The organism is Vibrio rhizosphaerae, from assembly GCF_024347095.1.
Taxonomy (GTDB): domain Bacteria; phylum Pseudomonadota; class Gammaproteobacteria; order Enterobacterales; family Vibrionaceae; genus Vibrio; species Vibrio rhizosphaerae.
The window spans coordinates 2,536,889-2,594,559 of record NZ_AP024903.1 but is presented as its reverse complement, the minus strand read 5'-3'; the positions used below and the strand labels follow the sequence as shown (position 1 = coordinate 2,594,559).

54 protein-coding genes and 2 tRNA genes (2 of these 56 running past the window's edge) are annotated in these 57,671 nt (G+C 45.4%); 34 read left to right on the top strand and 22 right to left on the bottom strand.

What is annotated here, in order from left to right:
- Together glnD and map are read right to left on the bottom strand one after the other, a co-directional pair.
- Positions 1-2,312 carry the 5' portion of a bifunctional uridylyltransferase/uridylyl-removing protein GlnD gene (gene glnD / locus OCV37_RS11290; protein WP_038183446.1) on the bottom strand. The gene continues 313 nt to the left of window position 1, outside the view, so 2,312 of the gene's 2,625 nt are visible here — the first part of the coding sequence; it begins with the start codon at positions 2,310-2,312; the stop codon falls past the left edge of the window.
- A 218-nt stretch (positions 2,313-2,530) separates the two neighbouring features.
- The gene (map, locus tag OCV37_RS11285) at positions 2,531-3,373 is read right to left on the bottom strand and encodes a type I methionyl aminopeptidase (protein WP_038183451.1); all 843 of its coding nucleotides are present in this window, start codon (positions 3,371-3,373) and stop codon (positions 2,531-2,533) included.
- Between the two features lie 364 nt (positions 3,374-3,737).
- On the opposite strand from map, the gene rpsB reads away from it, so the two are divergent.
- The 20 genes from rpsB to OCV37_RS11185 all read left to right on the top strand — a co-directional run bounded on the left by rpsB (position 3,738) and on the right by OCV37_RS11185 (position 26,198).
- Positions 3,738-4,466 carry a 30S ribosomal protein S2 gene (gene rpsB, locus OCV37_RS11280; protein ID WP_038183454.1) on the top strand — a complete coding sequence of 243 codons (729 nt, stop codon included), beginning with the start codon at positions 3,738-3,740 and terminating at the stop codon, positions 4,464-4,466.
- Positions 4,467-4,596: 130 nt separating this feature from the next.
- On the top strand, positions 4,597-5,439 hold the full coding sequence (gene tsf / locus OCV37_RS11275; RefSeq protein ID WP_038183457.1) for a translation elongation factor Ts: 843 nt from the start codon (positions 4,597-4,599) through the stop codon (positions 5,437-5,439).
- 160 nt (positions 5,440-5,599) lie between these two features.
- Entirely contained in the window at positions 5,600-6,337 is a 738-nt protein-coding gene (gene pyrH, locus OCV37_RS11270; RefSeq protein WP_038183459.1) for a UMP kinase, read from the top strand.
- 34 nt (positions 6,338-6,371) lie between these two features.
- A complete protein-coding gene (gene frr, locus OCV37_RS11265; protein WP_038183462.1) occupies positions 6,372-6,929 on the top strand; it encodes a ribosome recycling factor in 558 nt (185 codons plus the stop codon).
- 94 nt (positions 6,930-7,023) lie between these two features.
- Positions 7,024-7,779 (top strand): polyprenyl diphosphate synthase, encoded by a 756-nt coding sequence (gene uppS, locus OCV37_RS11260; RefSeq protein ID WP_038183465.1) that lies wholly within the window; start codon positions 7,024-7,026, stop codon positions 7,777-7,779.
- An 11-nt stretch (positions 7,780-7,790) separates the two neighbouring features.
- Entirely contained in the window at positions 7,791-8,633 is an 843-nt protein-coding gene (locus OCV37_RS11255) for a phosphatidate cytidylyltransferase (protein WP_038183468.1), read from the top strand.
- Positions 8,634-8,695: 62 nt separating this feature from the next.
- Positions 8,696-9,907 carry a 1-deoxy-D-xylulose-5-phosphate reductoisomerase gene (ispC, locus tag OCV37_RS11250; protein WP_038183471.1) on the top strand — a complete coding sequence of 404 codons (1,212 nt, stop codon included), beginning with the start codon at positions 8,696-8,698 and terminating at the stop codon, positions 9,905-9,907.
- On the top strand, positions 9,904-11,262 hold the full coding sequence (gene rseP, locus OCV37_RS11245) for a sigma E protease regulator RseP (protein ID WP_038183474.1): 1,359 nt from the start codon (positions 9,904-9,906) through the stop codon (positions 11,260-11,262). Before ispC ends, rseP begins: the two co-directional genes overlap by 4 nt.
- Positions 11,263-11,313: 51 nt before the next feature.
- Complete coding sequence (gene bamA / locus OCV37_RS11240) at positions 11,314-13,734, top strand: outer membrane protein assembly factor BamA (protein WP_038183477.1); 2,421 nt, start codon at positions 11,314-11,316, stop codon at positions 13,732-13,734.
- Positions 13,735-13,750: 16 nt separating this feature from the next.
- Positions 13,751-14,260 (top strand): OmpH family outer membrane protein, encoded by a 510-nt coding sequence (locus OCV37_RS11235; RefSeq protein WP_038183479.1) that lies wholly within the window; start codon positions 13,751-13,753, stop codon positions 14,258-14,260.
- 7 nt (positions 14,261-14,267) lie between these two features.
- Positions 14,268-15,299, top strand: a complete 1,032-nt coding sequence (gene lpxD / locus OCV37_RS11230) for a UDP-3-O-(3-hydroxymyristoyl)glucosamine N-acyltransferase (RefSeq protein ID WP_038183922.1) — start codon at positions 14,268-14,270, stop codon at positions 15,297-15,299.
- Between the two features lie 149 nt (positions 15,300-15,448).
- Positions 15,449-15,880, top strand: coding sequence for a 3-hydroxyacyl-ACP dehydratase FabZ (gene fabZ, locus OCV37_RS11225; protein WP_211252076.1), 432 nt, complete (start codon positions 15,449-15,451; stop codon positions 15,878-15,880).
- A 1-nt stretch (position 15,881) separates the two neighbouring features.
- Positions 15,882-16,670, top strand: coding sequence for an acyl-ACP--UDP-N-acetylglucosamine O-acyltransferase (lpxA, locus tag OCV37_RS11220; RefSeq protein WP_038183481.1), 789 nt, complete (start codon positions 15,882-15,884; stop codon positions 16,668-16,670).
- Between the two features lie 91 nt (positions 16,671-16,761).
- Positions 16,762-17,910 (top strand): lipid-A-disaccharide synthase, encoded by a 1,149-nt coding sequence (gene lpxB, locus OCV37_RS11215; protein WP_038183483.1) that lies wholly within the window; start codon positions 16,762-16,764, stop codon positions 17,908-17,910.
- 3 nt (positions 17,911-17,913) lie between these two features.
- Complete coding sequence (rnhB, locus tag OCV37_RS11210; protein ID WP_038183485.1) at positions 17,914-18,528, top strand: ribonuclease HII; 615 nt, start codon at positions 17,914-17,916, stop codon at positions 18,526-18,528.
- A gap of 81 nt (positions 18,529-18,609) precedes the next feature.
- Complete coding sequence (dnaE, locus tag OCV37_RS11205) at positions 18,610-22,089, top strand: DNA polymerase III subunit alpha (RefSeq protein ID WP_038183487.1); 3,480 nt, start codon at positions 18,610-18,612, stop codon at positions 22,087-22,089.
- Positions 22,090-22,133: 44 nt separating this feature from the next.
- Positions 22,134-23,093, top strand: a complete 960-nt coding sequence (gene accA / locus OCV37_RS11200) for an acetyl-CoA carboxylase carboxyl transferase subunit alpha (protein ID WP_038183489.1) — start codon at positions 22,134-22,136, stop codon at positions 23,091-23,093.
- Positions 23,094-23,288: 195 nt separating this feature from the next.
- Positions 23,289-24,629 carry a tRNA lysidine(34) synthetase TilS gene (tilS, locus tag OCV37_RS11195; RefSeq protein WP_038183492.1) on the top strand — a complete coding sequence of 447 codons (1,341 nt, stop codon included), beginning with the start codon at positions 23,289-23,291 and terminating at the stop codon, positions 24,627-24,629.
- A 269-nt stretch (positions 24,630-24,898) separates the two neighbouring features.
- Positions 24,899-25,237 (top strand): nitrogen regulatory protein P-II, encoded by a 339-nt coding sequence (gene glnB, locus OCV37_RS11190; RefSeq protein ID WP_038183495.1) that lies wholly within the window; start codon positions 24,899-24,901, stop codon positions 25,235-25,237.
- A gap of 100 nt (positions 25,238-25,337) precedes the next feature.
- On the top strand, positions 25,338-26,198 hold the full coding sequence (locus OCV37_RS11185; RefSeq protein WP_038183499.1) for an endonuclease/exonuclease/phosphatase family protein: 861 nt from the start codon (positions 25,338-25,340) through the stop codon (positions 26,196-26,198).
- A gap of 93 nt (positions 26,199-26,291) precedes the next feature.
- Here the strand turns inward: OCV37_RS11185 and OCV37_RS11180 are convergent, their stop codons facing one another.
- Together OCV37_RS11180 and gloB are read right to left on the bottom strand one after the other, a co-directional pair.
- Positions 26,292-27,866 carry a lytic transglycosylase gene (locus OCV37_RS11180; protein ID WP_038183502.1) on the bottom strand — a complete coding sequence of 525 codons (1,575 nt, stop codon included), beginning with the start codon at positions 27,864-27,866 and terminating at the stop codon, positions 26,292-26,294.
- Between the two features lie 74 nt (positions 27,867-27,940).
- Positions 27,941-28,699, bottom strand: a complete 759-nt coding sequence (gloB, locus tag OCV37_RS11175) for a hydroxyacylglutathione hydrolase (protein WP_038183505.1) — start codon at positions 28,697-28,699, stop codon at positions 27,941-27,943.
- A gap of 53 nt (positions 28,700-28,752) precedes the next feature.
- Between gloB and OCV37_RS11170 the strand changes: the two genes are divergently transcribed.
- The gene (locus tag OCV37_RS11170) at positions 28,753-29,481 is read left to right on the top strand and encodes a class I SAM-dependent methyltransferase (RefSeq protein WP_038183508.1); all 729 of its coding nucleotides are present in this window, start codon (positions 28,753-28,755) and stop codon (positions 29,479-29,481) included.
- 4 nt (positions 29,482-29,485) lie between these two features.
- On the opposite strand, the gene rnhA is transcribed toward OCV37_RS11170, so the two are convergent.
- Positions 29,486-29,947 carry a ribonuclease HI gene (rnhA, locus tag OCV37_RS11165; RefSeq protein WP_038183511.1) on the bottom strand — a complete coding sequence of 154 codons (462 nt, stop codon included), beginning with the start codon at positions 29,945-29,947 and terminating at the stop codon, positions 29,486-29,488.
- Positions 29,948-30,004: 57 nt separating this feature from the next.
- Here rnhA and dnaQ point away from each other — a divergent pair, with 57 nt between their 5' ends.
- Both dnaQ and OCV37_RS11155 read left to right on the top strand, forming a co-directional pair.
- Complete coding sequence (gene dnaQ, locus OCV37_RS11160; protein WP_038183515.1) at positions 30,005-30,742, top strand: DNA polymerase III subunit epsilon; 738 nt, start codon at positions 30,005-30,007, stop codon at positions 30,740-30,742.
- Positions 30,743-30,756: 14 nt separating this feature from the next.
- Positions 30,757-31,998 (top strand): TIGR03503 family protein, encoded by a 1,242-nt coding sequence (locus OCV37_RS11155; protein WP_038183520.1) that lies wholly within the window; start codon positions 30,757-30,759, stop codon positions 31,996-31,998.
- Between the two features lie 106 nt (positions 31,999-32,104).
- Here OCV37_RS11155 and fadE read toward each other — a convergent pair whose 3' ends face one another.
- Positions 32,105-34,591, bottom strand: a complete 2,487-nt coding sequence (fadE, locus tag OCV37_RS11150) for an acyl-CoA dehydrogenase FadE (protein ID WP_051680703.1) — start codon at positions 34,589-34,591, stop codon at positions 32,105-32,107.
- A gap of 315 nt (positions 34,592-34,906) precedes the next feature.
- Here fadE and lpcA point away from each other — a divergent pair, with 315 nt between their 5' ends.
- A complete protein-coding gene (lpcA, locus tag OCV37_RS11145) occupies positions 34,907-35,482 on the top strand; it encodes a D-sedoheptulose 7-phosphate isomerase (protein WP_038183521.1) in 576 nt (191 codons plus the stop codon).
- Positions 35,483-35,512: 30 nt separating this feature from the next.
- Positions 35,513-36,358, top strand: a complete 846-nt coding sequence (locus tag OCV37_RS11140; protein WP_038183524.1) for a class II glutamine amidotransferase — start codon at positions 35,513-35,515, stop codon at positions 36,356-36,358.
- 38 nt (positions 36,359-36,396) lie between these two features.
- On the opposite strand, the gene nudI is transcribed toward OCV37_RS11140, so the two are convergent.
- The 5 genes from nudI to purM form a co-directional block, all read right to left on the bottom strand.
- Complete coding sequence (gene nudI, locus OCV37_RS11135; protein ID WP_038183528.1) at positions 36,397-36,825, bottom strand: nucleoside triphosphatase NudI; 429 nt, start codon at positions 36,823-36,825, stop codon at positions 36,397-36,399.
- A complete protein-coding gene (locus OCV37_RS11130; protein WP_051680705.1) occupies positions 36,795-37,535 on the bottom strand; it encodes a deoxynucleoside kinase in 741 nt (246 codons plus the stop codon). The genes nudI and OCV37_RS11130 overlap by 31 nt, the downstream gene beginning before the upstream one ends.
- Positions 37,532-38,401: a radical SAM protein gene (locus OCV37_RS11125; protein ID WP_038183531.1), complete on the bottom strand. Its 870-nt coding sequence runs from the start codon at positions 38,399-38,401 to the stop codon at positions 37,532-37,534. Before OCV37_RS11125 ends, OCV37_RS11130 begins: the two co-directional genes overlap by 4 nt.
- 238 nt (positions 38,402-38,639) lie before the next feature.
- Positions 38,640-39,287 (bottom strand): phosphoribosylglycinamide formyltransferase, encoded by a 648-nt coding sequence (gene purN / locus OCV37_RS11120; protein ID WP_038183534.1) that lies wholly within the window; start codon positions 39,285-39,287, stop codon positions 38,640-38,642.
- A gap of 3 nt (positions 39,288-39,290) precedes the next feature.
- Positions 39,291-40,331 (bottom strand): phosphoribosylformylglycinamidine cyclo-ligase, encoded by a 1,041-nt coding sequence (gene purM, locus OCV37_RS11115; protein ID WP_038183537.1) that lies wholly within the window; start codon positions 40,329-40,331, stop codon positions 39,291-39,293.
- A 234-nt stretch (positions 40,332-40,565) separates the two neighbouring features.
- Between purM and upp the strand changes: the two genes are divergently transcribed.
- Positions 40,566-41,192, top strand: coding sequence for a uracil phosphoribosyltransferase (gene upp / locus OCV37_RS11110; protein WP_038183936.1), 627 nt, complete (start codon positions 40,566-40,568; stop codon positions 41,190-41,192).
- Between the two features lie 64 nt (positions 41,193-41,256).
- Here upp and smrA read toward each other — a convergent pair whose 3' ends face one another.
- On the bottom strand, positions 41,257-41,838 hold the full coding sequence (gene smrA / locus OCV37_RS11105) for a DNA endonuclease SmrA (RefSeq protein ID WP_038183539.1): 582 nt from the start codon (positions 41,836-41,838) through the stop codon (positions 41,257-41,259).
- Between the two features lie 644 nt (positions 41,839-42,482).
- Here smrA and OCV37_RS11100 point away from each other — a divergent pair.
- Positions 42,483-42,559, top strand: a tRNA-Pro gene (locus OCV37_RS11100).
- A gap of 39 nt (positions 42,560-42,598) precedes the next feature.
- On the opposite strand, the gene OCV37_RS11095 is transcribed toward OCV37_RS11100, so the two are convergent.
- Both OCV37_RS11095 and OCV37_RS11090 read right to left on the bottom strand, forming a co-directional pair.
- Positions 42,599-43,477 carry a TraB/GumN family protein gene (locus OCV37_RS11095; protein ID WP_051680707.1) on the bottom strand — a complete coding sequence of 293 codons (879 nt, stop codon included), beginning with the start codon at positions 43,475-43,477 and terminating at the stop codon, positions 42,599-42,601.
- An 85-nt stretch (positions 43,478-43,562) separates the two neighbouring features.
- Positions 43,563-46,316 carry a heavy metal translocating P-type ATPase gene (locus OCV37_RS11090; protein WP_051680726.1) on the bottom strand — a complete coding sequence of 918 codons (2,754 nt, stop codon included), beginning with the start codon at positions 46,314-46,316 and terminating at the stop codon, positions 43,563-43,565.
- Between the two features lie 272 nt (positions 46,317-46,588).
- Here OCV37_RS11090 and gltX point away from each other — a divergent pair, with 272 nt between their 5' ends.
- Positions 46,589-48,016 carry a glutamate--tRNA ligase gene (gene gltX / locus OCV37_RS11085; protein ID WP_038183542.1) on the top strand — a complete coding sequence of 476 codons (1,428 nt, stop codon included), beginning with the start codon at positions 46,589-46,591 and terminating at the stop codon, positions 48,014-48,016.
- 255 nt (positions 48,017-48,271) lie between these two features.
- Complete coding sequence (locus tag OCV37_RS11080; RefSeq protein WP_038183545.1) at positions 48,272-49,282, top strand: OmpA family protein; 1,011 nt, start codon at positions 48,272-48,274, stop codon at positions 49,280-49,282.
- A gap of 148 nt (positions 49,283-49,430) precedes the next feature.
- Here the strand turns inward: OCV37_RS11080 and OCV37_RS11075 are convergent, their stop codons facing one another.
- On the bottom strand, positions 49,431-49,937 hold the full coding sequence (locus tag OCV37_RS11075) for a hypothetical protein (RefSeq protein WP_038183548.1): 507 nt from the start codon (positions 49,935-49,937) through the stop codon (positions 49,431-49,433).
- Positions 49,938-50,246: 309 nt separating this feature from the next.
- Positions 50,247-50,759, bottom strand: coding sequence for a MarR family winged helix-turn-helix transcriptional regulator (locus OCV37_RS11070; RefSeq protein WP_038183552.1), 513 nt, complete (start codon positions 50,757-50,759; stop codon positions 50,247-50,249).
- Positions 50,760-50,870: 111 nt separating this feature from the next.
- On the opposite strand from OCV37_RS11070, the gene OCV37_RS11065 reads away from it, so the two are divergent.
- Positions 50,871-51,782: a DMT family transporter gene (locus tag OCV37_RS11065; RefSeq protein ID WP_038183555.1), complete on the top strand. Its 912-nt coding sequence runs from the start codon at positions 50,871-50,873 to the stop codon at positions 51,780-51,782.
- 70 nt (positions 51,783-51,852) lie between these two features.
- Here the strand turns inward: OCV37_RS11065 and OCV37_RS11060 are convergent, their stop codons facing one another.
- The gene (locus OCV37_RS11060) at positions 51,853-52,281 is read right to left on the bottom strand and encodes an Hsp20/alpha crystallin family protein (RefSeq protein ID WP_261888088.1); all 429 of its coding nucleotides are present in this window, start codon (positions 52,279-52,281) and stop codon (positions 51,853-51,855) included.
- A gap of 301 nt (positions 52,282-52,582) precedes the next feature.
- On the opposite strand from OCV37_RS11060, the gene ompW reads away from it, so the two are divergent.
- Positions 52,583-53,227 (top strand): outer membrane protein OmpW, encoded by a 645-nt coding sequence (gene ompW, locus OCV37_RS11055; protein ID WP_038183561.1) that lies wholly within the window; start codon positions 52,583-52,585, stop codon positions 53,225-53,227.
- A 151-nt stretch (positions 53,228-53,378) separates the two neighbouring features.
- On the top strand, positions 53,379-53,975 hold the full coding sequence (locus OCV37_RS11050; protein WP_038183563.1) for a class I SAM-dependent methyltransferase: 597 nt from the start codon (positions 53,379-53,381) through the stop codon (positions 53,973-53,975).
- Positions 53,976-53,988: 13 nt separating this feature from the next.
- On the opposite strand, the gene OCV37_RS11045 is transcribed toward OCV37_RS11050, so the two are convergent.
- Positions 53,989-54,064, bottom strand: a tRNA-Arg gene (locus OCV37_RS11045).
- Positions 54,065-54,149: 85 nt separating this feature from the next.
- The gene (locus OCV37_RS11040) at positions 54,150-55,289 is read right to left on the bottom strand and encodes a flagellar assembly protein FlgT (protein WP_038183566.1); all 1,140 of its coding nucleotides are present in this window, start codon (positions 55,287-55,289) and stop codon (positions 54,150-54,152) included.
- A gap of 172 nt (positions 55,290-55,461) precedes the next feature.
- Here OCV37_RS11040 and OCV37_RS11035 point away from each other — a divergent pair, with 172 nt between their 5' ends.
- Both OCV37_RS11035 and flgP read left to right on the top strand, forming a co-directional pair.
- Positions 55,462-56,097: a FlgO family outer membrane protein gene (locus OCV37_RS11035; RefSeq protein ID WP_038183568.1), complete on the top strand. Its 636-nt coding sequence runs from the start codon at positions 55,462-55,464 to the stop codon at positions 56,095-56,097.
- 9 nt (positions 56,098-56,106) lie between these two features.
- Positions 56,107-56,538, top strand: coding sequence for a flagellar assembly lipoprotein FlgP (gene flgP / locus OCV37_RS11030; protein WP_038183571.1), 432 nt, complete (start codon positions 56,107-56,109; stop codon positions 56,536-56,538).
- Positions 56,539-56,673: 135 nt separating this feature from the next.
- Here the strand turns inward: flgP and OCV37_RS11025 are convergent, their stop codons facing one another.
- The 3 genes from OCV37_RS11025 to flgA all read right to left on the bottom strand — a co-directional run.
- Positions 56,674-57,099, bottom strand: a complete 426-nt coding sequence (locus OCV37_RS11025; protein WP_038183574.1) for a flagella synthesis protein FlgN — start codon at positions 57,097-57,099, stop codon at positions 56,674-56,676.
- A gap of 62 nt (positions 57,100-57,161) precedes the next feature.
- Positions 57,162-57,476 carry a flagellar biosynthesis anti-sigma factor FlgM gene (gene flgM, locus OCV37_RS11020; RefSeq protein WP_038183577.1) on the bottom strand — a complete coding sequence of 105 codons (315 nt, stop codon included), beginning with the start codon at positions 57,474-57,476 and terminating at the stop codon, positions 57,162-57,164.
- A 119-nt stretch (positions 57,477-57,595) separates the two neighbouring features.
- Positions 57,596-57,671, bottom strand: the 3' portion of a protein-coding gene (flgA, locus tag OCV37_RS11015; protein WP_051680709.1) for a flagellar basal body P-ring formation chaperone FlgA. It continues 668 nt past the right edge of the window; only the last 76 of its 744 coding nucleotides appear in the window; the start codon falls outside the window, past its right edge; it ends in the stop codon at positions 57,596-57,598.

Sequence of the window (57,671 nt, the reverse complement as noted above, 5' to 3'; positions counted from 1 at the left end):
TTATGGAGTGCCGGTGTCCCTTGCTTGATCGCTCTGTCAAGGTGGGATGTCAGCGTTTGGTGACGTTCCGCATCAATGGTATCACCGTTTTGATCCAGCACCATAAATGTATCAAGAGCGTAGCCATCTTTACTGGTCATGATCTGGGCGTCATGGACATTTAAGCCTTTACGGTCAAGCTCAGCAACCACCGTAGCAAACAGTGCGTGCTGATCCTTGGTATAAACGAAAATTTCTGTGCCACCCCGTGTCGCTCTTTTACTGATTAAGATCAGCGGTTCATCCGGGGATTGATGGCGTAAAATATGGGTGCAATGCCAGGCAATCTGATTATGGGTATGGCGTAAAAAATAGTCGGCTTTAAACCGTTGCCAGAGGGTATCGATCTCTTGCAGGCTAAAGCCTTCTTTGCGTAATAAAGCAGAAGAGAGTTGCTGGTTATGGCGAATGCGTTCTCTGACATCCACCGGGTTTTCCAGACCACGACGGAGTGCCCGCTGCGTTGAATAAAACAGTTCCGCCAGTAAAGTTCTTTTCCAACTATTCCACAATTCTGGATTTGTTGCACAGATGTCGGCAACGGTCAGACAGACGAGAAATTCAAGATATTCTTCATCACGAACCGTTTTCGCAAACTCGATAATGACTTCCGGATCATAAATGTCACGTCGTTGCGCCGTCACTGACATCAGTAAGTGATTCTGCACCAGCCATGAGACTAATTTTGCCTCGGGTTTAGATAAACCATGCTCAATACAGAAATCATAGGCTTCTACCGCGCCGATTTCTGAATGGTCACCTCCGCGTCCTTTGCCAATATCATGGAAGATGGCTGCGAGAATCAGTAACTCTTTCTTTTGTAGACGAGGGTAGACTTCACAGCAGATGGGGTGATGTTCATGATTTTTGGGATCACTGAAAATCCGAATATGTTTGAGTAAGCGAATACTGTGCTCATCAACGGTATAAACATGAAAGAGGTCAAACTGCATCTGTCCGACAATGTGACTCCATTGCGGCAAATAGGCGGATAACACGCCATGACGATGCATCAGGCTGAAAGCTTTGGTCAGGGCATTCGGATGGCGGACCAGTTCCATGAACTTCTCTCGGGCTGAAGGAAGGGTGTGTAAAAAGTAACTGAGTCGGCGCCGGGCTGTTCTGAGCTCTCTCATTGTCGTCGGGGCCACGCCTTCAATCTGAGAATCGTTGGCAATGTGAATAAACATATCCAAAATGGTTTCTGGATGCTGTTGGAAAAGCCCTTCAGTCCGCAGTTCAATCAGATGGTCTCGTTTTTGGAAGTCATCATTGATGATTGTCGGCAGAAGCGTTTCGCCTTCATCCAGAATCGCTTGATCAAAGAGTTTGAGTAACATTTTATTGAGTTCTGCAACTCGTCTAAGCGTGCGGTAAAACTCTTTCATCATCATTTCAACCGCACGGTTACCTTCTCCCTGAAAACCAAGATGTTGGGCAATTTGCGCCTGATGGGCAAACGTCAGACGATTATCGTAGCGTTTGAGCTCAAGGTGCAGTGCAAAACGAACCCGCCATAAAAACTCCTGGCATTCAGCCAACTCCCGGTATTCCGCATCAGTGAGGAAGCCGTGACTACTCATTTCAAATAATGAGGTTGCTCCGAAATGGCGTCTGGCTATCCAACTGAGAGTGTGAATATCTCTCAACCCGCCGGGGGTGGATTTTATATCTGGTTCCAGATTGTAAGTGGTATCGTGATAACGGGCATGACGTGCTTTCTGTTCCTCAACTTTCGCCCGGAAGAATGTTTCTGTCGGCCAGAATGATTCCGACAAAATAATGAGTTTGAGTTGATGAAATATCTCTTCGCAGCCAGCAAGCCTTCGGGCTTCCTGGAGATTCGTGGCTACGGTTAAATCTTCACGGCCAATCTGGCTGCATTCTGCTATTGTTCTGACGGCATGACCGACTTCGAGTTTTAAGTCCCAGAGAAGCGTGATGAATTTGCTGATTTGTGTCTGAACTTGAGCCGGAAGTTTTTGTTTGGAAAGAATTAAAATATCAATATCTGACAGCGGATGAAGTTCTTTTCTGCCATAACCGCCCACAGCAATCAGCGTGAGCTCATCGATTTGATGAAAATTATAGAATTGCCATAACCGTTGCAGCAATTGATCCATGTATTCGGCTCGGCCATAGACCAGATCCGGAACTGAATGAGCATTCAGAAACTGTTGTTTTTGCTCATCGGCAAACATTTCCAGCTGATTTTTCAGCGATGTGAGCGTTAGTTGTTCATCTTGTAGTTTCAGTGGGGATTGAATATGCATATTCGTAGCATCCGTGCGACATACATCTTGATTGTGAATATGAATCTATCAAAGATACATTCATAATCCTACTTTTTCCCTTCGTTGTCCCATAGCAAAAAACAGCCATGATAAAACGAGTTTATATCGTATTGAGTGGTCTGTGGTCATGATTTTTAGCGGATGGAAAGGTACCTGCAACGTCAGTGAATATCACAACATTGCAGGCAATTCCTGAATTAGAGGTTATGCAAATGGCGGGGAATTGTTTCGTCTTTCCGTAAGGTGAGCACTTCACAGCCTGTTTCGGTAACGAGTAGTGTATGTTCCCATTGCGCTGAGTTTTTGCAATCCGCCGTATAGACGGTCCATCCGTCTTCTTCATCGAGGCGGCAGCTAAATTTACCCGCGTTAATCATGGGTTCGATGGTAAAGGTCATTCCTGGCTGCAGAATTGTTCTGTCCCCGTTTTTATAATGAACAACTTGAGGTTCTTCATGGAATCCAGCTCCGATTCCGTGACCACAGTAATCTTTCACAATCGAAAATTTCATCCGCGGATTATTTTTATTATTTGTTTTAATGTACTTTTCGATCGCAGTACCGATTTCACCGAGCCGGATTCCGGGTTTCACGATTTTCATTGCCAGATAAAGGCTCTCTTGCGCCACCATACACAAGCGCTTGTCTGCCGGAGAGACCTCACCGACCAAAAACATTCTGGAGGTATCGCCGTGGTATCCGTCTTTAATAACAGTGATATCAATGTTGATGATATCTCCGTCTTTCAAGACTGCGGGGCGCTGAATTTGTCCATAGGTACTATCTTCAGTCGCCGGGATACCATGACAGACCACATGATTGATAGACGTACAAATGGACTTTGTGAAGCCATGATAGTTGAGCGGTGCCGGAATGGCCTGTTGCGTTTCTGTGATGTACCGATGGCAGATTTGATCCAGTTCTTCTGTCGTTACACCGGGTTTAACATGGGGTTCAATCATTTCAAGTACATCTGCCGCAAGCTGGCCGGCAACGCGCATCTTTTCAATTTCTTCTGCGGTTTTTATATTTACAGACATCGGTAATCTCTATTTTATTGGCTATGCACGGCATCGTGCTGATAGCTTATTTTAACAATCGCGGGGAGGAGCGCAAGCGAGCAACATCAATGCAACATGATAAACCTGTCTATTCAGTGGTCACCTCCCGTGGTAACAATATTTTTTTCTAGCCAGTCCGCGGTAAAATATGATATAAAGCGCGCCGGAATGACAGACTTGACTCCTGTCTCATACAAGAGATATGACTGAATTTGCATTCCTTCCATTTACTTCTTTAAATCACACACATTCCGACACGTGTTCCGGGGTGCCTTTGCTGAAAAAAGTTTAAAGGTCGGATGCATGGGGGATGTGGAGGCCTAACCCCATAGAGGATGAAAATATGGCAACTGTATCAATGCGCGATATGCTGAAAGCTGGTGTTCACTTTGGTCACCAGACTCGTTACTGGAACCCAAAAATGAAGCCTTTCATTTTCGGTGCTCGTAACCGTGTTCATATCATTAACCTAGAAAAAACTGTTCCAATGTTCAACGAAGCGCTGGCTGAGCTGGCAAAAATCGGTGAGAAGAAAGGAAAAGTTCTTTTTGTAGGGACAAAGCGCGCTGCATCTGAATCTGTAAAAGAAGCTGCATTAGCAAGCAACCAATACTATGTTAACAACCGCTGGTTAGGCGGCATGTTAACCAACTGGAAAACCGTTCGTCAGTCAATCAAGCGTCTAAAAGACCTTGAAGCTCAATCAACAGACGGTACTTTCGACAAGCTGACCAAGAAAGAAGCTCTGATGCGTACTCGCGAAATGGAGAAGCTCGAGAAATCTCTTGGTGGTATCAAAGATATGGGTGGTTTACCAGACGCTCTGTTCATCATCGATGCTGATCACGAGCACATCGCAGTTAAAGAAGCGAACAATCTGGGTATCCCTGTATTCGCAGTCGTTGATACGAACTCTAATCCAGATGGTGTTGACTATATTATCCCAGGTAACGATGATGCAATCCGTGCAGTTCAACTTTATCTGAATGCTGCTGCTTCATCTATCAGCGAAGGCCGTAACAAAGATGTTGTTGCTGTTGCTGAAAAAGATGGTTTCGTAGAAGCTGAATAATTGCGGCTCTGAGTCACACTTAGTCTGATGTGCAACATTTGTGACATATCGACTAGGTTATAGTTAACATTGGGGGCCGCAACATGGCCCCTAATTTTTACCATATCCAGAATTAATCGAGGAATAGAGAATGGCTGTTACTGCTGCTCTAGTAAAAGAACTGCGCGAGCGTACTGGCGCAGGTATGATGGAATGTAAGAAAGCGCTTGTTGAAACAGACGGCGATATTGAACTTGCAATCGAAAACATGCGTAAAAGTGGTGCTGCTAAAGCTGCTAAAAAAGCAGGTAACCTGGCAGCTGAAGGCGCTATCATTATCAAAGAAGGTGAAGGCATTGCCGTTCTTCTTGAAGTGAATTGCCAAACTGACTTTGTTGCGAAAGATGAAAACTTTGGCGCATTTGCTCAGGAAGTCGCTGCTGAAGCACTTGCTTCTAAAGCATCTGTAGAAGAACTACAGGCTAAATTTGAAGATACACGCGTTGCACTAGTTGCAAAAATCGGTGAGAACGTCACTATCCGTCGTGTTCAGTACATTGAAGGTTCAGCGATGGCGTCTTATCGTCACGGTGAGAAAATTGGTGTTGTGGTTGCCGGTGAAGGCGACGCTGAAACACTTAAGCACATCGCAATGCATGTTGCTGCATCTCGCCCTGAATATGTAACACCTGACGATGTACCTGCTGACGTTGTTGCGAAAGAGCGTGAAGTTCAAGTCGAAATCGCGATGAATGAAGGCAAGCCAAAAGAAATCGCAGAGAAAATGGTTGAAGGCCGGATGAAGAAATTCACAGGCGAAGTTTCTCTGACTGGTCAGCCTTTCGTGATGGAACCTAAAAAATCTGTTGGCGAAATTTTGAAAGAAAAAGGTGCTTCTGTTTCTGCATTTGTCCGTCTTGAAGTCGGCGAAGGGATTGAAAAGAAAGAAAGCCTAAGTTTTGCTGAAGAAGTTGCACTGGCTCAGAAAGGTTAATTTCTGATTCGTGAAGCGATTAAAAGGACCGTGGCTATGGCTACGGTCTTTTCACGAATAAAACCATCATTAATTGTGATGAATATGTGTTTATAATTGTCTGCAAGCATCTATTCATGACCATTAATCGATGAATAACTTTCTTGAGAAGGTAAACACCATGACAACGAATCCGAAACCTGCATATCAACGTATTTTGTTAAAACTCAGTGGTGAAGCTCTGCAAGGTGAGCAAGGCTTTGGTATTGATCCGACCGTGCTTGATCGGATGGCTCAGGAAGTGAAAGAACTGGTAGAGTTAGGCGTTCAGGTTGGTGTTGTGATTGGTGGTGGAAACCTATTTCGTGGTGAAGGACTTGCCAAAGCAGGAATGAATCGTGTTGTCGGTGACCACATGGGGATGTTGGCAACCGTCATGAACGGACTGGCCATGCGTGACGCATTGCACCGGGCTTATGTGAATGCTCGTGTGATGTCTGCCATTCCGCTTAATGGTGTGTGTGATGATTATAACTGGGCCAATGCTATCAGTCAGCTTCGTCAGGGACGTGTGGTGATCTTTTCAGCAGGGACGGGAAATCCTTTCTTCACAACTGATTCTGCTGCATGTTTACGTGGTATTGAGATTGAAGCGGATGTTGTGCTCAAAGCCACAAAAGTTGATGGTGTTTATAGTGCTGATCCGGTAGCAAACCCTGATGCAGAACTGTATGATAGGCTGACTTATAACGATGTCCTTGAAAAGGAACTACGGGTTATGGACTTGGCAGCCTTTACGCTTGCCAGAGATCATAAAATGCCAATCCGAGTCTTTAATATGAATAAACCTGGAGCTTTGCGTCGTATTGTGATGGGGGAAGCTGAAGGGACACTCATTAACAACGAGGCTTCATTGTAATCTGTATAGGTTGAGTAAGAATTAAGGTGATAATGTGATTAATGAAATCAAAAAAGACGCTCAAGAGAGAATGGAAAAGAGCGTAGAAGCGCTCAAAAATAACCTATCTAAAGTCCGTACAGGACGAGCCCACCCCAGTTTGCTTTCTGGCATTTCCGTAGAATATTATGGCGCAGCGACACCATTGAACCAGGTTGCGAATGTCATTGCAGAAGATTCAAGAACGCTTGCAATTACCGTTTTTGACAAAGAATTGGCACCGAAGGTCGAAAAAGCCATTATGATGTCTGACTTGGGATTAAACCCGATGTCTGCCGGTACAGTGATTCGTGTTCCTCTACCACCGTTGACGGAAGAGCGTCGTCGTGATTTGGTTAAGATTGTGCGTGGAGAAGCAGAAGGTGGACGGGTTGCGGTACGTAACATTCGTCGTGATGCTAACACAGAACTGAAAAATTTATTGAAAGATAAAGAAATTTCAGAAGATGAAGAACGTAAAGCTCAAGAAGACATCCAAAAACTGACTGATACTGCCGTGAAGAATATCGATGAAGTTCTTGCTGCAAAAGAAAAAGAGTTGATGGAAGTTTAATTGGTCTTTCCAGATATTATTATTGAGGCGCTGAGCGAAGCCAGTACAGCGCCTTTTTGTTTGAAATCTTTTATTGAAAATCAACTCGTTTCTTATGCAAAAATCACAACTCTCTTCTGACGCACTTCCTCAGCATATTGCTATCATTATGGATGGTAATGGACGATGGGCCAAAGCAAGAGGAAAACCGAGAGTTTTTGGACATAAAAATGGTGTTAAAGCGGTAAGAAAAACGATAACGACAGCAGCCCAATTAGGTATTCAGGCAGTCACTTTATTTGCTTTTAGTAGCGAGAATTGGCGCCGGCCTGAAGATGAAGTCGGAGTGCTGATGGAGTTATTTGTTACCGCTTTGTCTACAGAAGCAAAGAAACTTCACAAAAATAATCTTCGATTACGGGTCATTGGTGATACCTCTCGCTTTAATTCTCGCTTACAGGATAAAATTGCTCAGACAGAAATGTTGACGGCTCAGAATTCCGGCATGGTTGTGAATATTGCAGCAAACTATGGCGGGCAATGGGACATTACTCAAGCCGCAAGGCAGGTCGCTGAACGAGTTGTGGCAGGGGAACTGACCCCGGCTGACATCACCGAAAGTGTATTGGCTCAATACCTGACGATGTCCGATTTGCCTCAGGTTGATCTGTTAATTAGAACCAGTGGTGAGTGTCGGATCAGTAATTTTATGTTGTGGCAGCTTGCTTACGCTGAGTTGTATTTTACACCGACCTTTTGGCCAGATTTTAATGAAGAAAGCTTGGTTGAAGCAATTACTTGGTTTGTGAATCGTGAACGACGTTTTGGATGTACCGGTGAGCAAATCAAAGCAATGATGGATAATAGATAAAGGTTCAGGATTTGAAGCTGAGAATAATTACCGCCTTGGTGTTGGCTCCCCTCGTTATATTAGGGATTTTTAAATTACCGCTGAGTATTTTTATTGTTGTATTAGCACTGTTAGTACTGTTTGGCTTTTGGGAATGGACACAATTTATTAGCTTAGATGCTCGTCTCATTTCGCTGCTTCCTGCTATTGTTATCGGCGGTTTGAGTTTGTGGTGTTTACCCGAGAATTTCTCGATGAGTCACACTCTCCCGCTTCCTTATCAAGTCCTGTTGTGGAGTAGTTTTCTATGGTGGATTGTTGCAAGTTATCTTGCTGTTTCTTATCCTAAATCTCGGCCACTTTGGGAACATTCCAAAGGACTCAAACATCTGTTTGGGTTGCTCACACTGATTCCATTCTTCTGGAGTGTTTTACTGCTGAGAACAGAAGGATTATCTGCTGATCCTTACCACGGTGCAAAGTTGGTCCTTTTTGTCTGTCTGATTGTTTGGGTCGCCGATAGTGCTGCTTATTTTTCGGGGCGTTTTTTTGGCAAGCATAAGATGGCGCCAGAAGTCAGCCCGAATAAAACCATCGAAGGTTTAATCGGTGGGGTTGTGGCTGCATGCCTTGTTGCTTTTGGGTTGGTGGAATGGTTTGAATTGCACTTTTCAAGTACCAGCATGATGTTAGTGACGATTCTAGTGACCGTTATTTTCTCTGTACTTGGTGATTTAGTCGAGAGCATGTTTAAGCGTGTCGCAGGAATCAAAGACAGTAGTCATATTATTCCCGGACATGGTGGTATCTTAGATCGCATTGATAGCTTGACAGCCGCATTTCCTGTCTTTGCCTTCCTGTATTTTCAGATATAGTCAGTCGCTGGTGCGGTTCGGGTTTTGTAATAATGTCCCCAAAGAGTGATACGATTTCTTTTATGCGTAAATTAACCATTTTAGGTGCTACAGGATCTATTGGTGCCAGTACACTTCGGGTCATGGAAGAAAATCCCGAACGATTTTCAGTTGTTGCTTTGGTTGCCGGCAGTGATATTGAGAAAATGTATCAACTGTGTTGTCGCTGGCAACCCCAATATGCTGTGATGGCATCAGAATCGGCGGCTCATCAACTGAGGCTGCGTTTACAGTCAGATGCAGCTAAAACAGAGGTCTTATCCGGTATACAAGCCATGTGTGACGTGGCGGCTCTTGACGAGGTCGACACCGTGATGTCTGCGATTGTGGGGGCTGCCGGATTATTACCCACTATGGCTGCGATTCAAGCTGGGAAACGGGTGTTATTGGCAAATAAAGAAGCCTTAGTGATGTCCGGGCAGTTATTTATTAATGCCGTCGAAGAATATGGTGCTCAGTTACTTCCAGTTGACAGTGAGCATAATGCAATCTTTCAGTCACTTCCTTCAAATTGTCAGCAAGTTTTAGGCCGGTGTAATCTGGCTGAAAATGGTATCTCACATCTCTTATTAACCGGTTCCGGCGGACCATTTCGCTATAGTCCGATTCATACACTTGCCGATGTCACGCCAGAGCAGGCTATCGCTCATCCAAATTGGTCGATGGGTCCTAAGATTTCTGTTGATTCAGCTACCATGATGAATAAAGGACTTGAGTACATTGAAGCGAAGTGGTTGTTTAATACGTCACGCGATCAGCTTAAGGTTCTGATTCATCCTCAGTCCGTCATTCATTCGATGGTGCAATACCGGGATGGTAGTGTGATTGCGCAGTTAGGTGAGCCTGATATGGCAACGCCGATTGCTCATGTCATGGGGTATCCTGAACAGCGTCTTTCATCAGGGGTTGCGCCCCTGGATTTTTCGCAGTTGAGTGAGCTGACATTTATGCAGGCTGATATGGCGCGTTATCCTTGTTTACAACTGGCGATTGATGCTTGTTATGAAGGGCAACACGCGACGACGTCGCTAAATGCCGCAAATGAAATTGCCGTTGCAGCATTTTTAAATCGTGGCATTCGTTTTACAGATATTGCCGTCATTAATGAACGTGTTTTATCAAAGATGTGTGCAACAGCACGCGCCTCTTCAGTGATGGATTTGGAATCTCTGCTCGAGCTCGATAAGATAGCGCGACAATCGGCACAGCAATTAGTCAAAGAGTATTCGTTATGAACAGTATTCTGTGGAACCTCATTTCATTCATTCTGGCACTGGGTATTCTGGTTGCCGTCCATGAATTCGGCCACTTCTGGGTTGCGCGTCGTTGTGGCGTTAAGGTCGAGAAGTTTTCAATTGGGTTTGGGCGCTCTATTTGGCGTCGTATCGCCAAGGATGGAACCGAATATAGCATTTCAGTCATCCCGTTGGGGGGATATGTGAAGATGCTTGATAGCCGAGTCGCTGAGGTCCCTGAACATTTGCGGCATTTGGCTTTTGATCAGAAAAGTTTATGGCGACGGACGGCAATTGTTGCAGCGGGGCCGGTTTTTAACTTTTTGTTTGCAATTTTCGCTTACTGGGCAGTGTATTGTATCGGGATTCCTGCAGTAAAGCCTGTTGTTGGCGAAGTTGCACCGACTTCGATTGTTGCGGATGCCGGATTACGTTCTGGTATGGAAATTCAGTCGGTGTCCGGTGTTGAAACCGGGGATTGGGAGTCAGTTAATATGGAACTTATCTCCCATATCGGTGAATCGCAAATGACACTGACAGTCCGTGAACCTGATGCGATCGGACATCAGGAAATTTTGCATCTTGACCTGTCATCATGGAACTTTGACCCTGAAAAAGAGTCTCCAATGAAGGCTCTTGGTTTTAAGCCATATTCACCGAAGGTCTCAACCGTTTTGGAACAGGTGATTGACAATGGTGCCGGTGCTGTCGCCGGATTAGCAAAAGGTGATAAAATTGTTGCTATCAACGGTAAAGCTGTGTCTTCATGGCAGCAGCTAGTTCAATCGGTACAAGATAGCCCGAATGAGGCACTGTCACTGTCGGTATTAAGAGATGGACAGCATCTTGATATCACGTTGACGCCGAATGAGAAAACATTATCTGATGGGCGAACTATCGGTTTTGCGGGGATCTCCCCAACAGTGGATAAGTGGCCGGCGAACTATCGATATAATTTACAATACGGTGTTTTTGAGGCACTTCCTAAAGCAGTTGAGAAAACGGGACAGGTGATTCATCTGACTCTCAGCATGCTGAAAAAGCTGTTGGTTGGTGATGTCGGACTGAATAATCTAAGCGGGCCGATTTCAATCGCGAAAGGTGCCGGAACGACAGCAGAATATGGATTGGTTTACTTCTTGGGTTTTTTGGCATTAATTAGCATTAATCTGGGAATCATCAATTTAGTGCCGCTTCCGATGTTGGATGGGGGACATCTGATGTTTTTTGCAATTGAAGCAATTACCAGACATCCTGTACCGGAAAAGGTTCAAGAGATTGGGTACCGAATCGGTGGCGCAATTATTTTTTCACTCATGGCAATTGCCATGTTTAATGACTTTACACGCCTGTGATGAATCTGCATTGATTGGGCATGGTTGTACAAAGGAATAATTAGAATAACGATGGCGATAAAAAAGCTTATCCTGACAACAGCGCTTGTCAGCAGTATGTCTGTTTATGGTGCCGAGCGGTTTGTTGTTCAGGACATTCAAGTTGATGGATTGCAACGTGTCACGCTTGGGGCTGCATTATTGAAAATGCCGATTCGTGTTGGAGACACGATTGGATCTCAGGACATTGCCGATTTAATCAAGGCACTCTATTCATCCGGTAATTTTGAAAATATTCAGGTATTTCGGGATAAGGGAACGCTGGTCGTTAAAGTAAAAGAGCGACCAACGATTTCCAGTGTCTCTTTTTCCGGTAATAAAGCGATTAAAGATGAGCAGCTAACTGAAAATCTGAAAGCTTCAGGTGTTCGGGTTGGCGAAGCACTTGATCGTACCGCGCTGAGTAACATTGAAAAAGGTCTGGAAGATTTCTACTACAGTGTCGGGAAATACAACGCAACAGTGAAAGCGGTTGTTACGCCGTTACCGCGTAATCGGGCTGATCTCAAATTTGTGTTTACCGAAGGTGTTTCTGCCAAGATTCAACAGATCAATTTCATTGGCAACCATGTATTCAGTGATAAAGAGTTACTGGCTCGCTTTGATCTGAATGCCGATGTTTCATGGTGGAACTTCTTATCTTCAGATAAGTACCAAAAGCAGATTCTTGCGGGTGATTTGGAGAAACTCAAGTCATTCTATCTTGATCGTGGGTACCTGAAGTTTCAGGTTGATTCGACGCAAGTTTCAATCTCTCCTGATAAGAAGGGGGTTTATATTACCCTCAACTTAAATGAGGGGCGGCCATATACGGTTAAAAAAGTGTCTTTCAGAGGCGATTTAATCGGCAAAGAAAAAGAGTTCGAGACGCTGGTTCCTTTTGCCAAAGGGGATATCTATAAAGGGTCTTCTGTGACGGCAATGGAAAGTAGCATCAAGAAGATTCTTGGTGAGTCTGGCTATGCTTATCCGACCGTTCGAACCATCCCTGAGTTTGATGACGACACGCAAGAAGTTTCTCTTGTCGTTCAGGTTTCTCCCGGGAAGCGAATTTACGTCCGAGATATTCGTTTTGTCGGTAATACGGTGACTAAAGACGAAGTGCTGCGTCGTGAAATGCGCCAGATGGAAGGTAGCTGGCTGAATTCTAAATCGATTGATGCCGGAAAAACACGTTTGAATCGTCTGGGATTTTTTGAAACGGTTGATGTACAGACTGTTCGGGTGCCGGGCAGTGATGATCAGGTCGATCTCGTCTATAACGTCAAAGAAGCCAATTCAGGTAGTGTCAATTTCGGTATTGGTTATGGTACCGAATCAGGCATGAGTTTTCAGGTCGGATTACAACAAGAAAACTTCTTGGGAACCGGAAACAGTGTTGGTATTACGACGACCATTAATGATTATCAGAAAAATGTCACTTTGAGCTATAACGATCCGTATTGGAATTTAGATGGTGTAAGCTTAGGCGGAAAGATCTTCTATAATGAATTTGAGGCGTCCGAAGCCGGGATTGTTGACTATACCAACAAAAGTTACGGAACCAATCTGACGTGGGGATTCCCTTACGATGAGCTCAACCGCTTTGCGTTTGGCATCGGGTATACACATAACATGATTGGCAATCTGTCCCCTTATTTGCAAATTGAAAAGTTCTTGATGTCTCAGGGCATCGATGCCAATTCAGGTTCAACTGCTAATTTTACAACTGACGATTTTGATCTGGATTTTACTTGGACACGTAATAATCTCAATAAAGGGTATTTCCCGACGGAAGGTAATTATCAACGTGCTTCTTATAAAATCACGGTTCCGGGTTCTGATACTCAGTATTTCAAGGCGCAATATAATGTCAGACAATATGTGCCATTGACGAAGCAGCATGAATTTACCTTGCTACTCCGAGGACGGCTGGGCTATGGAAATGGCTATGGGAAAAATGGTGATAATGATAACCTTTACCCATTCTATGAGAACTTCTATGCAGGTGGATTCTCGACTTTACGAGGATTCAGCTCTAATTCGGTAGGTCCCAGAGCCGTATTCAAAAGCTTCGCAGATAGTAACAATGGTACATTAACCGCGACCAATAAATCGGCTGGTGGTAATGCAATGATGCAAGCCAGTGTTGAGTTGATCGTGCCGACTCCGTTTATATCAGAAGAGGCTCAGCATCAGGTCCGGACTAGTGTTTTCTATGATATGGCAAGTGTCTGGGATACTGAATTTAATTATCATGATCGGGGTTCAGATTATGGTAATGCGTACTATTACGATTATTCTGATCCGACGAAGTACCGATCGTCGTATGGGGCTGCATTGCAGTGGATGTCTCCAATGGGACCACTTGTGTTTGCAATTGCTAAGCCGATTAAGAAATATGAAGGAGATGATGAGGAATTCTTCTCCTTCACGATAGGTAAAACTTTCTAAAATGAGGATATTAATTGTGAGGAATCATATCAAAGCAATCAGTGTTGGTTTAGCTGTTTTGAGTCTGTCATGTGTTAGTTTAGCAGCGGAAGCTGCGCAGAAGATTGGCTACATCAATACTGCAAGAGTGTTCCAACAACTTCCTCAAAGAGAGGTTGTTCTGCAGAAAATGAAGCAAGAATTTCAGGATAAAGCCGCTGAGCTACAAAGCATTCGGGCCGAAGCAAAAGAGAAAGTTGAAAAACTGAAAAGAGACAGCTCATTAATGAGTGAAAGTGACGTTGAGAAACTTCGTATCGAAATTGGACAGCTTGATAGTAAGTTCAAAATTAAGTCTCAGGCACTAGAACAAGCTTCTTCGAAAAGAGAAGCGGAAGAAAAAGGTAAACTGCTGAAAGTTATCCATGATGCGGTAGAGAAAATTGCTCAGAAAGAAGGTTTTGATATGGTCATTGATACACAGGTTATGCAATATGGCAAACCAGAATATGACCTATCAGACAAGGTTATTAAAGCGTTGAAATAATTATATGATGGTAAAACTGACATTAGCCGAGCTGGCAGATATCACCGATGGTGAAATAATTGGCGACCCGACCGTTACGGTAAGTGCTGTCGCACCGATGAATACGGCAAAAGAAGGTGATATCACTTTCTTATCCAATCCTAAATATGCGAAGCATTTAGGCAGTTGTCAGGCATCGGTGATTATGGTCAAGGATTCGCATCAGTCTCTTTGTCCGAAGAATGTATTGGTTGTCAATGACCCGTATGTTGCTTTTGCAAAAGTAGCTCAAGCTCTGGATACAACTCCGGCACCAGCATCCGGAATTGCGGCATCGGCTGTGATTGCTGATGATGTCGTTCTGGGAACCAATGTCTCGATTGGTGCAAATTCTGTCATCGAATCCGGAGTCGTTTTAGGTGATAATGTTATCATTGGCGCGGGTTGCTTTATTGGGCAACAGGCAGAGATTGGCAGTCATACCCGCTTGTGGGCCAATGTCAGTATTTACCATCGGGTTATTATTGGCTCTGATTGTTTAATTCAATCAGGGGCCGTCATCGGTTCTGATGGTTTTGGCTATGCCAATGAGAAAGGGGAATGGATTAAAATTCCTCAGTTGGGAACCGTCAGAATTGGCAACCGTGTTGAGATCGGTGCATCAACGACCATTGACCGGGGGACGCTCGATGATACGGTGATTGAGGATAATGTTATCCTCGATAACCAGATGCAAATCGCACATAACGTGCACATCGGATATGGTACCGCAATGGCTGGTGGTACGATTATTGCCGGAAGTACAACGATCGGAAAATATTGTATTATTGGTGGCGCTTCGGTCATCAATGGGCACATTGAAATTGCTGATGGGGTTACGATTACCGGCATGGCGATGGTGATGCGCAGTCTTTCTGAAAAAGGGGTTTATTCTTCAGGAATTCCTCTCCAGCCGAATAAAGAGTGGCGCAAGACGGCTGCACGAGTGCTGCGGATTGACGATATGCATAAACGGCTGAAAGCCGTTGAACAACAGTTAGAGCAGCAAGTGGAATCTTAATTCTGCGATGTATCCTGAGCCGAATTTGATTAAACGGGGAAGGGTATAGAGAAAGGCTCGCATCGTGTGAGCCTTTTTTGTTGGGAATACCCATATTGGTTTTTATTGATTTATATAGGAATATGACTTTGACTACTGAAAATAAGACGATGGATATCACTGAGATTCAGAAACTCCTTCCACATCGTTACCCATTTTTGCTGATTGATCGCGTAACGGATTATGAGGAAGGGAAGTATTTAGTTGGCTTGAAAAATGTTTCATTCAATGAGCCTCAGTTCACTGGACATTTTCCTCAGTTACCGGTGTTTCCGGGAGTCATGATTCTTGAAGCGATGGCTCAGGCAACAGGTCTGCTTGCATTTAAAACTTTTGGCGCGCCAAAAGAGAATGAGCTGTATTATTTTGCTAGTATTGATAATGCGAAGTTTCGCAAACCTGTCTCTCCGGGAGATCAGTTAGTCATCGAAGTGGAATTCCTGAAAGATCGTCGGGGCATTGCACTATTCACCGGTGTGGCAAAAGTTGATGGTGAAGTCGTTTGTTCTGCGGAACTAAAATGCGCTCGTAGAGAGTTTTAGTATGATTCATGAAACAGCTCAGATCCACCCTACAGCAGTCGTTGAAGACGGTGCTCTGATCGGTGCGAATGTAAAAATTGGTCCGTTTTGTTATGTTGAAGGCAGTGTGGAAATCGGTGACGGAACTGAGTTACTGTCCCATGTTGTCGTGAAAGGCGCAACGAAAATTGGCCAAGATAACCGTATTTTTCAGTTTGCTTCGATTGGTGAAGCTTGTCAGGATTTGAAATATAAAGGCGAAGAGACGCAACTGGTCATTGGTGATCGCAACACGATTCGTGAAAGTGTCACCATGCATCGGGGGACCGTGCAGGATCAGGGTATTACACGGGTTGGAAGCGATAATCTGTTTATGATTAATGCACACGTTGCCCATGATTGTATTGTCGGTGACCGATGTATTTTTGCTAATAATGCGACGCTTGCCGGGCATGTTACCGTAGGAAACTACGCGATTGTTGGCGGGATGTGTGCCATCCACCAGTTTTGCCACATTGGTGAACATGTGATGTTAGGCGGTGGTTCAATTGTTGTACAAGATGTGCCACCTTATGTGACGGCACAGGGAAACCATTGTTCTCCCTTCGGTATTAATATTGAAGGCCTCAAGCGACGCGGATTTGAAAAGGCTGATATCCATGCGATTCGTCGTGCTTATAAGCTGTTATATCGCAGTGGTCTGAAACTGGACGAAGCAAAGGCGGAAATTGCAAAAGAAGCAGAGTCAAGCGCTGCCGTTCAGGTTTTTCTGGATTTTCTGGTGCACTCTGAACGCGGTATTATCCGTTGAACGACATACAGTAATCAAAAAGATCGCTTTGAATTGAGCGATCTTTTTTGTTTTCACCCATACAGTTTCTATCAGGTATTCAAAATCGATCATGTTGAATAAAAGTAAGCCGCTCAAAATTGGCATCGTTGCTGGAGAGTTGTCTGGCGATACGCTGGGTGAAGGCTTGATCAAAGCCATTCGGGAACAATACCCTGATGCTCATTTTGTCGGGATCGGTGGTCCGAAAATGAAGGCGTTAGGCTGTGAGTCTTTATTTGATATGGAAGAACTGGCAGTCATGGGATTAGCCGAGGTTCTGGGACGACTGCCGCGCCTGTTCAAGATTAAAGCTCAACTCGTAGATTACTTCAAAGCCGCGGAACTTGACGTGTTTATTGGTATTGATGCACCGGATTTCAATTTGCGCTTAGAGCGTAATTTGAAAGATGCCGGGATCACCACCGTGCATTATGTCAGTCCATCTGTCTGGGCATGGCGACAAAAACGCATTTATAAGATTGCTCAGGCTACCAATCTGGTATTAGCATTTCTTCCGTTTGAGAAGGCTTTTTATGATCGGTTTAACGTGCCTTGTGAATTTATCGGGCATACCTTAGCCGATGCGATTCCTCTGGTTTCGGATAAGCATGAGGCCCGGAAAACTTTGGGGCTGGAGACTGACAGACAATGGTTGGCCGTGCTTCCCGGCAGTCGAGGCAGCGAACTGAAAATGTTATGCCGTCCTTTTATTGAGACCTGCCAGAAACTTCATCAGCGTTATCCAGATTTAGGTTTTGTCATTGCCTTGGTGAATGATAAGCGTCGCGCGCAGTTTGAAGCCGCGTGGCAGGAATTTGCCCCTGAATTAGATTTTAAGCTGATTGATGGGACAGCAAGAACCGTCATTACGGCTGCGGATGCCGTTCTGCTGGCTTCCGGGACCGTGGCATTAGAGTGTATGCTGGTAAACCGCCCCATGGTCGTTGGCTATCGTTTTAATGCTGTGACCAATTTCTTAGCCAAGCGATTGGTTAAAACAAAATATGTATCGCTACCGAATATCCTTGCCGATGAAGAGATTGTTAAAGAATTACTGTTGGATCAATGCACGGTAGAAAACCTGTACCGTGAAGTTTGCGCTTTATTCGATGGAGATAATCATCTGATGCAAAGCAAGTTCACAGAAATTCACCAGTTAATTCGCAAAAATGCAGACAAACAGGCCGCAAATGCGGTATTAAACCTGATAGAGCGATAGTCAATGGCAAATACTGAATTCCCTCCTTTTGAATACCCGAAGGGTTACCAGCGCTTCGCGGGCGTTGATGAGGTTGGCCGTGGGCCTCTGGTTGGTGATGTGGTCACTGCTGCGGTGATTTTGGACCCGAATCGGCCCATTGTAGGATTAACGGACTCAAAAAAATTGTCGGAAAAGAAACGACTGGCATTGTTTTCTGAAATTCAGGACAAGGCTATTGCATGGGCCGTCGGTCGTTGTTCGCCAGCAGAAATTGATCATCTGAATATTTTACAGGCAACGATGGTTGCGATGCAGCGGGCCGTTGATGCGCTGTCTGTTGCAGCAGACTTTGTTCTGGTGGATGGTAATCGAGTACCGTCACTGGAAGTTCCTGCGATTGCGGTTGTGAAAGGTGATTTGCGAGTGACAGAAATTAGTGCCGCATCGATTGTCGCGAAGGTGACCCGGGATCAGGAAATGCTGTTATTGGATCAGCAACATCCGCATTATGGATTTGCACAGCACAAAGGTTACCCGACTAAAGCACATCTGGAAGCGATTGAACATTACGGTGTCATTGATGCACATCGCAGAAGTTTCAAGCCTGTACGGCGTATTTTGGACTTAAACCGATAATCACGTACAATATCGGGTTATCGCGTTTTTACAGATGGAAACGGCTGTGTTGTACCGTTTCTGAACAGGATATTCATCAACATGTCAGACCCTAAATTTATCCATCTCAGAGTTCATAGTGATTTTTCTATGATTGATGGGCTGTCAAAAGTGCCACCTTTAGTCAAGAAGGTTGCAGAGATGGGAATGCCGGCGATGGCGTTAACCGATTTTACCAACCTGTGTGGGCTGGTAAAATTTTATAGTACCGCCCACAACTGCGGCGTGAAGCCGATCATTGGCGCTGATTTTTCAGTGCAGTCGCAAGCCTTCGGCGATGATCTGACCCGTTTGACATTGCTTGCTGCCGATAATACCGGCTATAAGAATCTGACTTGGCTTATCTCACAAGCCTATCTGCGCGGACACGTCCAGCATCAACCCGTCATTGACCAGGAATGGTTAGCTGAACATTCGGCTGGCTTAATTGTTCTGTCCGGCGGTAAAAATGGCGATATCGGTCAGGCATTACTGAAAGGCAACCAGAAGCTTGTCGAGCAGTGTGTCGACTTTTATCAGGCTCATTTCCCAGATCGCTTTTATCTTGAGTTGATCCGGACCGGCCGTCTTGATGAAGAAACGTATCTGCATTTTGCCATCGAGTTGGCAGAGCAGCATGATCTCCCTGTCGTCGCAACCAACGAAGTGGTCTTTTTAAGCCGGGAACTGTTTGAAGCGCATGAAATTCGGGTCGCGATTCATGATGGCTATACCATGGATGATCCGCGCAGACCCAAACACTACAGTGAACAGCAATATCTTCGCAGTGAAGATGAAATGTGCGAGCTGTTCAAAGATATTCCTGAGGCGCTGACAAACAGTGTCGAAATCGCAAAGCGTTGTAATGTGACCGTGCGGTTAGGGGAGTATTTCCTGCCGAATTTCCCGACAGAAGGCATGAATATCGATGACTTTTTAGTGAAAAAGTCACAAGAAGGTCTGGAAGCGCGGCTTGAATTTCTCTTCCCTGATCCACAGGAGCGGCAGGAAAAGCGTCCGGCGTATGATGAGCGTTTACAGATTGAACTGGACGTGATCAACCAGATGGGGTTCCCCGGTTACTTCCTGATCGTGATGGAGTTTATTCAGTGGTCCAAAGATAATGATATTCCCGTGGGACCCGGTCGAGGCTCCGGTGCCGGCTCTCTGGTCGCTTACGCGCTGAAAATTACTGACTTGGATCCTCTGGAATACGATCTGCTTTTCGAACGTTTTCTGAACCCAGAGCGGGTCTCAATGCCCGACTTTGATGTCGATTTCTGTATGGATAAACGGGATCGGGTGATCGAGCACGTGGCCGAAATGTACGGTCGGGATGCGGTGTCTCAGATCATTACCTTCGGTACCATGGCAGCCAAAGCCGTTATTCGGGATGTCGGACGGGTTTTGGGACATCCATTTGGCTTTGTTGACCGGATTTCTAAGCTGGTGCCACCTGATCCGGGAATGACGCTGGAAAAAGCGTTTAAAGCTGAGCCAGCGTTGCAAGAACTCTATGATGCCGATGAAGAAGTCCGCGAGCTGATTGATAAATGCCGGATTCTGGAAGGTTGTACCCGTAATGCGGGTAAACATGCCGGTGGGGTTGTTATTTCACCAACGACAATCACCGATTTTGCACCAATCTATTGTGATCCGGAAGGTCATTATCCGGTGACTCAGTTCGATAAAAACGATGTTGAGACGGCCGGACTGGTTAAGTTCGACTTTTTGGGACTGCGGACACTGACGATTATTGACTGGGCGCTGGGCCTGATCAATCCAAGGCTGGAAAAACGGGGCGAACCGCCGGTGCGTATCGAAGCGATTCCGCTGGCTGACTCTCAATCATTCCGCAACCTGCAAAATTCAGAAACTACCGCGGTATTCCAGCTCGAATCCCGAGGGATGAAAGATCTGATTAAACGGCTTCAGCCGGACTGTTTCGAAGATATTATCGCATTGGTGGCGTTATTCCGTCCCGGGCCTTTGCAGTCAGGGATGGTGGATAACTTTATTGACCGGAAGCATGGACGCGAGCCGATCTCTTATCCTGATGAAAAATGGCAGCACGAGTCGCTCAAAGAAATTCTTGAACCGACATATGGCATCATCCTTTATCAGGAACAGGTCATGCAAATCGCTCAGGTTTTGGCTGGCTATACCTTGGGTGGTGCGGATATGTTGCGCCGCGCAATGGGGAAAAAGAAGCCGGAAGAAATGGCGAAGCAGCGGGCGATATTTGAGCAGGGCGCGATCAATAACGGTATTGATGGCGAACTGGCGATGAAAATCTTTGACTTGGTAGAGAAATTCGCCGGTTATGGGTTTAACAAATCGCACTCGGCAGCCTATGCACTTGTCTCCTATCAGACGCTATGGCTGAAGACACATTATCCGGCTGAGTTTATGGCCGCAGTGATGACTGCGGATATGGATAACACCGAAAAAGTGGTCGGTCTGGTCGATGAATGTATCCGTATGAATCTGACGGTGCTGCCGCCGGATATTAATTCAGGGCTCTATCGATTTAATGTCGATGATCAGGGCGCTATCGTGTACGGTATCGGGGCAATCAAAGGAGTTGGTGAAGGCCCGATTGACGCGATTCTCGAAGCCCGTAATGCTGGCGGACATTTTAAAGACTTATTTGATTTTTGTGCGCGCGTTGATCTCAAACGAGTCAATAAGCGAGTGATTGAGAAACTGATTTATGCCGGTGCGCTTGATCGTCTCGGACCACACCGCGCAGCCATGATGGCTTCTCTGGACGATGCGGTTAAAGCTGCCAGTCAGCACCGTCAGGCTGAATCATTTGGTCAGACAGATATGTTTGGTGTATTGACCGATGCGCCTGAAGCGGTCGAACAACGATATACTCAAGTACCGCCATGGCCGGAAAAAGTATGGCTGGAAGGTGAAAGAGATACGCTGGGACTTTATTTAACCGGGCACCCGGTGAATGCATACCTGAAGGAGCTTAAGTATTATACGGATTGTCGGTTAAAGGACATGACGCCAACCCGACGTGATCAGTCACTGAAAGTCGCGGGCTTAGTGATTGCCGCACGGGTGATGACGACCAAACGAGGCTCTCGTATCGGAATACTGACTTTGGATGACCGTTCCGGTCGATTAGAAGCAATGTTATTCTCTGATGCGCTGGAACAGTATGCAGAATTGCTGGAAAAAGATAAAATTCTGGTCCTGAACGGACAGGTCAGCTTTGATGACTTCAATGGTGGGCTTAAAATGACGGTCCGCGAAGTGATGGATTTAGATTCAGCACGAGAAAAATATGCCAAGAGTTTGTCTTTATCAATCACTCAAACGCAGATTGATGAACCATTTTTTGAGCGTTTCAGCCGTATTCTGGAACCTCACCGCTCCGGCAGTGTACCCATACATATTTATTATCAGCGGGTTGATGCCAGAGCGAAATTGACCCTAGGTACAGAATGGCGCGTGACGCCGAATGATACATTGCTGGATGAACTGAAACAATTGCTTGGCCCCGGCCAAGTTGAACTCGAATTTAACTAAATTCAGCTTAAAATAAAGAAAGCTGAGTCAAAAAGGATCGGTAAATGAGCCTGAATTTTCTAGAATTTGAAAAACCAATTGCAGAACTTGAAGCGAAAATCGAAGCGTTACGAGATGTTTCCCGTCATGGCGGGAGTACCTCTGTTGATCTCGATAAAGAGATCGAACAGCTAGAAAATAAAAGCATCGAGCTGAAGAAAAAAATCTTTAGTGATTTAGGCGCATGGCAAGTCGCTCAATTAGCCCGCCACCCTCAGCGTCCTTACACTTTGGACTATATCAAACATGTCTTTACTGATTTTGATGAACTGGCTGGTGATCGTGCCTATGCAGATGATAAAGCGATTGTTGGTGGTATGGCGCGTTTGGATGGTCAGCCGGTGATGGTGATTGGTCATCAGAAAGGTCGGGAAACGCGCGAAAAAGTGAAACGTAACTTTGGGATGCCAAAACCTGAAGGTTATCGTAAAGCGCTGCGTCTGATGGAAATGGCAGAGCGTTTTAACATGCCGATTATTACATTTATTGACACGGCGGGTGCTTATCCCGGTCTTGGTGCGGAAGAACGTGGACAATCAGAAGCGATTGCGACCAATCTTAAAGTGATGTCCAGTTTGAAAGTACCAGTCATTTGTAATGTGGTTGGTGAAGGCGGTTCCGGTGGTGCTTTGGCTATTGGTGTCGGTGATTATGTCAACATGCTGCAGTATTCAACCTATTCGGTTATTTCCCCTGAAGGGTGTGCTTCTATTTTGTGGCGTGATTCAGATAAAGCACCTCAAGCAGCAGAAGCGATGGGACTGACTGCGCCACGTCTAAAAGAGCTGGGGCTGATCGATGAAGTCATCGAAGAACCTTTAGGCGGCGCGCATAGCAATCATCAGCAAATGGCCCAGCAAATGAAAGCGACGTTACAAAAACAGTTGCAGGAGCTGCGTCAGTTTGATCAGGATATTTTATTAGATCGCCGCTATCAGCGACTCATGAGCTACGGTTATTGTTAAGTCTGATTTAACGGTATGCACCATCAGATTTGGTCGTACCTGTTTTGTGTTTGACTGACATTTAAAGGGAGATCCGTATCGGGTCTCCCTTTTGCGTATTGTTTCTCATCCGGTTCGAACCGATTCAGGTTTGCACAAGCGCAAGCCCAAGGTAAACTGGCTCATTCTCCTGTGATTTTCTGAAATACGGTCTTCATGCTCTATCACGATTTTTCTCAGTTTATGGCGGCTCACATTCAATCCCCGGACACTCGGTGTGTTCTGGCCTTGAGCGGTGGGGTTGATTCACGAGTGTTACTGCATCTTCTCGCTCGTTATGTCCGGGATAATCACTGTGATGCGATGGCCGTTCATGTTCATCATGGCCTGAGTGCGTCTGCTGACCTGTGGGTTGAGCGGTGCCGACAATGGTGTGCCGAAGCAACTTTGCCTTTTCAGGTTGAATATATTCAGTTTGATACACAAGGCAAGGGCTTGGAAGCCGCAGCCCGTCAGGCAAGATATCAGGCATTACAACAGTATGTCGGCGAAGGTGATCTGCTACTGACCGGACAACATCGTGATGACCAACTGGAAACGTTTCTGCTGGCGCTGAAACGCGGCAGCGGTCCGAAAGGACTCTCAGGAATGGCAGCATCGATGTCATTTCATCAGGGATGGTTAATTCGTCCATTATTGCATCGTTCCAGAGCGGAGATTGAGGCGTATGCCCATGCCCATCAATTAGGTTGGGTTGATGACGAAAGCAATCAGGATACCCGCTTTGACCGAAATTTTATTCGTCATGAGATCATGCCTGTACTGCTGGCACGCTGGCCCCACTTTCCGCAAGCGGTACAACGGAGTGCTGAATTATGCGCCAGTCAGGAAGCGTTACTGGATGAGCTACTGCAGGCGCGTTATCAGGCCGCACTGCAGCCGGATCAAAGTTTGTCGATCCGTTGCTTATTAGAGTGTAGTGACGCAGCCCGGGCACAGATATTAAGAATGTGGTTCCATCAGTTCGGACATCAGATGCCGAGCCGGGCTCAGCTTGACAATATCAGTCATCAGGTTTTACAGGCCAAAGCCGACGCGAATCCGCGATGTCGAATCGGTCATGCCGAAGTCCGTCGCTTTGGTGACGCGCTCCACTATGTTCCTGTTTATGTGGATATCAGTGACTGGCGGTGCCCGATAAATATTAATCATCCGGTTGAACTTCCTGATGGCTTGGGGACACTAACATTAACGGAGCGGGTTGTATTGACTGATCGCTCGACAGAGAAACAAGCGGTGTTTGGTTTGAATCAATGCTGCCTGTCGGTCCCGCTTCAGGTGATCTTTAACCCGGAAGGGCTGGTGGCTTCTCCTGTCGGACGTAAAGGGCATCACAAATTGAAAAAGTTGTTTCAAGAATATCGGATTCCGAGTTGGCAACGGCGGAGAATGCCGATTCTGATTAGCGGACAACAGGTGATAGCCGTGGCAGGTTTGTTTGTTGACGAGCACTTTTCTGGTTCAGACTATGAGCTGATTTGGGGCACGACTATATAGATATCATGACCTGGATGTCGGCGTGAGAACCACGTATTATGGCTAGGATCAAGCTGTTTGAAGGGATGACGCCATGCTTCGGTGGTGCTCGGTGAAGATAGAGCCGGACGAATCGACTCTCAGGTGTTGGTCGTGAATCATCCTGACAATATGGTATTCATCTATTGATTTCATATTGGCGTGATGATTGCTTATCAATTGAAGGATTGTTGAATGTTTTCTTCTGGTAATCGATAATGCCAGCAACCCATAAAGTTTAAAGGATGAACATGAAAAAAATAGAAGCTATTATTAAACCGTTTAAACTCGATGATGTTCGGGAAGCGCTTGCCGATGTCGGAATTACCGGGATGACGGTGTCAGAGGTTAAAGGATTTGGTCGTCAGAAAGGTCACACTGAGTTATATCGCGGCGCTGAATATATGGTGGATTTTTTGCCGAAAGTGAAACTGGAAATTGTTGTATCCAGTGATGTCGTTGATAAGTGTGTTGATGCCATTATTGAAACGGCACAAACAGGAAAAATTGGCGATGGCAAAATATTTATTACCGATGTTGAGCGAGTGATTCGGATTCGCACCGGTGAAGAAGACGAAGACGCTATCTAATTCTTCATGTAACAGAAGGAGCCGGTGGCTCCTTCTTTGTCATCAACCATTGATGTATTCCTGCCATTTTATTCTTTGATTACTTTCCGGAAAACACACCATGAAAAAAAGATTGGGGATTATCCTTGTTGTTTTGTTATTCCTCTCTGGATTTGGCGCGACGCTGGTTTTTCAAGTCCCGGATTCACCCCAGTTGATGAGATTGGTACCCTCAGCGTCATCCGTACCGTCACTGGGTGAGCAATGTTATCAAAATGGTCATTCCCCTACAGCGATTGATGCCCAAGGCGTTTTGAATGTTTTGGTGTGGAATATCTATAAAGAAAACCGCGCTGACTGGGAGCCGGCCTTGACCGAGTATAGTCAGCACAAGCAGTTGCTCCTGCTTCAGGAATCAAGTTTTAGTCCGCCATTTTCCCAATGGCTGGTGCAACAGAACCTGTCAGCGTTACAAGTCCATGCTTTCTCGGTTTTCAATACATCTGCCGGTGTGATGAATATTGCCGGTTCGCTTCCCGTCTCCGCGTGTGCTTATACCGCTGATGAGCCGTTGATTCGTCTGCCGAAATCGGCTTTGGTTGCTTATTATCCGTTAAGCCAGTCTGAGACGCAGACACTGGCCGTGGTGAATGTTCATGCGATTAATTTCTCTCTTGGTATCGAAGCATTTCAGAAACAACTGCAACAGTTGACGAGCACGTTAACGTCTCATCAGGGACCGATCTTGTTTGCCGGTGATTTTAATAGCTGGAGTGATGCGAGGATTCAGTTGGTTCATCAGATGATGGCATCGCTATCGATGCAGGAAGTGCACTTCACTCATGACCAGCGTAAACAGTTTCTTTCTCATCCGCTGGATCATGTCTTTTACCGAGGATTACGTCTGAATCAGGCCAGTGTTGTTCAAACCACTGCCTCAGATCATAATCCGATTCAGGTCTCTTTCTCTTTATTGAAGTAGTCTGTTTTTCTTGATCAGATGGCTTACTCAACGAAAAGCGCTTTACCGGATAACGTTTGTTGCGGTAAAGCGCTTGGCCAGGTCAATCAGATCTTAAACACTGACTTTGGTAACATCCACATATAATTTCAACTGCTGACCCGGCTGGAGATATTGCTCTTCCATCAGGCTATTCCACTTGATGATATCGGAGGTTCTGATTCTGAATTTATTAGCAATACCGCTGAGCGTATCGCCACTGCGCACCTTGTAAAATAAGGTTCGGATGATCGCACCATCACTGGCTTTTTTCCAGATAACCAGTGATTTGCCGACCTTGAGCGGATCTTTCGGGCTCATTCCATTCCACTTTGCCAAAGAGCGATGAGAGACATGGTAGTGCTTGGCAATCGTCCATAAACTCTCTCCTGAACGAACCCGGTGAGTCATCTTATATTGTCCTCTGACTCTGGACTGAATCTTCGCTAGGCGGTTACTCATACTGAGCGCATAAGCTTTTTCATCTTTGACTGAAGTCGGGATCATCAGATACTGCCCGGCCCGAATCAGCATGCCATCGAGATGATTGACCGTTTGGATGACTTTGGTCGTGGTATTGTATTTTTGAGCAATGGTACTTAACGCATCACCGGACTGAACCTGATAGCGGATCAGTTTCATCCCGCGTCCGTCATCGGCCTTAATTGACTGCTCAAACGTACTGACTTTATCGACAGGAATCAGCAACCGATACGGTCCATTCGGTGATGTTGCCCATTGGTTGAATGCTGGATTATAGCTCTGAAGCTCTTTGACACTAATACCGGCATACTTTGCGGCAACGGCCAGATCGAGTTGTTTTTGGGGATCGACGCGAGCCAATACCGGTTGGTTCGTAATCGGCGGAAGTTCAATGCCATATTGCTGATGATGAGCAATCACATCGACCAGAGCCAGCAGTTTGGGGACATAACTACTGGTCTCTTTGGGTAAATCTAATGAGAAAAAGTCGGTGGGCAGTCCTTTTCTTTTATTTTTCCGAATGGCTGATGAGACCCGGCCACTGCCACTATTGTAGGCGGCTATCGCATGGTACCAATTACCATCAAATTTCTTGTTCAGATAGGCAAGATACTCTAATGCCGCATCGGTTGCTGCATCAACATCTCTGCGCCCGTCATACCAAAAATTTTGTTTTAGACCGTATATTTTCCCGGTTGAAGGTACAAACTGCCATAAGCCGGCAGCCCGGCCATAAGAGTAGGCAAAGGCATCGAAAGAGCTTTCAACAACAGGGAGTAGGGCGAGTTCCAGCGGGAGGTGACGTTGTTCAATCTTTTCGGCGATCAGATAGAGAAAAGGTGTGGCTCTTTGGGCGACTGTGGCTAAATGTCTGGGGTGTTTGAGATACCAAGCCCGATAACGGTTGACCGATGCTTTATCCGGCACCGGCAGACGAAATTGCATAATAATCCGTTGCCACAGGTCGGCTTGCTCCTGTGGGGTGAGGATTTTCTTTTGTTTTTCAACCGCCGTCTGGAACGTTGCAGACGGCTCTGCGGCTGCGTTTTCCGAATGCTCCTGAGACTGTGTCTGCATCGGTTCGGGAGCATTCGCCTGTTCAAACGGTTGGGTGGTTTGACATCCGGTGACTAACAACATTAGCACCCAACTGATATGTATTCTCATAAATTAATTACAGCCTTTTTTACACAGCCCGTGATGATACTTGTCTCAGGATAATGATGACAAGAGAGGAAGTGTTAAAATTCATTTTTCCATTCACGTAATACCGTAAAAACAGAAAGGGGATCAAGGTCTGAGGTCTTATCTGAGACGGATTTAATCATTTCAGCCTGATCCGGACGTAAAAAAGGATTAATCTGTTTCTCCAGTCCGATGGTCGTCGGTACTGTGGGTTGATTATGGGCGCGCAGGCGATTGACGGTATCGCGATAAGCCTGTAGCGCTGTGTTTGATGGCTCGACGGCTAACGCAAAAGCAATATTACTGGCTGTATATTCATGGGCGCAGTAAACCTTAGTTTCTTCCGGTAAGGCTCTTAATTTCTGTAAGGACTGCCACATATCTGCCGCTGTTCCTTCAAATAGGCGGCCGCATCCGGCAGAAAATAAAGTGTCCCCACAGAAAACTTCGGATTCACCCAGATAGCCTATATGTCCCAGAGTGTGACCTTTTAAATCGAGAATATGGAAAATATGGTCAAACACTTCAATTTGGTCACCACCGGAGACAGCATGAGTGATACCCGGTATGGCTTCATCCGCCGGACCGACAACATGAATATGGGGAAAGTGGCGAACCAGTTCACTGATGCCACCAGTATGATCGGGATGATGATGGGTGATAAGGATGGCATCTAAAGTCAGATGATTGGATGTCAGGTAGTCGATGACTACGCCTGCATCGCCGGGATCGACAACGACGCAGTGTTGATCCCGATTTTGGATGAGCCAGATGTAATTATCGCGAAATGCAGGTATGCTTTTGATGTTTAACATGAGTTATCTCCATTCACCTTCTTTTATTGAGCTTATTATGTAGCGGGGCAGTCATGGAACCGGCACGCAGTGAAAAAAAAATCGATAAGCCGCACTCTTGGAACCAGCTGAAAAATGGTCAATGGGTCAGTGAGTCGATACAAACCCGGTTAGATGAGTGGTGGCCGAAATTATTTGGTTATCATATGCTGAAATTGGGTGGCTTAAGTTGTGAGCTTGCCAGTAGTCTTTCAAATATTCAACATCAAGTCCATTTAGATATAGAAAACCCATTGCATACACTGATTGCAGATGGATATGACTTACCTTTTCTGGAAAAAAGTATTGATGTGGTCATTTTGGCGCATCAGCTCGACTATTGTAACGATCCGCACCGAATGCTCAGAGAAGTGGATCGGGTAATGGTTGATGATGGGTATTTGATTGTGACCGGATTTAATCCGATGAGCCTGACCGGATGCGCAAGTATTTTACCGTGGCGCAAGAAATATTTGCCGTGGAGTGGGCGGATGTTCACACCCAGCCGTATCAGTGATTGGCTGGGTGTGTTGAACTATCAGGTGATTGAGTGTGAACGGTATGCGTTATTTCCGATCCAGAATTATCGTCCGCTCTGGACCTGGCTGGAAAATAACATCAGTGATTGCTGGCGGACGTTCGGCAGTCTGTACTTTATCGTTGCCCGGAAAAGAACCTATCCGCTTAAGCCGATTAAGCCGCACTGGCGTTTAAAACGGACACTGAGTCCGGTTCGGATCAACTATCGGATCCATTCTGAGTAATCGGCTAGGGTTGATAGCCTTCATCATCAGCGGTAGGGGATTCCGCCGCGGTGCGAGCCAGCTCATCGCAAATTTCATTTTCCCTGTGGCCGGCATGGCCTTTGACCCAGTGCCATTCAACTTGATGGCGCTGGGTTTCTTTATCCAGTGCTTGCCATAAATCTGCGTTTTTAACCGGCTTTTTATCGGCGGTTTTCCAGCCTTTTTTCTTCCAGTTATGAATCCATTGCGTGATGCCCTGTCGGACGTACTGGCTGTCCGTTGTGAGAATCACGTGACAGGACTCTTTCAGGCTTTTGAGTGCGACTACGGCTGCCATCATTTCCATGCGGTTGTTTGTGGTTAACCGAAAGCCTTGCGAAAGATTTTTTTCAGTGCTTTTATAACGCAGAACAATGCCATACCCACCTGGTCCCGGATTGCCGAGACAAGAACCATCTGTGAAAATTTCCACCTGTTTCGCCATGATTTGATACTATAAGCCACAGTGATTGAATCAACATAGTCTGACACAGTTATCCCAATGAATACTAGCAACAATTCTGAAATACATCGTATTGTGGTTCTGGATACGGAAACCACGGGTATGAACTTAGATGGTGGCCCGCACTATGAGGGGCATCGGATCATCGAAATCGGTGCGGTTGAAATTATCAACCGCAAACTGACCGGCAGACATTTTCATGTCTATCTCAAGCCGGATCGTCAAATCCAGTCAGAAGCGATTGAAGTTCACGGGATTACCGATGAATTTCTTGTCGACAAACCGATGTACAAAGATGTCCATGCATCTTTTCTTGAATTTATCCGCGGGGCCGAGTTGGTCGCTCACAATGCACCGTTTGACGTCGGCTTTATGGATTATGAGTTTGCGAAGCTGGATGCCAGCATTGGCAAAACGGAACAGTATTGCAAGGTGACCGATACACTGGCAATGGCCAAGCGGATTTTCCCCGGAAAGCGGAACAATCTTGACGTGTTATGTGAACGGTATGGCATCGATAATTCACACCGGACGTTGCACGGGGCCTTGCTTGATGCGGAGATTCTGGCTGACGTTTATTTGTTGATGACCGGCGGGCAAACCTCGCTACAGTTCTCTGCAGGGCAAAGTAACAGTGATGGTGGTGAAGCGATTCGCAGAGTGGCGACTGGCCGAAAATCACTAAAGGTTTTAAGTGCAACTGCCGATGAAATACAAGCACATCAAGATCGTTTAGATTTAGTTGAAAAAAATGGCAGCTGTCTTTGGCGTCAGTAGGAGAGTGAGTATATATGTTGCGGGTGTTAACGATCTTTATCGGGCTATGGGTATCGCTGGGAAGTTATGCTGCAACAAATTCTCCGGTGTCTTTGTTGGATAACCGCGTTCGTGTGGATCCGACCATCAGTCAGATTACGTTCGTCATTTACCGTGAGAAACCCTCGAAACCCGTGGTATTGGTTCGTCCGGATGGCACGAAATACTATTCATGGCGGCATCCGGATAATGTCCGTTGGTATCAGGAACCATCAATGGATATTATTTCAATTGATAAGCCGATGCCCGGCCCTTGGCAAGCGGTGGGCAAGGTAACTCCCAAAAATAATATCAGGCTGATTTCAAATCTGGCGTTGACCACCGATCAACTCCCGCTGCGATTATATCAGGGCGAAGAAATTAAGTTTACCGCCAGACTGACTTCCGATGATAAGCCGTTAACCATTCGCGATTTTCTGGAACGCGTCAAACTGAAAGTGACCTTTACTAAATATATTGAGAATGAAGCACAACTGGTCAAAGAAGCGCGCCCGACCCCGGATGTGATCGGCGAGTTTGCCGATGATGGTCGGGGACTCGATGAAAAACCCGGTGATGGCGTGTTTACCGTAAAATTGAAAATTTTCTCTGAACCGGGCCGATACCGGGCTCGCATTACCTCGGGAAATGGCGTCTTTTTACGTGCGCAGGAGCAGGAAGTACTGGTTTATCCCTCACCGATTACCACCTCTTTTATACAATCTCGTGTTGATGGGCAATCTCATCAAGTCGTGTTTACCGGGTTAGAGGGCACGATCGAACCGGGCTCGGTGATAGCACATGTCGATCACTGGGATCGATATGACAACCACTTTACTGCTGAAGGGCAAGCCGATCGTGAATCGCTGACGGTTAAACTGACCATTCCGAACGATGGTGAAGTGGGGAACTTTAAATGGAATGGTCGAGTTTATGCGACTGAGGTCAACTCTCAGCGGCCACTTATTTTTCCGATTTCTGAACATACGTATAGTGTTGTGGAAGATGTGAATATCGAGCAGACACGCCTGATGCAGGAGAGAGCTCTCGCAGAGAAAGTGAAGCAGGAACAGCAGGAAGCGATATTGCAACAGCGAGAATCAGCAAGAAAGTGGAAGCTGATTTATATCGTGCTCGGAAATATAGGTGCTTTGATTCTTGGACTGGTCATCTGGACGATTGTCCGCAAGAGGAAGGCGCAAAAGATGCCACTCCAGCTTGATATGCCGAAAAAGTAATCGTGATGTGTTGAATTCTGTCAACGTAAAAAATGCCAGTCAGTATCCTGACTGGCATTTTTACTTATCGGCATGACTGACACTGCTTTTTCTTGTATGCCTGACTTTAGGATTCCTGTACCGGACTGGCCGTTTTACGATTGCTGCGCTTTGCTTTTCCTGGTTTTGGCTGGTCAGGCGATCCGGCAGCTAATGCATCCGGTGCAAAATCATCAACATTAATCACATACAATCGTTCCTGTTCAGCTTTGACGAGTAAATCAGATTCGTCGCTTGAAATCAGCTGTTCATCCAGCGCGGTTTTTGCCAGCTGATCCAAATTGGTAAATGGATAATGTTTATTTTTCAGCTGACAGATTTTATCAAAAATCGGTTCAGCCTGAATGATGGTATCCAGAGCCTGATGAATCCGGCCCGCTGGGTTATGTTCGCTGGCATACCAGTACTGATAGCGACCCAGACGGTTTCTTGGTGCTGTGTTGGATTGCAGAAGTTTGGCAACCTGATGATCCAGCTGATCGCTGGGACCATGACAGACGCGACCAAAAGGCATGAGGATGCGTTTGAGCAGGAAGCCCAGTGTCGGGGATGGATAGTTATCCAGTAATTCAGACAATGCCACTTCCATCTGCTTCAGACTATCTTCCAGCGCCCAACGAACCAAGCTTAAATCTTCAGTGTGACGACCATCATCGTCATAACGTTTTAATGTTGCTGAAGACAAATACAATTGACTCAGTAAATCTCCCAGACGGGCGGATACACGTTCTTTACGTTTCAGGCTACCGCCGAGTGTCAGCATCGTCAGGTCAGCCATGAATGCCAGATTGGCACTGTAACGGTTCAGTCGCTGGTAGTAACGTTTGGTTTCATCCTGATGTGGTGCGGCAGATCCGAGTCCATTGGTGAGACCGAGCCAGAAGCTACGGACAGCATTACTGATGGTATAAGCAATGTGTGCGCTGAGTGTCTGATCGAACTTCGTCATCGCATCTTCATCTTGAGAATGGGCCAGTTCCATCTCTTTGAGCACATAAGGGTGACAGCGGATCGCACCTTGGCCAAAGATAATCATGGAGCGGGTCAGAATGTTGGCCCCTTCAACCGTAATTGCGATAGGCGCGCCCTGATAGTTTTTCGCCAGAAAGTTTGATGGACCAAGACAAATCCCTTTACCGCCGGTTATATCCATTGCATCTTTCAGACATTGTTGTCCGCGGTGAGTACAGTGATATTTGACGATGGCCGAAATGACCGATGGTTTTTCACCGCGCATAATACCGGTCACGGTGAGCTGACAAGCAGCATCCATCAGATAGGCGTTCCCTCCTAAACGTGCTAAAGGCTCCTCTATTCCTTCCATTTTACCGATCGGTTGCTTAAATTGACGGCGGATTCTGGCGTAGGCTCCGGTTGCGACCGCTGCCGTTTTGGTGACACCGGTTGAGTTCGATGGCAGGGTGATGCCACGACCCACCGACAGACATTCAACCAGCATGCGCCATCCGTTGCCAGCCATACTTGGCCCGCCAATGATGAAATCAAGCGGGACAAACACGTCTTTGCCCTGCGTCGGGCCGTTTTGGAATGGAATATTCAGCGGGAAGTGACGCCGGCCAATTTCCACCCCGGCCATATCGGTTGGGATCAGCGCACAGGTGATGCCGATATTTTCTTCTTCACCAAGCAAATGGTCGGGATCTTGTAATTTAAAGGCTAACCCAAGGACGGTCGCTACCGGGGCCAGTGTGATATAGCGTTTATTCCAGGTCAGACGCATTCCGACGACTTCTTTGCCTTCCCATGTGCCTTTACAAACCACACCGAAATCAGGAATCGAACCGGCATCCGAGCCGGCTTCAGGACTGGTTAAGGCAAAACAGGGAATTTCCTGACCGGTTGCCAGCCGGGGCAGATAATAATCTTTTTGCTTTTCGGTGCCGTAATGTTGCAATAACTCTCCGGGCCCCAGAGAGTTTGGAACACCGACGGTGATGGCGAGAATCCCGGATACACCGGCAAGCTTTTGTAGTACCAGCGATTGTGCATAGGCTGAAAATTCCAGACCGCCGTACTGTTTTTTTATAATCATGGCAAAGAATTTTTGTTCTTTGAGATATTCCCAGACTTCAGGTGGTAAATCAGCCAGTTCATGGGAGACCTGATAATCGTTGACCATCTCACAGACCTGATTGACCGGCCCGTCTAAAAATGCGCGCTCTTCTTCTGTCAGGTGGGGGGCCTGATAACGATGCAGTTGTTGCCAGTCGGGTTTGCCTCGGAATAGTTCGGCTTCCCACCAAACTGTCCCTGCATCCAACGCCTCTTTTTCGGTCTGAGACATCGTTGGGAGCAGGCGTTTAAAAAGACTGAAAATTTGGGAGGTCAGGAGGCTTTGTCGAATCGATGGCACAATGACACAGGCAATCACCAGTGCATAAATTACCCAGAATATGAAACCGACATGGCCAAGCAGCGTTAACACAATGAGTGACGCTGTAAGCATTCCTGTTCCCAATGCCATTGAGAGACGATGATAGGCGCAGATTCCCCATACCGCGAGTAATACGACGATCGAGAGCAAAATACTCATATTTCTTTTCCTTAATCGGGAGATATCAGATGCTTTTATCGTAGAACTATCGAAGAGGTCTTACCAGTTGTAATGTTGCAAAAGTGTTAAGGAGATCGAATTGTGAGTCACTTTCTGATGATTTGGTGAGATGATGCGCTGGATCTGAAGGAAGAAACAGCATTCTTGCAGGGCAAGGCTCGACAGAATGAATTGTTGGGGTAAACTCATGATTATCACCGGAACATTTCACCCATATATCCTGAATGAGCCGGAAACATGTATCGCTCTTATCGTAAGAGTGCCATTTCAGCATACATCAAAGAGAATTGAGTTATGTACCACGATTTAATTAAGAACGAGCTGAACGAAGCTGCCGACGTATTAAACAAATTTTTAAGTGATGAGCAAAATATTGCTCAGATTGAGGCGGCTGCCAAGCTGATTGCAGATTCTTTTAAACAGGGTGGAAAGGTGCTTTCTTGTGGGAATGGCGGCTCCCATTGTGATGCGATGCATTTTGCTGAAGAGCTGACCGGACGCTATCGTGATAACCGGCCGGGCTATCCGGGGATTGCCATTTCAGACCCGAGTCATCTGTCATGTGTCAGTAATGATTTTGGTTATGAATTTGTATTCTCTCGTTATGTTGAGGCTGTTGGTGCCAAAGGCGATGTATTGTTCGGGCTTTCGACTTCCGGTAATTCAGGCAACATCCTGAAGGCCATTGAGGCGGCACAGGCGAAAGGCATGAAAGCCATCGCGTTAACCGGTAAAGACGGCGGCAAAATGGCAGGTGTTGCGGATGTTGAAATTCGTGTTCCTCATTTCGGCTATGCTGACCGAATTCAGGAAATTCATATTAAAATTATTCATATCCTGATCATGTTGATCGAGAAAGAAATGGCTTAAAGCATCCATTCAACAGGGAGAATACTGGTTATGTGTGAATTGCTCGGCATGAGCGCTAATGTTCCGACCGATATCTGTTTTAGTTTTACTGGCTGGATTCAACGCAGTGGTAAGACAGGCCCGCATCGGGACGGCTGGGGGATTACGTTCTATGAAGGGAAGGGGTTTCGCACATTCAAGGATCCGAAGCCGGGTTATCAGTCTACGATTGCAGAGTTAGTCCGGAAATATCCAATCAAGAGTCGTGCAGTGATTAGCCATATTCGTCAGGCCAATCGCGGAGGGGTCAGTTTAGAGAATACCCATCCGTTTACACGCGAACTCTGGGGGCGTTTCTGGACATTTGCTCATAATGGACAACTGAGTGGCTATGAAGATCTCGATACGGCCAATCATCGGCCGGTGGGAGAAACCGACAGTGAAAAGGCATTTTGTTGGCTGTTAAAGCGCTTGGATGATCAATATCCGACGCCACCCGATGATGCGATAGAAGTTTGTCGCTTTATTGCTACGCAGTGTGATCAACTCCGACAGATGGGGGTGTTTAATATGCTTCTGACCAATGGTGAGCATGTGATGACCTACTGCACGAACCATCTGTACTCAATTACACGCCGCTCACCTTTTGGGCAGGCGACGCTGATTGATGAAGAAGTCGAAGTGAATTTTCAGGAAGAAACGACACCCAATGATGTGGTGACGGTAATTGCGACTCAGCCACTGACAGTGGACGAGCAGTGGCACCGAATGAAGCCCGGAGAATACAATATTTTTCATCATGGTGAGTTGATTGACAGTAATCAGAGTCAATTAGCCGATGTGCCGTTTGCGGAAGATAAACCCGGCTCTCAGGCACCGACGGAACCACTGGAATAACAGAACAGCAGAGGCTTGCGGATTGCAAGCCTCTGGCATTATTTCAACAGTCCTTTCTGTGCAAATGTCACTTTTGTGGCGTCATTGAGATCCAGCGTTGGGAGTTCATCAATACTGGCCCACTTAAATTCTTGGAACTCATCATTGATTGCAATCTGGCGGTTGGCACTTTCACAGTCGAAGATCAGATAAATCATATAGATCTCTTCCTGAGAGCCGTCGGGATAAGTCTTGATTCGAGTATCGTCTCTGAATGTCCAAGGCGAAATTCGGGTGAGTTCTAAATCAGGCCCTAACTCTTCGCTGATTTCACGTCTTAATGCTGCTTCCATTGTTTCACCCGGTTCCATGCCGCCGCCGGGAAGCGCCCATTGACCGGGAAATACACCACGATCATTCGCCATTTTACAAAGTAAGTAATCCCCGTTATTGGTAATTAAGGGGCAAACAATGGTTCGCTGTCGCATAAAGGCTCCTGTTTATTCTGAATTTTATTGATAACGAGTTTGGTTATATCTTCAATGGTCATCTGTTGATTATATTCAACGACCCGAGCTTGCAAATGTGTTGGTAAGTTATCAATCAACGATTGATATTCTTCTCCCCAGCCATGAATCCACCGTTGTTTAATGGCTTCATCAGGAAACTCTCGGGGACGAATGCCTTTTAACTCGTCATTGAATAAATTTTTTAATGAAAATTCGGGTGGAAAATTCATATAAACAATCACATCAGGATTGGGAATGATATCCATGAGTTCATGCCATAAAGACATATAAGCCTGATGTTGTTCTCTGGATATATATCCTTGCTTATACATAAAATTTGCAAATATATAATCCTCAATATGAGAGCGTTCCATAATAACATTAACGCCTTTATCCAGCCAAGATTTAACCAGCAGTACTCGCTGAATCATAAAATTAAGCTGTAATGGAAAGCCATACGTTGTTGTTTTATCAAAGAGGTTTTGTAATAACGGATGATGAAGTGACTTTTCATCAATTGCGATTGTTTGGGGGGTGATCTCATAAATATAGGTTGAGATTGCGCGAAGTAGTGTACTTTTACCGACACCAGAGTTACCGGATAGAACGATGTACAATGGGGCTGAATCTGGTGCATCCGGTCGTTCACCGACCGTCCAAGGTGGTGTATAAAGATGATGTTTATTCATGAGACAAACGCCATTTCATCAAGCCAGAATCGATTATTTTCACATTTCTGCATAATTTCAGGTTGACCGAAAATATGGTGAATAATCTGCTCAGGTGAATCTTTCTCCATATTACACAGATAAGTATAATTTTCTCCGTCAGGAATAATGACATCAAAATTGGGTTCCATCACAATATTGGCTTTGTCCCTTTCTTCAAATGTAGCCCAGCTTAAGGGTAGATCCGGGAATTCATTTTTTGTTCGCTTCATGGTGTTGATGAATTGATCGGTATCGATTTCCAGTTTATCTCTTTTTTCCTTACCTACACCGAGTGGACAAAACTGATAAAAGCGCCAAGACTGGATTTTATAGGGGAAACAATTGACCCAACGAACAATATCGGAAATTTGATGGGCATTGGCTTGAGATACAACGGTGGTAAGTTTGATATTGATAGTGTTATTTGTCTGAGATAACCAAGTGAGAATATCTTTGATCACGCGATGCTGATTACCCATTTTCTCACTTCTGATGTCACTGTTGGTTTGTTTTTCTATGCCATCAATCGGGATGCCAACCCAGTCCAACACACCGTTTAACCGTTCGTGATCCATAATAAAGCGGTGACCAACGGTTGATAGGTAAGTCATAAAGCCAAGTTTTTTGGCATGTTCAATTAAGGTGAGAAAATCTTTTCGTGTCGTGGGTTCACCTCCGGTAAAACCGACTCGGCGAAATCCGACTTGGTACATTTTGTCTAATATGCTTAATGCTCTCTCGGTTGATTGATCTTCAATACCCGGGTTTCTGAAGCACAAATCACAGTCGAGATTACAGTAGGACGTAATTCGGAAATCTAACAATAAAGTATTGATATCTAACATATTTAGCAATCCATTCTATGAGGGTTAAATAACCATAGTCTTTATATTGTTATTATGCAAGTGGGTGCTTTTGAGCTGTGGAATATATGAGCGGAGTGATACGGCTGTGAACATGACTGCGAACGGGAGCGCATCAGCACCAGAGATGTTGGATATTGGTATGAACCGGATGTGAATATGAAATAAAAAAGCGGCTCAGAAGAGCCGCCTATTCAGTATTGAGGATAAACAGTGGTAATTAACGTGCCGAATGGCCTTTATAGCCATAAATCCCCAGTTGTTCGCCATCAAGGTAGGCTTTGCCATCACGCATCTCGACGCGCTCTTCAACAAACCATTGAGCGACTAACGGGTAGATCCGGTGTTCTTGCTCCTGGATCTTACGGGTCAGCGATTCAATGGTATCGTCGTCATCAATCGGGACTCGTGCCTGTAGAATGACCGGGCCACCATCCAGCTGTTCTGTAACGAAGTGAACACTGGTGCCATGCTCTTCATCCCCGGCGAGAATTGCTCTCTGATAGGTATTCAGACCGGGATATTTCGGCAGTAGTGAAGGATGAATATTAATCATTTTTCCCATGTAATGACGAACAAACTCGGCGCTCAGAATACGCATATAACCAGCCAGAATAATCAGGTCTGGTGCGTATTCGTCAATTTGTTCCATCAATGAACGGTCAAATGCATCCCGCGTGTCAAAGGCTTTGGGATCGACAAAGATTGCCGCTGCATTTGCTTTTTTAGCTCTTTCCAGTGCGTAAGCATCTGCTTTGTTTGAAAAAACAGCAGTGACCCTGCCATTAGGCATTTTAGAGTCACAAGCATCAATGATGGCTTGTAAGTTGGTCCCGTTTCCCGAAACTAAAACGACAATACTTTTCATGAACTATTTAATCTCTACTTGCGCTTCGTTAGCCTGTGCTGGTGCAATATGACCGATGATCCAAGCATTTTCTCCCTCAGCTTGAAGCAGTTTGACCGCAGCTTGAGCTTGCGCTTCAGGCAATGCGATAATCAAACCGACGCCACAGTTGAAAGTCCGGTACATTTCGTAAGTATCGACGTTGCCTTTTTCCTGTAGCCATTTGAAAATTGCTGGCCATTCCCAACTGTTGCCATCAATAACAGCCTTGGTACCTTGTGGTAAAACGCGAGGGATATTTTCCCAGAATCCACCACCGGTAATATGTGAGATTGCATGAATATCGTGTTCAGCGATGAGTTTAAGTGCTGACTTGATGTAAATTTTAGTCGGTTCAAGCAAATGCTCACCGACGGCTTTTCCTGCCAGCAATTCTGACTTATCTGCATTCGAGACTTCCAGAATTTTACGGATCAGCGAATACCCATTTGAGTGAGGGCCACTTGAACCAACCGCAATTAAGCTATTACCGGATTCAACTTTAGAACCGTCGATAATCGCTTCTTTTTCGACGACGCCGACACAGAATCCCGCGACATCATAATCTTCGCCTTCGTACATGCCGGGCATTTCAGCGGTCTCACCACCGATCAGTGCACAGCCGGCCTGAAGACAGCCTTCGGCAATACCAGAAACGACGTCTGCTGCGGTATCAACATCTAGTTTCCCGGTTGCATAATAGTCAAGGAAAAATAGGGGCTCAGCACCTTGTACAATCAAATCATTGACACACATGGCGACTAAATCAATCCCAATCGTGTCATGCTTTTTCATATCCAGTGCCAGACGTAATTTAGTGCCGACACCGTCTGTCCCTGATACAAGCACGGGGTGCTTATATTTGGTTGGTAATTCACACAGGGCACCAAAACCACCGAGACCGCCCATAACTTCTGGACGACGTGTTTTCTTTACTGCACCTTTAATTCGCTCTACAAGTGCGTTACCTGCATCAATATCAACGCCTGCATCTTTATAGCTCAGAGATGTGTTTTTGCCACTCACGGGGTCATCCTCGTTCTTTGGTTGGATATGAAAACGGCGCTATTCTACAGGGGAAAAAAGTAAAAGGAAAACGTTTGCGCTGATTTTTTTCTTTGATGGAAGTGTCGGAAAATTCTTGGCGATCATGGCTTCTCAATGCGCTAAATCATAATATTCCCTGAGGTTAAGGATAAAATTAACGATAGAAAGTATGTATAATCGGAAAGTTTATTTGATTGAATGTCGGAGATGCAGATGAAAGTTGTTGAAGTGAAGCACCCGCTTGTCAAACACAAATTGGGTTTGATGAGAGAGATAGATATTAGCACCAAGCGTTTTCGCGAACTAGCCACTGAAGTTGGCAGTCTACTCACTTATGAAGCAACCGCAGACTTTGAAACCGAGAGAGTGACGATTGAAGGGTGGAATGGCCCGGTTGAAGTGGATCAACTCAAAGGTAAAAAAGTGACGGTTGTTCCTATCCTTCGTGCGGGACTGGGGATGATGGATGGCGTACTTGAACATATACCGAGTGCCCGGATTAGTGTCGTGGGTATCTATCGGGATGAAGAAACACTTGAGCCCGTTCCTTATTTTAATAAAATTGCGTCCAACATTGAGGAGCGAATTGCTTTGGTCGTTGATCCGATGCTGGCAACCGGTGGATCGATGATTGCAACGATTGATCTGTTAAAAGCGCAAGGATGTACCCAATTTAAAGTCTTGGTGTTGGTTGCTGCCCCTGAAGGGATTACAGCTTTAGAAAAAGCACACCCGGATGTTGAATTATACACGGCTGCAATTGATGATCATCTGAATCAACAAGGTTACATCGTGCCCGGGCTGGGAGATGCCGGAGACAAAATATTCGGTACTAAGTAATTTTTGTGTATCAGATAAAAAAACAGTCAGTCTCGCGAGGTCTGACTGTTTTTTTATTTTCGGGTTAGTGAGGCCGTTTTTTCTGGTGTCGTTCGCGGTTTTCCAGTTTTTGTACCTGACTTTTACGCAGGAGCACATAAAGAGCGCCACTGCCACCGTGGAATCGTTGTGCACTGTGAACACACTGGACTTCTTCGATCTGGGGGAGCCAGTATGAGACATAGCTTTTCATCAGTGCCGGCGGATTTGAATGTTCACCTTTGCCATGAATAATAAGCACGGTTCGGATATCCATTCGCATACACTGACGCAAAAATTTCACAATCTCATCGCGTGCCTGTTCCAGTGTTTTACGATGCAAATCTAAACGAGCTTGGATCGGATACTTGCCCAGTCTGAGTTTTCGGTAAACACCGTCCTGAACGCCACTCCGTTTAAACTCAATCAGGTCATGCGGTTTGATTTGTGGGGCATGTTCCAGAGACAAGTAATCAGAATCATGCTGTTCTAGCTTCATCGCTGCTTCTTGCCGGGCAAGATGAGCATCGGTAATCTGTAAATCTTTTTTGAGTTCGGCCGTATCGTGTTTCAGAGGTTTGACATCTTCCATCATTTGCTGAAATAACTCGAAATCTTCCTGAGACATGCGTATTCCTCCGAATTGTTGTCAATCACGTACCTTGAGGTCATTGGGTATATATACCGAAGTGACTTTCAGATGCAAGACTCTCGCAACATTCGTTTACCCATTTATTTACCTATCTGTTTATCTATATTTTTGTCAAATATACACAATATTGACATGGGGGATATGTATCGGCTGAATCATGACGGTCAGAGATAGATGATAGGAAAGATTGAGCGAACAGATAGAAATAAAAAACCGGAGTGGAAAAGGGTCCGCTCCGGTGCATAGCTTATAACTGTTTTTACAGGAGCTAAGCGATCTAGTGAGGAGATTTGTCATTCATGACTTTGTTGATAAGAAACTGCACCCTGTGACCAAACGTTGATGTTTAGTTTCAAGCGAGGTTTCTTCAAAGTTGCGAAGACGTACTAAACATAAATTGAGTCAATGGATAAAGAGATGATCTGGATCAAGTGTATTGATGAAGTTGCTTATTTGTTGAAATTCATGTGTCCATTGTCACATTTATAATCAGAGATGGATGTCTTTTGAGCACTTGATTATTTTTTTTGAAAAATTAGCGAAAATGAGTTGCGTCTATAACAAGAATCCGTATTATAGCCCTCCGTTGCGGCGCTGCTCACAGTCGTCCGACAACATCTCGGTGAATAGCGCAGTTTGGTAGCGCATCTGGTTTGGGACCAGAGGGTCGGGGGTTCGAATCCCTCTTCACCGACCATATTTAAGAAGCCTCAGCATATGCTGAGGCTTTTTTCGTTCAGTGACATTGACTGGTCTGACTCGTCTCTGGCTGAATAACATTCTGTCGGGTCACGGTGAATCCTTGCTGAGTCAGCAATTGAATTAAGTTTTCCTGACCGATTAAGTGTAAGGCACCCACGACGATGAGGTACTTCGAGGGATGTTCAGAAAAAATGGGCGGGGACATCAGTTGCTTTAACCAGCGATGATTTCTTTGAATTTCAAGCTGTTCCGACATTTCCTGAGACATGTCATGATTGTCTATCAGCTGTTTCAACTGTTCTGGATCGCCCTGATGCCAGCTTGTGACCAAACACTCGGTCTCATGCGGATTTTTTCCCCAGTCTTTCAGTGTTTCCGTGAGTAGCTCTTTACCATTCTGCTTCATACCTGCTAACAGATCGATTTGAGACTGAAGTGATTCGAAGCCAATGATCGGAATGGATGCTGATGCTGCTTGTTGAATCATGTATTGATCAACCCCGAGATCGGCGCGAAACCCGAGTCGATTCATTGCCTGCATTTGTAAACCGATAGCCGTTTGCCACGGAGGCAATGTTTTCAGACGCTGAGCATTGAGATTTAACTGTTCAGCGATGCTGTCTAATTTTTCAAGCTCCGAAGCGGAAAGCACTTGCTGTGATGTCCACTTGGCCGGCGGATATTGTAATTGATTGGCCTGACGGATATCGGCTTCGACGATTAATCCGTCACTGTCACGAAGAAAGTCCATCACCGGTTGAGGTAAAGGGTACATATCCGGGTGCCCGACATGAATCGATCCCAATAACATCAGTTGCATCTGATTTTTACTGGCCAGCCAGTACAATGGCTCAGCATGGGTATAGAAGCTGAGAAGGATCGCACCGACTGAAAGCAGGCGGGTAAGTTGCATAAGTTGATTTCCTATCTTCTGGCATTCATTTGAACGCTAGCATAGATGGTGTCGTGACCAATAAGCAACTGTTCATGGCTCAAAATCATTTCGCTTTTTGTGCTGAATCATGGGGTTGATGCTGACTCTGGAACAGCCGTAACCGGTTGGCGTTCGTGACCACCGTAATCGATGATAAAGCCATGGCGGCACCGGCAATCACCGGGCTAAGCAGAAAGCCAAATTCTGGGTACAATACCCCGGCTGCAACCGGAATGCCGAGGGTATTGTAAATAAAAGCACCGAGCAGGTTTTGCCTGATATTTTTTACCGTTGCTTTTGACAATGAAATGGCATTGAGAATGGACAGCGGTGAACTGTTGAGGAATGTCATCTGAGCACTTTCGATGGCCACATCACTACCGCTCCCCATAGCGATACCGAGATTCGCTTGTGCTAACGCAGGGGCATCATTTATACCGTCACCGACCATTGCGACTTTATGCCCGCTCTGCTGATATTCGGTGATGTGTGCTGCTTTTTGATCCGGGAGAACTTGTGCCACGACCTCCTGAATACCTAACTGATTCGCAATACTTTGGGCAACTGTTTGATGGTCTCCGGTTAACATCACGGTTGTGATCCCCAGCGCATTGAGCGCCTGAATGGCTTCTGCGGCATCGTTTTTAATCGGATCGGTCACGGCAATCACACCTTGAATTTCTTGATCAATTGCAATCAGGATGGGTGTCCATGCTTGAGTCAGAACGTCATCAAGTGAGGTTTGGATTTGATGGAATGAGAATCCCAGAGATGTCATATAGTTTTGGGAACCCATGTGAACTTTTTTGCCCTTGTATACCGCAGTGACGCCTTGTCCGCGCAAGTTCTCAAAGGATGACACCTGAGCCGGAGCGATATGCTTGTCGCGAGCGTATTCACAGATCGCTTTGGCTAGTGGATGTTCCGATTGCTGCTCCAGCGCGTAGGCGATGGATAACAGTTCGTGCTGCTCTTGGCCAAAGCAGACAACTGACTGAACTTTTGGCTTGCCTTCCGTCAGGGTGCCGGTTTTGTCGAAGACAACGGTATCGATATGGCTGGTGGTTTGGAGGACTTCTGCATCGCGGATCAGGATTCCCATCTCAGCCGCTTTGCCGACACCGACCGTCACAGAGAGTGGTGTAGCGAGACCCAAGGCACAGGGGCAGGCAATGATCAGAACAGTTGTCGCAACAACCAGCATATAGCTCACTTTGGGCTCTGGGCCGAACCAGAACCAAACCAATGCAGCCACAATCGCGATGGCAATCACCACGGGGACAAACACAGCAGAGATTTGATCCGCGAGTTTTGCTATGGGTGGTTTACTACTTTGTGCTCTTCTGACCATCTGAATGATACGGGAAAGCATGGTTTCACTGCCGACTCCGGTTGCTTCTATTACTAAACTGCCATCATGATTAATGGTTCCAGCGGAGACCGTATCTCCGGAACGTTTCAGTGTGGGAATCGGTTCCCCTGTAAGCATGGATTCATCCAGATAGGATTCTCCTTCTATGACGAGACCGTCTACAGGGAGTTTATCTCCCGGTTTAATTCTCAGATGCATCCCTTTCTCAATCTGTGAGACGGCGATGGTTTGGTCGCCGTCCTCTGTCATCTGTGTTGCTTGTTGGGGCTGGAGTTGGATCAAAGCCTGTAACGATTGGGTTGTTTTTGCTTTGGCTTTGGCTTCAATGGCATGTCCTAAAGAGATCAGGCCGATAATCATGGCACTGGCTTCGAAATAGACATGACGAGCCTGAATTGGAAACCAGTGCGGGGCGATAACGACCATGATTGAGTAAAACCATGCGACACCGGTGCCTAAAGCGACGAGTGTATCCATCGTGGCCCTTTTGTGGCGCAGGGCCTGCCATGCACTTTGATAAAAGCCTTGCCCGGCAGTACATAGCAGCCCTAAACAGAAGAGACCGACGATCCCCCAGCCTAACTGTTGTTGCTGAGTTTGAATCAGCATACTGCCACCGAAGATGCCCCATGCCATGATTGGAATCCCCAACAACAGCCCCATGAAAGCGTTACGGCGGTGATATTTCAGCGTAGTTGTTAAATGGATTTGTTGTTTTTCTTGCTGCTGTGCGGGGTCATCGATGATTTCAGCGTCGTATCCGGCAGAACGTATTGCCGCAATTAATTGTTGTTGATCGGGCTGGCGGGCGGAAAATGCGGCTGCACTTTGTTCTGATAAATTGACCTGAGCACCGTCAATACCCGAGACAGATAGCAAGGCTTTTTCCACAGAAGTAACGCAACTGGCACAAGTCATCCCTTTGACGAGTAAATGGGTTGTGATGTCAGTATGATGTTGTTGCCCCGATTGAGTTGTTGCAGTCGCGGGGCGTTCGGTTGTTATTTCTGCTGTTTCGGCCTCAGTCGCGGAAGGCGTGGTTTGTTTTTGTGAAGCGGATATTTCTTCTGTCAAAGCCTCATAGCCAAGTGATGCGACTTTATCGACGATGGCTTGCTCCGGTAGAGTTGTCACCAGTGAAAGCGATGTTTTGGTGACGCTCAAATCTTGGATCTGATCGGTTTCACTCAGTAAGTCAGTGAGTTTCTGGACACATTTGCCGCAGTGCAACCCTTGAAGCGTATAGTGTTGTTCTCTTCCCACCTGATAGCCGAGAGATTCGATCTGTTTAATCACATCGGTGCGGGATGCATCGGTATTCAGTTCAATGAGAGCAGGGGAGAGATTGCAGATTTCGACATTCAAATTGCTTTTTAGCTGACGTTCTACTTTGCGGGCACAACCCATACAATGCAAACCTGATAATGGCAGTTTTAAATGGTTCATATTCGCCTCTTTTTTATCCCACTGTTCATCCATCGGCTTTCAAAATAAACCTTGACGCAAGGTTAAGGTCAAGGTTTTTCATGATTTAGAAAACTGAACATGAAAATGATAGGGCAATCGCTACGGACGGGATTGAAAAATCAGGATAAAGGGTCATTGTCGTGATTGATACTCAGGTGCTAGAATACCGGGCAATTTTTGGCTGATACATCTCGATCTAAAATACATATGATCTGAAGTTGATAAGCTCGATCTGAATAAAGGTAAATCTCATGACGGTTAAAACGCGTTTTGCTCCAAGCCCTACAGGGTTTCTTCATGTTGGTGGTGCCCGGACGGCACTTTATTCCTGGCTCTATGCAAAAAATCAGGGTGGGGAATTTGTATTACGAATTGAAGATACCGATTTAGAGCGTTCAACGCAGGAAGCGGTTGATGCCATCTTAGAAGGGATGAGCTGGTTAGGGTTGGATTGGGATGAAGGTCCTTATTATCAGACGAAACGCTTCGCGCGGTATGATGAAGTTGTCGATCAGTTGCTGGCTGCCGGGAAAGCATATAAGTGCTATGCATCCAAAGCATTGTTGGATGAAGTCCGTGCTGAGCAGGAAGCGAACAAGGAGAATCCACGTTACGATGCCAACCATCCGAAGATCAAAGCGGTAAATGATGCGGCAAAAGATGGCGATGCTTATGTGGTTCGTTTCCGTAATCCGAAAGAAGGCAGTGTTGTTTTTGACGATCAAATTCGTGGACGGATCGAAATTCGTAATGATCAACTCGATGATTTGATCATCCGCCGGACAGACGGCTCTCCGACTTATAATTTCTGTGTGGTGGTGGATGACTGGGATATGGGCATCACCCATGTTGTCCGGGGAGAAGATCATATTAACAATACGGCGCGTCAAATTAATATTTATGAAGCTCTGGGAGCGACAGTACCAACATTTGCCCATTGTGCAATGATCCTCGGTGATGACGGTGCCAAACTTTCGAAACGTCATGGTGCAGTTTCAGTCATGCAATATCGTGATGACGGCTACCTGCCGGAAGCGCTGAACAATTATCTGGTACGTCTTGGCTGGTCTCATGGTGATCAGGAAATCTTCTCCCGTGATGAAATGATTGAGCATTTCAGTCTGAACGCAATTAGCAAATCTGCTTCTGCGTTTAATACGGATAAATTATTGTGGTTAAACCATCACTATATCAAGCACTCAGATCCTGAATACGTTGCCGGACATCTGCAATGGCATTTGGATCATCAGGGAATCAATCCGGATAATGGCCCTGCGGTTACGGAAGTGATCCAACTTCTGGCTGACCGGGTGCAGACCTTGGTTGAACTGGCACAGCAGGCGCGTTATTTCTATGAAGATTTTGATGCGTTTGATGATGCCGCTGCGAAAAAACATTTGCGTCCGGTTGCCAAAGAGCCGCTTGTACTGGCTTTGGAAAAAATAACAGCACTGGAAGAGTGGACTACAGAGAACCTTCATCAGGTGATTACTGATGTCTGTGAGACGCTTGGGCTCGGCATGGGTAAAGTCGGTATGCCGTTACGTGTCGCGGTCACTGGCGGAGGACAGTCTCCATCGGTTGATGCAACCATGCAGTTAATTGGTAAAGCGCGTGTCATGCAGCGGATTCAGATGGCTATCGAATTTATTGAACAGCGTGAAGCAAATGCTGGCTAATGCCATATAAGAACTTGACGTAAGTGAGAAGCCGCAGCGTGTGTTGCGGCTTTTTTTTATTCTGAATCTGACTGGTTGCCTTGTTCTGAACCGGTGCCGATGCATCTGTTGTCATGTCGGAGACTTGGTCAAAGGTGACAGTAATTTAACACCCCCTTCCCTTATTTTTTACAGAGATGCAATAGAGTAATACTGATTTTATGTGTTCGGTGCTAAAGCGAATCTGGGCATTTACAGTAAAAAAGGAATAGAAGCATGAATAAAATGATAATGGCAATATCGGCAACATCATTGATGGTCTCTGCAGTGGTTCATGCCGAGGTATATGTCGGTGGTAAAGTGGGTAAGTCTTGGTTGGATGATTCATGCCGCCCGACGGATGTTTGTGATGATGATTCCTCGGCCGTTGGCGCTTTTCTTGGATATCAGGCTTGGGAGCATGTTGCGCTTGAGGCGGGATATGATCACTTAGGCAAATTCTCCGGCGCTGGTATGAACGATGACCATGTTAACGCGATGACGATTGCCCCGAAGTTTGATTTACCGCTTTACAACAATCTGAATCTGTATGCAAAAGTTGGTGGTGCTTATGTTGATTATGGCCCTAAAAATGATTGGTCCTATCTCGCAGCTGCCGGCCTTGAGCTGAATGCAAATGACAATGTAGCCGTGCGGCTGGAGTATCAGACACTCACCGATATCAATAATGATATCGTCCGTGCTGAAGGAAATATGGCAACACTGGGAATTACTTATCGTTTTGGTCGCTCTGCGTCTACGCCTGTTGTTGCAAGCCAGCCTCGGCCTGCTGCTGTTGAACCGGTTGTTGAGGAACCAGCCGTTGTTGAGGAAGCACCTGCACCTGAACCGGCTCCGGCAGAACCGGTGATTAAAACCGTGAAAAAGAGTTTGAGTAGTGAAAGTAGTTTTGCATTAAATAGTGCCAAACTGAGCAAACAGGGCATTGCTGATCTGCAGGATGTCGTTGAATTGATGTCTCGTCATTCTCAAGCCACTGCAGTGGTAACCGGATATACAGATTCAACCGGTTCAAATGAATATAACCAATCACTTTCGTTGAAAAGAGCGCAGGCTGTTGCTGATCAGCTTGTCTCTCAGGGGATTGATGCGGATCGCATCTCCGTCCGTGGTTTGGGAGAATCTCATCCTGTAGCATCCAATGATACCAAAGAAGGTCGGGCGAAAAACCGCCGGGTTGAAGTTGAAGTTCCGACATTTACTTATCAGGTTGTCATTAAAGAATAAGTAAATTGTTACGATCGAAGGTAACTCCCTTTGTTTCACGCTGTAATATGAGCGCTTAAAGCACGCATATTACAGCGTTCTTATTTGGGCTGGGCAATAAGACGTATTGGCAATACAGAGAGGATGAAAGGCAGAGGACGTATGCTGACTACTTCAGATCGATGCTATTTAACCGACCCATAAAAATTAGAATATCGAGATAATCTTTGTGCGCATCGAGAAGTGCCTTTTTGGTTTTCGTGTATGCGGCCAGCTTACCATGCTTATTGATTGAACAGACGACGCTCTTGAAGTGGCATTTCCCTTGAGCATCATAAGTTCGCCAGGCTGCAATGTAGCAAGCATCCCGATAACTGGGGTTGTCTTTTGTGGGGCGGGGCTTATAGATAATTTTAGGTTCAAGGCTATGGGGTAACCGAGTCATCAGGTAAGGATCTTTGAGGAGCATTCGCCAGTGTTTTCCCCACATTTGGCGGCCAAGTTCATTACGAAGCAAGATCGCTTTTTTGAGCCCTTTCTTTTCACCAATACGAATGAAACCAACAGAGCGGTGTAAAACGTTATCATCTGGCGTATGTATATGGATCTTGTAAGCTGTTTTCGCTTTAGAAATAAAGCGATGGCCAGTATTGGTTTCAAGATTACTCTTCTTCATCCGTTTGTTATCTATATTTTTATTATTAACAATAGTAGATCAAATCACCATTAAGGTGAAGTGGTTCCGTTCACTTCAGTCATGAGTAAAAAGACAGAGAATACCGCTCATGGCTGTTATGATCAGCGTGCCTCAATCCTGAATTCATTCTTTTATCCAGATCAGAATTCGATTCAGACTAAGCTAAGTCATACAATTCAGCGCTTCTGCGCATTTTGAGCTAGTTTGAGATAACACACAACAATAGTGACAATATTCGAGAAATCCATTCAATTTTTATTGCAAGAAAAGTAACACCGATACATCTTTTTATTCGACATCATTGTCTGTCGGGGAATTTGGCTGAAACGACGATAGCCAGGATTTGAGCAAGGCAGAGAGTTGTGCTTGTTCCGTTTGGTTTAAGGCGCTGATTAATCGCTCCTGAGTCTGGACATGTTCTGCCAGTGCCTGATTGATGAGTTGGTAGCCTTGTTCGGTCAATTGTACAGTGATACTCCGACGATCAACGTGGCTATGAATCCGGGTAATGAGGTTTTTTTGTTCCAGCTTATCGAGCCGGTTTGTCATCGCACCTGAGGTCAGCATCGCCGTGCTGATTAATGCTGATGGAGTCAACTGATAAGGGGCGCCAGAGCGGAGTAGTGTCGCCAGCACGTCAAACTCTCCCATTTTGAGATCATATCGTTTATGAACACTGGCTATTTCCTGCTCTAAATGTTTGGTCAGATGCAGTATCCGGCCAAAGACACTCATTGGCAGTGTATTTAATTCAGGTTTTTCGGTCGCCCATTGACTGACGATTCTATCGATAATATCCATATCATATACATCATACTGAAGAGAGAATTATAATATCTTAACATCAAGATTCTTTACAAAGACAAATTACTTTTTTATGATCAGGAAAATCTCAACGTAAAGATACTTTATATGAATATAATCTTAGCGATGGTTGCAACCTTTTTGTGGGGCACAACTTATGCGGTCACTCAGGCAACATTACCGGGATGGCCCCCATTACTACTCGGAGCATTACGAGCTTTACCGGCAGGTATAATCTTGTTTGCGATTAAGCCTACTTTTCCTGATAAAGGGACGTGGAGGATGGTGCTGACGACCGGTTTGGTCAATATTGCTATATTTTTCTGCTGTATATTTGTTATGGCACTGACTTTACCTTCGGCCATATCCAGTGTCGGGATGATGTCGGTGCCTGTTTTTGCCATGCTGATCCAATGGATAGTGATGAAACAGCGTCCTTCTGTCATTCAAATCATTTCTGGGTTGGCTCTGTTTGGATTTGCTGCGTTACTATTTGACCCCAGCCGTATGCATCTGAGTTTACTCGGATTGTCCGCAATGTTAATTGGCATCTTATGCCTGATTTGCGGAAGCACACTAACGCAGATGTTGAGTCAGAAATTGGCATGGTGGTGTGTACTGACTTGGCAACTGATCCTTGGCGGTCTTGCATTGTTATTGATTGCATTGGTTCATTTGAGCTATGACCCGACAGCTTATATCAATGCATGGCAGCACCTGTCAGGAAAGAATCTGTTAGGACTGTTTTGGCTGTGTATTCTGAATACCGCAGTAGCATACTCCCTCTGTGTCTGGACTCTGAAACAGCTTTCTGTCGTTGAGTTTACTTTTGCCGGGGTTGCCAATCCTGTCGCAGGGATTCTGTGTGGTTTGATGTTAGTGGGCGAATCTTATACACCCATACAATATGGTCTCATGATCGGTATGATTGTGATGTCTTTATTACCCCAGTTCGTTAAAAGCTATCTGAAGTATCGCCGTACATCGAAGCATCCTCTTCAGCCACTTTCTGAAAAGTAAATATGATGGGGCATACAACAGAAAAAGCGGTGAGAGACACCGCTTTTTTAGTCGCTGGAACTGTTTGAGATCAGTTAATTTTAATGTGCTGAGGTGTTTCGTCTGGCTTCATTTCTATTTTCGGCACGACGACAACCAGTACACCATCTTGATACTCTGCATAAATGTCTTTCGCGTTGATATTGTCACCTAAAGTAAAGCTACGTACCATTTTTCCTTGATAGCGCTCTCTATGAATGACTTTATCCCCTTCGGTTTTCTGTTCATCTTTTAAGGTCGATGCTTCGATAGTCAAAGTGCCATGTTGACAGCTTACCGAAATATTATCTTTTTCGACTCCGGGTAAATCCGCGATAATTTCAAATGCAGTTTCTTTATCCAGTACGTCAACCCGTGGAGAAAAAGATTCGATGTTGAAACTTGGCCGAATCGACGGGAAAGCATGATCAAACAAATGATAGAAATCAGACCATGAGTCACGTGGAATTAAGCTCATCATAATCCTCCTGTTTGCCATCCTTAAACTCTCTATAAGTGTAGATCTCGTTCTGAAAATTAAATGAAAATATGTATGAAAATTGATTTAAATCAGTTTGTGAGTGGTATTTTTGCAGCAGCTATCAATGGGTTTTGCTTATTTTTGTAACATGATGTTTCACCAAAAATGTGATTTTTTTATCATAATGATGTGATTTTTGTTTATAAATTTTACAAATTGATTTCCATCAAAACAGTGTGGTTATTATGTGCTACTGTGCGCGCCAGTAGAGTCTTTTAGCCCAATGACAAGGAAAAAAATAATGAAAAAAACACTTTGTGGATTAGCCATCATGACCGCCTTCGTTTCTGCTGGTGCGCTTGCCCATCAAGAAGGGGATTTTATTGTGCGTGCAGGGATTGCATCGGTAATCCCAAATGATAGCAGTGATAAAATTTTAGGCAGTCAGGAAGAGTTGGAAGTCAATTCGAATACGCAGCTGGGTTTAACGCTAGGCTACATGATTACGGATAATATCAGTTTTGAAGTGCTGGCTGCGACACCGTTCTCTCATGATATCTCCACACCACTGTCTAATTTAGGTGATATTGGTGAAACAAAACATCTACCACCAACATTCATGCTTGAATACTACTTTGGTCAGTCTGATTCAAAGATCCGTCCTTATGTCGGTGCCGGTATCAATTACACCACCTTCTTTGATGAAAAAATCAATGGTGCTGGCGCGGCTGCTGGTTTGAGTGATCTGAGTTTGGATGATTCTTGGGGATTGGCGGTGAATGCCGGTGTTGACTATATGATTAACGACAATTGGTTTGTCAATGCTTCAGTTTGGTATGCTGATATTGATTCGACAGCGACCTATAAGTATAAAGGCGCAGCTCAATCTACTGAAGTGCATATTGACCCAGTCATTGTCATGATTTCTGGCGGTTATAAGTTTTAGACATTTCAACGTTATATCTGTAACCAAGGCAGCTTATCAAGCTGCCTTTTTTACTGCTCGGTTAAATGAGGCAGGAAATCGATTTGTTCTTGAAATGACATCTGGTTTTATTTAAATTAGAATGTTCTAATTTAATGGATGAGGCAATAATATGTGGGATGACCGATATCAGGTCGATACATATATCTATGGTAAAGAGCCAAATGATTTCCTGCGCGAAAGCGTGCAACATCAATACCTGCCGTTAGGACCTGTTTTATGTCTGGCTGATGGTGAAGGGCGGAATTCCGTCTATCTGGCCAAATGTGGTTATGACGTAACGGCTGTCGACTTATCTGCCGTGGCGATTGAAAAGGCCCGGCGGTTTGCTGCCGAGAATCATGTTGCGGTGAATTTTATTCAGGCTGATCTGGATGAATTTGATTTAGGGATGGCTCAGTGGCAAGCGATTGTGGCGGTCTTTTGCCATCTTCCGCCGGTTGTGCGGCAAAAATTACACCAGTCGCTTCCGAGCAGCCTCAAAACAAATGGGATTTATCTGGTTGAAGGGTATACGCCGGAACAGCTGAAATATAGAACGGGAGGCCCTCCAGAAGTTGAGATGATGTTATCCCGGCAGGTTTTGATGCAAGAACTTCCGACGTTGTCCCCTTGGTATATTGAAGAAAAAGAGCGGGAGATCTATGAAGGGGTAATGCACCGCGGTAGAAGTCATGTTGTTCAGGCGATCATGAAGCATACACCATAGGAACGGGCCGATATGGCGTCCCCTGCGAGATTTGAACTCACGTCTAAGACTTAGGAGGTCCTTGTTCTATCCAACTGAACTAAGGGGACATCGGTGCTTGCTGGACAGCCTGAAAACTATCCAGCAATATTTCCATATAGTACTGATTTAACTGAGATAAGTTAAGCCCTGATTTTATTTGATGAGCTGTTTGTGCATTACATCGCCAATTTGGATGCTATCTGCTAATTCGGCCTGATCAACTGACAGCTCCGCTTCTGTGTCATAGACGCGTTCGACGGTTAGCGTGATATCGCTTTGAGTGACTTTATTACGTGCTAATCCTCTTTGATCAATAAATGAACCGGTATGCCATAGTTGCAGTTTATCTCCTTTCCGTACCCCGTGAATTCTGCCTAAATTCATCATGACAATCCGCTCTGATCTGGAGATGACTTCCGGCAGGGTGATTTTGCACGACAACTCTGATTCTAGATCCAACATCACATGGCGGCTGAGACGAAGTAGCATTTCACCATAGGTTGAAGCCCAGAAACGAGCACTTTTCGTATCGACCTGACTGGTTCTCGGAAACGGCCAACGGGCGATTTCACGATAATTTCGATTGATAATCGAGTTACCGGTTTCGCCATCAAAGACATTCAAGTCCATAGCAAATTGACGATTAACCACTTCATCGCCCGATGAGTCCGCAGCGATTGTTGCTGTGAGATCGGTAATATTGCCGGTAATAATGTATTGGGCATTATGATCTTCAGCGATCATTTTGAGTCGAGCCGGATAATTTTTATCAATCTCATAATCGGTTGTGCCGACCGAGATAAAACTATGAGATTCCTTATCCAACTGTTTACTTAATACTTGGGCAAAATCATCGCCAATCTGGTAGATTTGTCCCATAACCGCCTGTTGTGGTGAATTAAGCGTGATATTACTCACTAAGACGGTTTTCTTATATTGTTCCACCTGACAACCTGATGCGGATGGATAAATATCGATCCGGACTTTGACATAGGCCACATTGTTTTTGACCGTTTGGTCTTCGACCAAGATGTAACGGACTTCATGATTGGTGAACTGAAATTCAGTACGCTGAGCATCCAGTAATGGGTAGAGGTTACTGATGCTACCAATATCTGCTCCGGAAAAACTGATGGCTTTATATACGGCATCTTCAAGGGCATACAATCTTGCCTGAGATTCCGATGAAACAACCGCTGCACTGCCGGTGACTTCATACCATGACGCCATTGCCGGCACTGTACCGAAGATGAACAAAAAAAGTGATAAGAGGATGTTTCCTACATTTTTCATATTTACCTACCAATCAGGTATAAAATTTGCTTGTTATTCTGATAACGGTGATAAGAGCAGTTATCGGCAATGCTTTTCTTGATGATGAATAGCAAAGAGAAAAGCAAAGAGTGTTCCACTTTTGCGTCAAAAACTGGACGCTTGAATGACCGAGCTATCTGGAGAGCGGAAAATGAAAAAATGGCTATCGTTAGTGCCAGCGTTATTTTTAACAGCGTGTGCCTATGCCCCGATATATAATGGTAAAGAGCCCTATAAAGGCTCCCAGTTTATGTTATTAGAAAGTCCTCGTCACACTTTAGATTTTTTTGTTGAGAGTATGACTGAAGATTTAATGAAGTCGAATACCAGTGTCACGGCAAGAACACCGATTGCAGTGACTTCATTCGTCGATTTGCAAAATATGGATACGACGAACTGGTTAGGGAATTCAGTGACTGAAGGATTTATTCATCAGTTGCAACAACGAGGATTCCAAGTTGTTGATTTTAAAACCACGGGTTCTATTCAGGTCACTCATCAAGGGGATTTTGCATTTAGTCGGGACTGGAAAGATCTGGCCCAACAGCAGGAAATTCAATATGTGTTGACCGGAACCATGTTGCGTCAGGAAGGTGGTGTGCTGGTTAATGCCCGAGTGGTTGGGATGCAATCTCGTGTGGTGGTTGCGACTGCGCAAGGGTTCTTGCCTGCGGATCGAATTGGCCGGGATTTGGATACATTGAATGCGGTCCGGACGGAAGACGGTGTGTTGATTCGTTCTGATCCAACGATGACTCAGCCTTACACTGTTATTCTGCGTCCTTAGGAGTTGCTGATGAAAGTTTGGTTAATGAGCGCGGTGTTCGTATTATTGGTTGGATGTCAGCCGTTGCAAACGATGAATAAACAAGAGTGGCTGACGGCTGTCGGCTATGCTTCGATTAGTGAACAAAAAGGTCGCAATGTAGAAGAGAAGCAAGTTCGAGCGATGCGGGCGTCTAAAATCGATGCTTATCGTGAGCTGGCCGAGCAGGTTTATGGTATGCGGGTAAGTGGGCGAGCGGAGCTTATGGATCAACGACTTGGAACGGAAGCGACATCCGGTGCTGTTGACGGGGTCATTCGGGGAGCTGAAGTTGTAAGAAGTTATAAAGTCGGGGACAGCTACGTAACAGAGCTGCGTTTGAACGTCGAGAAGATGGAAAAACTAAGGGATTATGGTGAAGTGCAACAGGTTCCCGAAAAGCGGCAGCAGACCTTATTTTAAGTCGTGACTGATATTTTATTGCCATTAGCGGCAAGCATTTTCTCTCCAGAATATAAAAAAAGCGGCAATATTTGCCGCTTTTTTTATATTTAATTCGTGAGAACATGGGGAAAACAGATGAATGAGGAGCAGTGATTAAGCCTTGATATTTGTGCCCAAAGTAGAGATGGAACGCGTTTGCCCTTCAGCGGTATAAGTCATGCCCATTTTGCCCTGACTCTGTTGCATCAGATTATTCAGTTTATGGAAACTCATTTGAGCCCGATTGAGCGCTTCGCCATTAATATTATTTGCCTGTTGGCAATCCCAAATAACAGACTTAATTTGTTCGACCAGACTTTTGCAGGTCTCATCCTCTTGCAGGCTCGTTACATGAGGGTGGGATTCAATTCGTCGGTCAGTGTCGTTGAGCTGATTAATCAAAGTAATTTTCTGTTTGGCAATGGCTTCAATTTGCGATGAATTCCGCTGCGTAATGACCACTTTCTCCTGTTCTAAAAGTTCAGAGAGAGACTGAGCATTTTTCAACTGAAACTCAAGTAGGTCTTGTAGTGCTGCCATGACTTAATTACCTGATTTCCTGGCGTAGATGTCTGTTCTGTCGAGCGATAACAATCGATCAGTTATTGCAGACCATCCAGCTCTTTTTCGAATTTAATCATGTTGTCTGCGAGTTTGTCAGCATCAACACGATAAGAACCATTCGCGATTGCTTCTTTAATGGCCTCGACTTTTGCGCTATCAAAAGCGGGGCTTGATGCAAGTTTGCTATGAATTTCACCCATTGCTTTACTTTGTGAACTCAGAGATACAGCATCTTTCTTATCTGAAGGGTGATTTACTTTCTCTGAGCTTGATGTATTGTGCTCTGTACGGGTCGAATTCCGACTCGTATTTGTCAGAGACTGGCCAGAACGCACATTATCAATGCTTGCCATAATTGAGCCTTTTTATCAAAAGTTAAACATCTGTACCGTCAATATCGACAGACCTATTCCTTACTTTAGCATTTTCTTTGCCAAAAATGATGTTTTTTTATGCGCTATGACTAGAAATGTTAAAACCGGACGGTCACTTCACCAATGCCAGACACCTGTGCATCAATGATTCGGTTGGATTTATCATTTTTAACC

Bases quoted from the DNA above. Each gene is read 5' to 3' on its own strand.
- map (WP_038183451.1), bottom strand. From the start codon at position 3,373: ATGTCTGTAAATATAAAAACCGCAGAAGAAATTGAAAAGATGCGCGTT.
- rpsB (WP_038183454.1), top strand. From the start codon at position 3,738: ATGGCAACTGTATCAATGCGCGATATGCTGAAAGCTGGTGTTCACTTT.
- tsf (WP_038183457.1), top strand. From the start codon at position 4,597: ATGGCTGTTACTGCTGCTCTAGTAAAAGAACTGCGCGAGCGTACTGGC.
- pyrH (WP_038183459.1), top strand. From the start codon at position 5,600: ATGACAACGAATCCGAAACCTGCATATCAACGTATTTTGTTAAAACTC.
- uppS (WP_038183465.1), top strand. From the start codon at position 7,024: ATGCAAAAATCACAACTCTCTTCTGACGCACTTCCTCAGCATATTGCT.
- ispC (WP_038183471.1), top strand. From the start codon at position 8,696: ATGCGTAAATTAACCATTTTAGGTGCTACAGGATCTATTGGTGCCAGT.
- rseP (WP_038183474.1), top strand. From the start codon at position 9,904: ATGAACAGTATTCTGTGGAACCTCATTTCATTCATTCTGGCACTGGGT.
- bamA (WP_038183477.1), top strand. From the start codon at position 11,314: ATGGCGATAAAAAAGCTTATCCTGACAACAGCGCTTGTCAGCAGTATG.
- lpxD (WP_038183922.1), top strand. From the start codon at position 14,268: ATGGTAAAACTGACATTAGCCGAGCTGGCAGATATCACCGATGGTGAA.
- fabZ (WP_211252076.1), top strand. From the start codon at position 15,449: ATGGATATCACTGAGATTCAGAAACTCCTTCCACATCGTTACCCATTT.
- lpxA (WP_038183481.1), top strand. From the start codon at position 15,882: ATGATTCATGAAACAGCTCAGATCCACCCTACAGCAGTCGTTGAAGAC.
- lpxB (WP_038183483.1), top strand. From the start codon at position 16,762: ATGTTGAATAAAAGTAAGCCGCTCAAAATTGGCATCGTTGCTGGAGAG.
- rnhB (WP_038183485.1), top strand. From the start codon at position 17,914: ATGGCAAATACTGAATTCCCTCCTTTTGAATACCCGAAGGGTTACCAG.
- dnaE (WP_038183487.1), top strand. From the start codon at position 18,610: ATGTCAGACCCTAAATTTATCCATCTCAGAGTTCATAGTGATTTTTCT.
- accA (WP_038183489.1), top strand. From the start codon at position 22,134: ATGAGCCTGAATTTTCTAGAATTTGAAAAACCAATTGCAGAACTTGAA.
- tilS (WP_038183492.1), top strand. From the start codon at position 23,289: ATGCTCTATCACGATTTTTCTCAGTTTATGGCGGCTCACATTCAATCC.
- glnB (WP_038183495.1), top strand. From the start codon at position 24,899: ATGAAAAAAATAGAAGCTATTATTAAACCGTTTAAACTCGATGATGTT.
- OCV37_RS11185 (WP_038183499.1), top strand. From the start codon at position 25,338: ATGAAAAAAAGATTGGGGATTATCCTTGTTGTTTTGTTATTCCTCTCT.
- OCV37_RS11180 (WP_038183502.1), bottom strand. From the start codon at position 27,866: ATGAGAATACATATCAGTTGGGTGCTAATGTTGTTAGTCACCGGATGT.
- gloB (WP_038183505.1), bottom strand. From the start codon at position 28,699: ATGTTAAACATCAAAAGCATACCTGCATTTCGCGATAATTACATCTGG.
- OCV37_RS11170 (WP_038183508.1), top strand. From the start codon at position 28,753: ATGGAACCGGCACGCAGTGAAAAAAAAATCGATAAGCCGCACTCTTGG.
- rnhA (WP_038183511.1), bottom strand. From the start codon at position 29,947: ATGGCGAAACAGGTGGAAATTTTCACAGATGGTTCTTGTCTCGGCAAT.
- dnaQ (WP_038183515.1), top strand. From the start codon at position 30,005: ATGAATACTAGCAACAATTCTGAAATACATCGTATTGTGGTTCTGGAT.
- OCV37_RS11155 (WP_038183520.1), top strand. From the start codon at position 30,757: ATGTTGCGGGTGTTAACGATCTTTATCGGGCTATGGGTATCGCTGGGA.
- fadE (WP_051680703.1), bottom strand. From the start codon at position 34,591: ATGAGTATTTTGCTCTCGATCGTCGTATTACTCGCGGTATGGGGAATC.
- lpcA (WP_038183521.1), top strand. From the start codon at position 34,907: ATGTACCACGATTTAATTAAGAACGAGCTGAACGAAGCTGCCGACGTA.
- OCV37_RS11140 (WP_038183524.1), top strand. From the start codon at position 35,513: ATGTGTGAATTGCTCGGCATGAGCGCTAATGTTCCGACCGATATCTGT.
- nudI (WP_038183528.1), bottom strand. From the start codon at position 36,825: ATGCGACAGCGAACCATTGTTTGCCCCTTAATTACCAATAACGGGGAT.
- OCV37_RS11130 (WP_051680705.1), bottom strand. From the start codon at position 37,535: ATGAATAAACATCATCTTTATACACCACCTTGGACGGTCGGTGAACGA.
- OCV37_RS11125 (WP_038183531.1), bottom strand. From the start codon at position 38,401: ATGTTAGATATCAATACTTTATTGTTAGATTTCCGAATTACGTCCTAC.
- purN (WP_038183534.1), bottom strand. From the start codon at position 39,287: ATGAAAAGTATTGTCGTTTTAGTTTCGGGAAACGGGACCAACTTACAA.
- upp (WP_038183936.1), top strand. From the start codon at position 40,566: ATGAAAGTTGTTGAAGTGAAGCACCCGCTTGTCAAACACAAATTGGGT.
- smrA (WP_038183539.1), bottom strand. From the start codon at position 41,838: ATGTCTCAGGAAGATTTCGAGTTATTTCAGCAAATGATGGAAGATGTC.
- OCV37_RS11095 (WP_051680707.1), bottom strand. From the start codon at position 43,477: ATGCAACTTACCCGCCTGCTTTCAGTCGGTGCGATCCTTCTCAGCTTC.
- OCV37_RS11090 (WP_051680726.1), bottom strand. From the start codon at position 46,316: ATGAACCATTTAAAACTGCCATTATCAGGTTTGCATTGTATGGGTTGT.
- gltX (WP_038183542.1), top strand. From the start codon at position 46,589: ATGACGGTTAAAACGCGTTTTGCTCCAAGCCCTACAGGGTTTCTTCAT.
- OCV37_RS11080 (WP_038183545.1), top strand. From the start codon at position 48,272: ATGAATAAAATGATAATGGCAATATCGGCAACATCATTGATGGTCTCT.
- OCV37_RS11075 (WP_038183548.1), bottom strand. From the start codon at position 49,937: ATGAAGAAGAGTAATCTTGAAACCAATACTGGCCATCGCTTTATTTCT.
- OCV37_RS11070 (WP_038183552.1), bottom strand. From the start codon at position 50,759: ATGGATATTATCGATAGAATCGTCAGTCAATGGGCGACCGAAAAACCT.
- OCV37_RS11065 (WP_038183555.1), top strand. From the start codon at position 50,871: ATGAATATAATCTTAGCGATGGTTGCAACCTTTTTGTGGGGCACAACT.
- OCV37_RS11060 (WP_261888088.1), bottom strand. From the start codon at position 52,281: ATGATGAGCTTAATTCCACGTGACTCATGGTCTGATTTCTATCATTTG.
- ompW (WP_038183561.1), top strand. From the start codon at position 52,583: ATGAAAAAAACACTTTGTGGATTAGCCATCATGACCGCCTTCGTTTCT.
- OCV37_RS11050 (WP_038183563.1), top strand. From the start codon at position 53,379: ATGTGGGATGACCGATATCAGGTCGATACATATATCTATGGTAAAGAG.
- OCV37_RS11040 (WP_038183566.1), bottom strand. From the start codon at position 55,289: ATGAAAAATGTAGGAAACATCCTCTTATCACTTTTTTTGTTCATCTTC.
- OCV37_RS11035 (WP_038183568.1), top strand. From the start codon at position 55,462: ATGAAAAAATGGCTATCGTTAGTGCCAGCGTTATTTTTAACAGCGTGT.
- flgP (WP_038183571.1), top strand. From the start codon at position 56,107: ATGAAAGTTTGGTTAATGAGCGCGGTGTTCGTATTATTGGTTGGATGT.
- OCV37_RS11025 (WP_038183574.1), bottom strand. From the start codon at position 57,099: ATGGCAGCACTACAAGACCTACTTGAGTTTCAGTTGAAAAATGCTCAG.
- flgM (WP_038183577.1), bottom strand. From the start codon at position 57,476: ATGGCAAGCATTGATAATGTGCGTTCTGGCCAGTCTCTGACAAATACG.